This window comes from Halopseudomonas pelagia (assembly GCF_009497895.1).
In the GTDB taxonomy this organism is placed as follows: Bacteria; Pseudomonadota; Gammaproteobacteria; order Pseudomonadales; family Pseudomonadaceae; genus Halopseudomonas; species Halopseudomonas pelagia_A.
Genome location: NZ_CP033116.1, coordinates 4,253,257 through 4,310,219, shown reverse-complemented (window position 1 = coordinate 4,310,219; position 56,963 = coordinate 4,253,257). Strand labels below are relative to the sequence as shown.

The 56,963-nt window shown below is 55.0% G+C and carries 52 protein-coding genes, 1 tRNA gene and 2 pseudogenes (2 of these 55 only partly in view); 30 read left to right on the top strand and 25 right to left on the bottom strand.

The annotated features are described in order from the left end of the window. Positions 1-959, bottom strand: partial view of an ATP-binding protein gene (locus EAO82_RS19800; protein WP_096348542.1) — the 5' portion only. It extends 382 nt beyond the left edge of the window; the window shows 959 of its 1,341 coding nt (coding positions 1-959); it begins with the start codon at positions 957-959; its stop codon lies beyond the left edge, outside the window. Further along, a complete protein-coding gene (locus EAO82_RS19795) occupies positions 946-1,611 on the bottom strand; it encodes a response regulator transcription factor (protein WP_096348541.1) in 666 nt (221 codons plus the stop codon). The genes EAO82_RS19800 and EAO82_RS19795 overlap by 14 nt, the downstream gene beginning before the upstream one ends. Positions 1,612-1,811: 200 nt before the next feature. On the opposite strand from EAO82_RS19795, the gene EAO82_RS19790 reads away from it, so the two are divergent. The 14 genes and pseudogenes from EAO82_RS19790 to EAO82_RS19725 all read left to right on the top strand — a co-directional run bounded on the left by EAO82_RS19790 (position 1,812) and on the right by EAO82_RS19725 (position 16,192). Further along, on the top strand, positions 1,812-2,378 hold the full coding sequence (locus EAO82_RS19790; RefSeq protein WP_096348540.1) for a cupredoxin domain-containing protein: 567 nt from the start codon (positions 1,812-1,814) through the stop codon (positions 2,376-2,378). A gap of 83 nt (positions 2,379-2,461) precedes the next feature. Continuing rightward, on the top strand, positions 2,462-4,198 hold the full coding sequence (locus tag EAO82_RS19785) for a copper resistance system multicopper oxidase (protein ID WP_096348539.1): 1,737 nt from the start codon (positions 2,462-2,464) through the stop codon (positions 4,196-4,198). A 44-nt stretch (positions 4,199-4,242) separates the two neighbouring features. Next, on the top strand, positions 4,243-4,944 hold the full coding sequence (locus EAO82_RS19780) for a copper resistance protein B (protein WP_231703382.1): 702 nt from the start codon (positions 4,243-4,245) through the stop codon (positions 4,942-4,944). A gap of 99 nt (positions 4,945-5,043) precedes the next feature. Next, a complete protein-coding gene (locus tag EAO82_RS19775) occupies positions 5,044-6,396 on the top strand; it encodes an APC family permease (RefSeq protein WP_096348537.1) in 1,353 nt (450 codons plus the stop codon). A 30-nt stretch (positions 6,397-6,426) separates the two neighbouring features. After that, positions 6,427-6,651, top strand: a complete 225-nt coding sequence (locus EAO82_RS19770) for a hypothetical protein (RefSeq protein WP_096348536.1) — start codon at positions 6,427-6,429, stop codon at positions 6,649-6,651. Beyond that, entirely contained in the window at positions 6,644-8,980 is a 2,337-nt protein-coding gene (locus EAO82_RS19765) for a heavy metal translocating P-type ATPase (protein WP_096348535.1), read from the top strand. Before EAO82_RS19770 ends, EAO82_RS19765 begins: the two co-directional genes overlap by 8 nt. A gap of 303 nt (positions 8,981-9,283) precedes the next feature. Continuing rightward, positions 9,284-9,897: pseudogene (locus EAO82_RS19760) on the top strand (tyrosine-type recombinase/integrase). Between the two features lie 111 nt (positions 9,898-10,008). Beyond that, entirely contained in the window at positions 10,009-11,439 is a 1,431-nt protein-coding gene (locus EAO82_RS19755) for an IS1182 family transposase (protein WP_153274308.1), read from the top strand. Positions 11,440-11,768: 329 nt separating this feature from the next. After that, a complete protein-coding gene (locus EAO82_RS19750; RefSeq protein WP_153274307.1) occupies positions 11,769-12,137 on the top strand; it encodes a hypothetical protein in 369 nt (122 codons plus the stop codon). A gap of 68 nt (positions 12,138-12,205) precedes the next feature. Further along, complete coding sequence (locus EAO82_RS19745; protein ID WP_153274306.1) at positions 12,206-12,532, top strand: hypothetical protein; 327 nt, start codon at positions 12,206-12,208, stop codon at positions 12,530-12,532. 10 nt (positions 12,533-12,542) lie between these two features. Further along, the gene (locus tag EAO82_RS19740; RefSeq protein ID WP_153274305.1) at positions 12,543-13,961 is read left to right on the top strand and encodes a TolC family protein; all 1,419 of its coding nucleotides are present in this window, start codon (positions 12,543-12,545) and stop codon (positions 13,959-13,961) included. Between the two features lies 1 nt (position 13,962). Next, positions 13,963-15,354 carry a multicopper oxidase family protein gene (locus EAO82_RS19735; RefSeq protein WP_153274304.1) on the top strand — a complete coding sequence of 464 codons (1,392 nt, stop codon included), beginning with the start codon at positions 13,963-13,965 and terminating at the stop codon, positions 15,352-15,354. Positions 15,355-15,375: 21 nt separating this feature from the next. Then, positions 15,376-15,867 carry a plastocyanin/azurin family copper-binding protein gene (locus EAO82_RS19730; RefSeq protein WP_149332610.1) on the top strand — a complete coding sequence of 164 codons (492 nt, stop codon included), beginning with the start codon at positions 15,376-15,378 and terminating at the stop codon, positions 15,865-15,867. Between the two features lie 31 nt (positions 15,868-15,898). Then, positions 15,899-16,192 (top strand): copper-binding protein, encoded by a 294-nt coding sequence (locus EAO82_RS19725; protein WP_096347162.1) that lies wholly within the window; start codon positions 15,899-15,901, stop codon positions 16,190-16,192. A gap of 106 nt (positions 16,193-16,298) precedes the next feature. Here EAO82_RS19725 and EAO82_RS19720 read toward each other — a convergent pair whose 3' ends face one another. After that, complete coding sequence (locus EAO82_RS19720) at positions 16,299-16,913, bottom strand: undecaprenyl diphosphate synthase family protein (RefSeq protein WP_096347163.1); 615 nt, start codon at positions 16,911-16,913, stop codon at positions 16,299-16,301. 325 nt (positions 16,914-17,238) lie between these two features. Here EAO82_RS19720 and EAO82_RS19715 point away from each other — a divergent pair, with 325 nt between their 5' ends. Together EAO82_RS19715 and EAO82_RS19710 are read left to right on the top strand one after the other, a co-directional pair. Next, positions 17,239-17,565 (top strand): four-helix bundle copper-binding protein, encoded by a 327-nt coding sequence (locus EAO82_RS19715; protein WP_096347164.1) that lies wholly within the window; start codon positions 17,239-17,241, stop codon positions 17,563-17,565. A gap of 158 nt (positions 17,566-17,723) precedes the next feature. Next, positions 17,724-18,407, top strand: a complete 684-nt coding sequence (locus EAO82_RS19710) for a heavy metal response regulator transcription factor (RefSeq protein WP_096347165.1) — start codon at positions 17,724-17,726, stop codon at positions 18,405-18,407. Positions 18,408-18,423: 16 nt separating this feature from the next. Here EAO82_RS19710 and EAO82_RS19705 read toward each other — a convergent pair whose 3' ends face one another. From EAO82_RS19705 to EAO82_RS19665, 9 genes and pseudogenes are all read right to left on the bottom strand, one after another. Beyond that, complete coding sequence (locus EAO82_RS19705; protein ID WP_096347166.1) at positions 18,424-19,791, bottom strand: heavy metal sensor histidine kinase; 1,368 nt, start codon at positions 19,789-19,791, stop codon at positions 18,424-18,426. A gap of 125 nt (positions 19,792-19,916) precedes the next feature. Further along, positions 19,917-20,201: a hypothetical protein gene (locus EAO82_RS19700; protein ID WP_096347167.1), complete on the bottom strand. Its 285-nt coding sequence runs from the start codon at positions 20,199-20,201 to the stop codon at positions 19,917-19,919. Positions 20,202-20,336: 135 nt separating this feature from the next. Next, positions 20,337-20,693, bottom strand: coding sequence for a copper-binding protein (locus tag EAO82_RS19695; protein WP_096347168.1), 357 nt, complete (start codon positions 20,691-20,693; stop codon positions 20,337-20,339). After that, positions 20,690-23,845: an efflux RND transporter permease subunit gene (locus tag EAO82_RS19690; protein ID WP_096347169.1), complete on the bottom strand. Its 3,156-nt coding sequence runs from the start codon at positions 23,843-23,845 to the stop codon at positions 20,690-20,692. Before EAO82_RS19690 ends, EAO82_RS19695 begins: the two co-directional genes overlap by 4 nt. Continuing rightward, positions 23,842-25,299, bottom strand: coding sequence for an efflux RND transporter periplasmic adaptor subunit (locus EAO82_RS19685; protein WP_096347170.1), 1,458 nt, complete (start codon positions 25,297-25,299; stop codon positions 23,842-23,844). The genes EAO82_RS19690 and EAO82_RS19685 overlap by 4 nt, the downstream gene beginning before the upstream one ends. Continuing rightward, the gene (locus EAO82_RS19680; protein WP_096347171.1) at positions 25,296-26,549 is read right to left on the bottom strand and encodes a TolC family protein; all 1,254 of its coding nucleotides are present in this window, start codon (positions 26,547-26,549) and stop codon (positions 25,296-25,298) included. Before EAO82_RS19680 ends, EAO82_RS19685 begins: the two co-directional genes overlap by 4 nt. Before the next feature lie 630 nt (positions 26,550-27,179). Next, positions 27,180-28,133, bottom strand: coding sequence for a bile acid:sodium symporter (locus EAO82_RS19675; protein ID WP_096347172.1), 954 nt, complete (start codon positions 28,131-28,133; stop codon positions 27,180-27,182). Next, positions 28,130-28,237: pseudogene (locus EAO82_RS19670) on the bottom strand (DUF3703 domain-containing protein); the annotation flags it as partial. The pseudogene EAO82_RS19670 and the gene EAO82_RS19675, both read right to left, overlap by 4 nt. Before the next feature lie 18 nt (positions 28,238-28,255). Next, positions 28,256-30,487 (bottom strand): heavy metal translocating P-type ATPase, encoded by a 2,232-nt coding sequence (locus EAO82_RS19665; protein ID WP_096347174.1) that lies wholly within the window; start codon positions 30,485-30,487, stop codon positions 28,256-28,258. 82 nt (positions 30,488-30,569) lie between these two features. Between EAO82_RS19665 and cadR the strand changes: the two genes are divergently transcribed. The 3 genes from cadR to EAO82_RS19650 all read left to right on the top strand — a co-directional run bounded on the left by cadR (position 30,570) and on the right by EAO82_RS19650 (position 32,190). Continuing rightward, positions 30,570-31,022 (top strand): Cd(II)/Pb(II)-responsive transcriptional regulator, encoded by a 453-nt coding sequence (cadR, locus tag EAO82_RS19660; RefSeq protein ID WP_096347175.1) that lies wholly within the window; start codon positions 30,570-30,572, stop codon positions 31,020-31,022. Between the two features lie 86 nt (positions 31,023-31,108). Further along, positions 31,109-31,549: a disulfide bond formation protein B gene (locus tag EAO82_RS19655; RefSeq protein WP_096347176.1), complete on the top strand. Its 441-nt coding sequence runs from the start codon at positions 31,109-31,111 to the stop codon at positions 31,547-31,549. Continuing rightward, the gene (locus EAO82_RS19650) at positions 31,546-32,190 is read left to right on the top strand and encodes a DsbA family protein (RefSeq protein ID WP_096347177.1); all 645 of its coding nucleotides are present in this window, start codon (positions 31,546-31,548) and stop codon (positions 32,188-32,190) included. Before EAO82_RS19655 ends, EAO82_RS19650 begins: the two co-directional genes overlap by 4 nt. Positions 32,191-32,365: 175 nt before the next feature. Here the strand turns inward: EAO82_RS19650 and EAO82_RS19645 are convergent, their stop codons facing one another. Both EAO82_RS19645 and EAO82_RS19640 read right to left on the bottom strand, forming a co-directional pair. Then, positions 32,366-33,772: a heavy metal sensor histidine kinase gene (locus tag EAO82_RS19645; RefSeq protein ID WP_096347178.1), complete on the bottom strand. Its 1,407-nt coding sequence runs from the start codon at positions 33,770-33,772 to the stop codon at positions 32,366-32,368. Next, positions 33,769-34,443 (bottom strand): heavy metal response regulator transcription factor, encoded by a 675-nt coding sequence (locus EAO82_RS19640; RefSeq protein WP_096347179.1) that lies wholly within the window; start codon positions 34,441-34,443, stop codon positions 33,769-33,771. The genes EAO82_RS19645 and EAO82_RS19640 overlap by 4 nt, the downstream gene beginning before the upstream one ends. 463 nt (positions 34,444-34,906) lie before the next feature. Here EAO82_RS19640 and EAO82_RS19635 point away from each other — a divergent pair, with 463 nt between their 5' ends. From EAO82_RS19635 to EAO82_RS19620, 4 genes are all read left to right on the top strand, one after another. Next, positions 34,907-36,136, top strand: a complete 1,230-nt coding sequence (locus EAO82_RS19635; RefSeq protein ID WP_231703249.1) for a TolC family protein — start codon at positions 34,907-34,909, stop codon at positions 36,134-36,136. Between the two features lie 107 nt (positions 36,137-36,243). Further along, complete coding sequence (locus tag EAO82_RS19630) at positions 36,244-37,809, top strand: efflux RND transporter periplasmic adaptor subunit (RefSeq protein WP_096347180.1); 1,566 nt, start codon at positions 36,244-36,246, stop codon at positions 37,807-37,809. Continuing rightward, positions 37,799-38,167 (top strand): P-II family nitrogen regulator, encoded by a 369-nt coding sequence (locus EAO82_RS19625; protein WP_231703248.1) that lies wholly within the window; start codon positions 37,799-37,801, stop codon positions 38,165-38,167. Before EAO82_RS19630 ends, EAO82_RS19625 begins: the two co-directional genes overlap by 11 nt. An 11-nt stretch (positions 38,168-38,178) precedes the next feature. Next, on the top strand, positions 38,179-41,313 hold the full coding sequence (locus tag EAO82_RS19620; RefSeq protein ID WP_096347182.1) for an efflux RND transporter permease subunit: 3,135 nt from the start codon (positions 38,179-38,181) through the stop codon (positions 41,311-41,313). A gap of 325 nt (positions 41,314-41,638) precedes the next feature. On the opposite strand, the gene EAO82_RS19615 is transcribed toward EAO82_RS19620, so the two are convergent. Continuing rightward, on the bottom strand, positions 41,639-41,854 hold the full coding sequence (locus EAO82_RS19615; RefSeq protein ID WP_096347183.1) for a hypothetical protein: 216 nt from the start codon (positions 41,852-41,854) through the stop codon (positions 41,639-41,641). Positions 41,855-42,133: 279 nt separating this feature from the next. Here EAO82_RS19615 and EAO82_RS19610 point away from each other — a divergent pair, with 279 nt between their 5' ends. Then, a complete protein-coding gene (locus tag EAO82_RS19610) occupies positions 42,134-43,450 on the top strand; it encodes an OprD family porin (RefSeq protein WP_096347184.1) in 1,317 nt (438 codons plus the stop codon). A 224-nt stretch (positions 43,451-43,674) separates the two neighbouring features. On the opposite strand, the gene EAO82_RS19605 is transcribed toward EAO82_RS19610, so the two are convergent. Genes EAO82_RS19605 through EAO82_RS19595 form a run of 3 tightly spaced genes read right to left on the bottom strand, consistent with a single transcriptional unit; the run spans position 43,675 to position 45,270 of the window. Beyond that, positions 43,675-44,130 (bottom strand): YqaA family protein, encoded by a 456-nt coding sequence (locus EAO82_RS19605; protein WP_096347185.1) that lies wholly within the window; start codon positions 44,128-44,130, stop codon positions 43,675-43,677. After that, complete coding sequence (locus EAO82_RS19600) at positions 44,123-44,959, bottom strand: nickel/cobalt efflux transporter (RefSeq protein ID WP_096347186.1); 837 nt, start codon at positions 44,957-44,959, stop codon at positions 44,123-44,125. The genes EAO82_RS19605 and EAO82_RS19600 overlap by 8 nt, the downstream gene beginning before the upstream one ends. Before the next feature lie 23 nt (positions 44,960-44,982). Then, the gene (locus EAO82_RS19595) at positions 44,983-45,270 is read right to left on the bottom strand and encodes a metal-sensing transcriptional repressor (protein WP_096347187.1); all 288 of its coding nucleotides are present in this window, start codon (positions 45,268-45,270) and stop codon (positions 44,983-44,985) included. 115 nt (positions 45,271-45,385) lie between these two features. Here EAO82_RS19595 and EAO82_RS19590 point away from each other — a divergent pair, with 115 nt between their 5' ends. Genes EAO82_RS19590 through EAO82_RS19580 form a run of 3 tightly spaced genes read left to right on the top strand, consistent with a single transcriptional unit; the run spans position 45,386 to position 47,215 of the window. Beyond that, a complete protein-coding gene (locus EAO82_RS19590; protein ID WP_096347188.1) occupies positions 45,386-45,742 on the top strand; it encodes a hypothetical protein in 357 nt (118 codons plus the stop codon). A gap of 46 nt (positions 45,743-45,788) precedes the next feature. After that, positions 45,789-46,523 (top strand): HupE/UreJ family protein, encoded by a 735-nt coding sequence (locus EAO82_RS19585; protein WP_096347189.1) that lies wholly within the window; start codon positions 45,789-45,791, stop codon positions 46,521-46,523. Positions 46,524-46,537: 14 nt separating this feature from the next. Next, complete coding sequence (locus EAO82_RS19580; protein ID WP_096347190.1) at positions 46,538-47,215, top strand: hypothetical protein; 678 nt, start codon at positions 46,538-46,540, stop codon at positions 47,213-47,215. Positions 47,216-47,432: 217 nt separating this feature from the next. Here the strand turns inward: EAO82_RS19580 and EAO82_RS19575 are convergent. The 5 genes from EAO82_RS19575 to rpsU form a co-directional block, all read right to left on the bottom strand. Next, positions 47,433-48,568 (bottom strand): IS3 family transposase gene (locus EAO82_RS19575; protein WP_221412490.1). Its coding sequence is split into 2 segments (ribosomal slippage): positions 47,433-48,328 and positions 48,328-48,568, totalling 1,137 coding nucleotides; the frame shifts between segments, so codons are not numbered across the junction. Positions 48,569-49,494: 926 nt separating this feature from the next. Continuing rightward, a tRNA-Ile gene (locus tag EAO82_RS19565) sits at positions 49,495-49,571 on the bottom strand. Between the two features lie 113 nt (positions 49,572-49,684). Then, entirely contained in the window at positions 49,685-51,541 is a 1,857-nt protein-coding gene (gene rpoD / locus EAO82_RS19560; RefSeq protein ID WP_096346994.1) for an RNA polymerase sigma factor RpoD, read from the bottom strand. 99 nt (positions 51,542-51,640) lie between these two features. Further along, entirely contained in the window at positions 51,641-53,509 is a 1,869-nt protein-coding gene (gene dnaG / locus EAO82_RS19555; RefSeq protein ID WP_096346995.1) for a DNA primase, read from the bottom strand. 297 nt (positions 53,510-53,806) lie between these two features. Further along, a complete protein-coding gene (rpsU, locus tag EAO82_RS19550; RefSeq protein ID WP_022961595.1) occupies positions 53,807-54,022 on the bottom strand; it encodes a 30S ribosomal protein S21 in 216 nt (71 codons plus the stop codon). A gap of 240 nt (positions 54,023-54,262) precedes the next feature. Here rpsU and tsaD point away from each other — a divergent pair, with 240 nt between their 5' ends. After that, positions 54,263-55,291 carry a tRNA (adenosine(37)-N6)-threonylcarbamoyltransferase complex transferase subunit TsaD gene (tsaD, locus tag EAO82_RS19545; protein ID WP_096346996.1) on the top strand — a complete coding sequence of 343 codons (1,029 nt, stop codon included), beginning with the start codon at positions 54,263-54,265 and terminating at the stop codon, positions 55,289-55,291. An 8-nt stretch (positions 55,292-55,299) separates the two neighbouring features. Here tsaD and plsY read toward each other — a convergent pair whose 3' ends face one another. Then, a complete protein-coding gene (gene plsY, locus EAO82_RS19540; RefSeq protein WP_096346997.1) occupies positions 55,300-55,884 on the bottom strand; it encodes a glycerol-3-phosphate 1-O-acyltransferase PlsY in 585 nt (194 codons plus the stop codon). A gap of 109 nt (positions 55,885-55,993) precedes the next feature. Here plsY and folB point away from each other — a divergent pair, with 109 nt between their 5' ends. Further along, entirely contained in the window at positions 55,994-56,356 is a 363-nt protein-coding gene (gene folB / locus EAO82_RS19535; RefSeq protein ID WP_096346998.1) for a dihydroneopterin aldolase, read from the top strand. Continuing rightward, positions 56,353-56,901 (top strand): 2-amino-4-hydroxy-6-hydroxymethyldihydropteridine diphosphokinase, encoded by a 549-nt coding sequence (gene folK, locus EAO82_RS19530; RefSeq protein ID WP_096346999.1) that lies wholly within the window; start codon positions 56,353-56,355, stop codon positions 56,899-56,901. The genes folB and folK overlap by 4 nt, the downstream gene beginning before the upstream one ends. A 57-nt stretch (positions 56,902-56,958) precedes the next feature. Here the strand turns inward: folK and EAO82_RS19525 are convergent, their stop codons facing one another. After that, positions 56,959-56,963, bottom strand: the end of a protein-coding gene (locus EAO82_RS19525; protein ID WP_096347000.1) for a multifunctional CCA addition/repair protein. 1,240 nt of this gene lie beyond the right edge of the window; only the last 5 of its 1,245 coding nucleotides appear in the window; its start codon lies off the right edge, out of view; it ends in the stop codon at positions 56,959-56,961.

The following is a 56,963-nucleotide window of genomic DNA, read 5'->3' as shown; positions in this document are numbered from 1 at the left end:
AAACGACCAAACATCCATAAAAGATCCCTTGCCTGTTTCACCGGAAAAGCGCTTTTCCCGACCTGGGGTCCAGCAAAGCGGCTACGCCGCATCTCTGCCTCCAGTTGCTTGTCGATATCACCGAGTCGCGATCCCATTTCGCGCCTCAAGTCATCGTCCAGCGGGCGACTGGTGTCTTCCAGAATCTGCCTGACCGCTGCGATCGGCGTCTTGACGCTGTGGGACAGGTTAGCGAGCGCATCCCGCGAGCGTTCAAGGCGCCGGTCAAGAAAATCAAGCAGCTGATTGAGCTGTTTAACTAGAGGCTGTAGCTCCTCTGGCGCCTTGACGTGAATTCGCGATACCTCACCGCCTTGCAGTTTTTTCAGTGAAGCCTGGAGCGATATAACCGGCCGCATAGACAGGGTGATGCCAATCCAGATAACGCCCACGAGTAATAAAATCAGCATGATGGATACAATCGCCGTCCAGGCATGCAGCTCTGCCTGGCTGGCCTTCAGCGCTGCCATGTCTTCGGACACGATGACGACTAAAGGCTGATCATTCACTACGAATGCTTTTCTAAAGGCGATGACATCGGATGGCGCACCGGCTGCAGAGGTTTTACGCACTCTGATCGCGCCCTGTTGATCTGATTGCAGCAAGGGGCCTAGTAATGTCTCCCAGGTACTGGGTGAAATAATGGTCTGGGTTGGAGACTGAATGGCGAAAGAATGGTGAAAAACCTCTTGGAAATAGTCACCTGTGCGTAACGTGTCTATCTTGCCATCGGATTGGCGTATCTGCGTTTCGAGAAAGGCCACTTCATCTTGCAGCCGACTTTCAACAAAGTTCCAGGACATTCTCTCCAATAGAATACCGTGAACAAGCCAGGCGGTTGCCATTAGGGCTATACCCGAAGGTAGCAACAGCGCCAACAGTGTGCCCTTGACCGATGTTGGTTTTTTAAACAGCATCATCAAATAAATACCCCTGACCGCGTCGTGTCGCGATGGTATTGGCTCCCACTAATTTTCTGAGGCGGCGTATGTACGCCTCGATTATATTGTCGCTCGGGCTTTCGCTCAGGTTGTAGAGCTGCTCCATGAGCTGTTCCTTGGAAAAAACCTGACCAGGCCGGCTCATCAGACAGCGCAGCAGGCGGAATTCGGTACCGGTCAGGCTATGCTCTGAGCCATCTTTGATCTTCAGGCTTTGGCGATTTTCGTCCAGTTCAAAGCCGCCCGCTTTCACCGACGTGTGAACGCGCCCCTCACTTCGGCGCACGATGGCGTTAAGCCGTGCCACCAGCTCTTCCGTCCGGAATGGTTTGGTCAGGTAGTCATCGGCGCCCGCTTTCAGGCCATTTACCTTATCTTGCCAATCCCCGCGCGCCGTCAGGATCAATACTGGGAAGCTGGCGTTGCTGGAGCGCCAGCTGCGGAGTACATCCAGACCATTGCCATCCGGTAGCCCCAGATCCAGAACGCCCACCCTATAGTCTTCTTGCTCACCCAGAAGGATGGCTTCTTTAGCGGTTTGCGTCCTGTCCACGCTAAAACCCGCTTTCTCAAGCTGGCTGGCGAGCCCTTCGGCTAACAAGCAGTCATCCTCCACCAGCAGTAGTCTCATCAGTTGTTTCCTCCGCAATCTGAGCACAGTCGATTTGAGTGTCACTGATTCACCTGAACTCTGCCTGAATAGAAAACAGCTGGATATATTCAGAAAGGATTCAGGTTGATGGACGATGATAATCATCAATCTGGACGTACGTGCTTGCAAACAGCAAGCCCACAGCCCCTGACTGGGGCCAAATAACAGGAGAGGCTTTAATGAGCTTATCAAGATTTGCAGTAGCAGCAATGGCTATGTCGGTTTCGGTTTCGGTTCTGGCTCTTGGGGCTGGAGCTCACGACGGAGGACACGGAAAAGCCGTGAATATCGGTGAGGCGGCCAATGCCTCTGATGCAAGCCGCACCATTAACGTTGTGATGCATGACAATTATTACGAGCCTGAAGCCATTGACGTCAAGCCAGGTGAAACCGTGCGCTTTGTGATTGAGAACAAGGGTAGCCTGGTCCATGAGTTCAATATTGGCACGGCGTCTATGCATGAGGCTCACCAAGCCGAAATGATGATGATGGTTGAGCACGGGGTCATTCAGGGCGGTAAGTTGAACAAAGAGATGATGGGTATGGATCACAGCATGATGGGCATGGACATGGATATGGGCAAAGGCCACTCCATGAAGCATGACGATCCCAATAGCGTGTTGCTGGAGCCGGGTGAGAACAAGGAAATCATTTGGAAATTTGCAGAGAAAGGCGCCATCGAGTTTGCCTGCAACGTTCCCGGCCATTACCAGGCTGGCATGTACGGCGATGTGAATTTTAACTGATCGGTTTTCTAGCTAGATAAATGCCCGACATGTTGCATGTCGGGTAGATCTCTATGCATTCAAGCAGTTGGGAGTAGTGATCCATGAAGACAGCTCTTTTGGCAGGCGCATTGGGCCTGCTTTTGCCGGCTATTGGTCTGGCGGGTGAATACAGCCTTACGGTCGATCGAGTACAGATCGATACCGGCGACTTCGTTAAAGAAGGTATTGGTTACAATGGTAAATCTCCAGGGCCGGTTATGCGGTTCAAGGAAGGCGAAGAGGTGTCAATCAAGGTCACTAACAACCTGGATGAGATGACCTCCATTCACTGGCATGGCTTGATCCTTCCGTACAAGCAGGATGGCGTCCCGGGGATCAGTTTTCCGGGTATCAAGCCGGGCGAAACTTTCACCTATAACTTCCCCATCACACAGTCGGGAACCTACTGGTTTCACAGTCACTCTGGTTTCCAGGAGCCCGATGGCGCCTATGGGGCCATTGTTATTGAGCCTGAGGGGCGTGAACCCTTTCGATACGACCGCGATTATGTAGTGCAGTTAACCGACAAGCATCCGCATACCGGCGACCGCATCATGCGTAATCTCAAAATGATGCCGGACTATTACAACCGCGAGCAACAAACGGTTGGGGAGTTCTTTTCCGACGCGGCTGAAAAAGGCTTTATGAATACGCTGAAAGATCGCCTGGCGTGGGGCGATATGCGCATGATGAAAGCGGACGTCGAAGACCTGCAGGGTTTTACGGGCCTCATTAACGGCAAGGGTCCGGAGCAGAACTGGACTGGCATTTTTGAGCCGGGTGAGCGAATCCGGCTGCGCTTCATCAACTCCTCGGCCATGACGTACTTTGATATTCGGATTCCCGGACTGGAAATGACCGTTGTTCAGGCGGACGGCAACAATGTTCAGCCCGTCAGCGTTGATGAGTTTCGTATTGGCGTTGCCGAAACCTTCGACGTGATTGTTCGACCTAAAGACGCTCAGGCGTACACGATTTTTGCTGAATCCATGGGGCGTTCAGGCTATGCCAGGGCAACCCTTGCACCTGAAATGGGCATGGTAGCCGAAGTGCCAGAACTGCGTGAAGCTGCCCGGCTGACCATGGCCGACATGGGCGGCATGGAAGGTATGGATCACGGCAGCATGGCCGGTATGGAGGGCATGGACCACTCCAATATGGCTGGCATGGACGGCATGGACGGCATGCAGGGCATGGATCACTCCAATATGGCCGGCATGGACCATTCCAACATGGGTCAAGGATCAGCGATGGCTGACACTGGTGCCAGCGATCCCTTCTACGCTCAGGGCAGTGGCCTGATTCCAACGGCAGCCAATGGCGGCAAGTTTCTGTCTTATGCAGACCTGAAAGCTCAGAAGCCACTCTTTGAGGCGCGTGAAGCCACCCGGGAAATTGAAATGCGCCTCACCGGGAACATGGAGCGCTACACCTGGAGCATCAATGGTGTCAAATACGAGGATGCCGATCCCGTCCGTCTCCAGTACGGCGAGCGCGTTCGCTTCAAATTCGTCAACGAAACCATGATGACCCACCCCATGCACCTGCATGGCATGTGGTCCATTCTGGATGTTGGCGCCGGCCAGTTGAACCCAGTCAAGCATACGATCAGTGTTCAGCCGGGCACTACGGTCTATATGGAGACCGAGGTAGATGCGCCCGGACAGTGGGCATTCCATTGTCACCTGTCCTATCACGCCGCGGCGGGAATGTTCCGCAAGATTATTGTTGAAGGCGGACCTGAGACTGCAAGGGCAGCCGTGAGCGAGCAATCGGTCAAATTAGGAGGTGGGGCATGAGTTTTTTCAAGTCTCTGGCGGTGACCACATTAACCGGTCTGGTGATGATGCCCGCGCTGGGTCTTGCCCAGGAGCGGAGGCAGGACACAACCCCGCGTAAGGATCCCTTGAAGGTCTGGGGCGCTCAATTCGAAGAGTTTGAATACCGCTACAGTGATGACGATGAAGAGCTGGGTGTATGGAGTGGAGATTTCTTCTATGGCACAGACGATCTGAAAGTACGTTGGCTGACCAAAGGCGAATATGCCATAGAAGAGCAGGCTTATGAAAAGCTTGAGAATCAGCTGGTAGGGCAGATACCTGTCTCGGATTTCTTTGATGCCAAAGCGGGAATCCGGTTCGACACCCCGGAAGGTCCAGACCGTACCTATGCTGTTCTGGGTATTGCCGGCCTGGCGCCCCAGTGGTTTGAGATTGATGCCAACTTCTACGTGAGCAAGGATGGAGACACCTCCGCTGAACTGGATGCGGAGTACGAGCTGTTGCTGACCAACTACTGGATCCTGGCCGCCGCTTTCGATGCAACTGTCGCATTCAGCGAGGATCGCGAGATTGGTGTTGGCAAAGGTCTGGTATCGACTGAAACCGGACTGCGGCTGAGGTATGACCTGATAGATCGCTCTTTCTCCCCCTATATCGGCGTCGTACATGAGCGCAAGTATGGGGACACTGCTGACTTTGCTAGAGCCGATGGAGCTGGCACCGAACAATGGTTTGCCGTTATCGGCGCAAGACTGTCCTTTTAAGGGCCTGAACCGCTATTGGGCCTGCGCGGCCCGGGTTGAACAACCTCGGGTTGCTTGCTGTCCAAATATTCTGGTCATGAGTATTTAGCAGGAGGTTATATGAGCAAGGAGCAAGACAGGACCACGCATTACAACGAGGGTAGCCTGACACTGGCAGGTACTGTCATGTTGGGCACTGGCGTCATGATTGGCGCCGGTATCTTTGCGCTTACAGGTCAAATGGCAGAGATGACAGGTGCGCTTTTCCCCCTGGCCTTTTTGGCTGCGGCTGTCATTGTGTCTTTTAGTTCTTACTCCTACATCAAGATTTCCAATGCCTATCCGTCTGCTGGCGGCATTGGCATGTATCTGCACAAGGCATACGGTGATCGGCTACCAACCGCATTTCATGCCTTGCTGATGTATTTCTCGATGGTGATCGCCCAGAGTTTTCTCGCCCGTACATTTGGCTCCTATACGATGCAGTTGTTTGGCGGCGATGAGAGCGGACTTATGGTGCCGATTCTCGGGGTATCACTGATCCTGGCCGCATTTGTGATTAACCTGCTGGGCAACCAGATGGTTCAGGGCGTTGCATCTTTTATTGGTGTGTTAAAGATCACCGGTATTTTGATCATCGGTTTGGTAGGTGTCTGGTTGGCAGACAGTCTTGCTGTCGACTTTTCCAGCACGGGTGAGACCGGGGTCGCTGGCAACTTCTTGGGTGCAACTGCGCTGGGCATACTGGCGTTCAAGGGTTTCACCACCATCACCAACAGTGGGTCCGAGGTGAAGGACCCGCGTCGAAACGTTGGCCGCGCCATCATCATTTCCATTGTCGCCTGCGTGGTGATCTATACCCTGGTTGGCTTCGCTGTCGCCAGTAACCTGTCCCTCGCCGAGATTATCGAAACCCGGGACTACTCCTTGGCTGCCGCCGCTCGCCCGGTACTCGGTGAGTACGGAGTATGGTTTACCGTGGCAATCGCCATGATGGCAACAGCCGGCGGCATCCTCGCCAGTATCTTTGCAGTATCGCGCATGCTCGCCATGTTGACCGAAATGAAACTGGTACCGCATAGCCACTTCGGGATGTCGGGCAGCATTCAAAAGCACACACTCGTTTATACGGTGGTGTTGGGTCTGATCCTGACCGCCTTTTTTGATCTTTCCCGGATTGCGGCCCTTGGGATTATCTTCTACCTGATTATGGACATCGCCATTCATTGGGGGGTGTTGCGTTATCTGCGCGAGGATGTGAAGGCCGTGAGTTGGGTACCGGTAGTAGCCATTATGCTGGATCTGCTGGCGCTCGGCGGCTTTGTCTGGGTCAAGCTGAACTCAGATCCCTTCGTGCTGGGCGTGGCAGTTGTGGCCATGATCGTGATTGCGATTGGCGAGCAGGTATTCCTGACATCGTCAGCACGGAAAAAAGCGGTGGATGATGAGCATGCTCACGCAGACCACCATTGATATCTACGATTTGAAAAGGAGGTCAACACCATGATGAACGAGAGCATGTACGGAAATGCCATGTGGAGTGGGCACTGGCTATGGACGCTGGTGGTAGCCATCGTCGTCGTGCCGGTCTGGCAAATATGTCGGCGCACTGGATATCCGGGCTGGCTGGGACTGTTGATGCTGATTCCGATGGTCAATCTGGTTTTGTTGTACTTTATCGCTTTTGCCGACTGGCCAGCGCATAAAGCTGGAACAGGCAATGAGTGATCACCAGCACGATCATCATGATCATGAAAGCCGCGGCGAAAACGCTGTAAAAGACCCTGTTTGCGGCATGTCGGTCGATCCGCATACGGCAGAACATCGCAGCCAGCATGCAGGCAAGAGCTGGTACTTTTGCTCTTCCAGATGCCAGTCAAAGTTTGAAGACGATTCAGAGAAGTACCTCGGCGAAAAGAGTGCCGAGGCAGAGCCGGTTGCACCCGGTACCATGTACACCTGCCCGATGCACCCCGAGATCCGTCAGCAAGGCCCCGGTGATTGTCCCATCTGCGGCATGGGTCTGGAGCCTGAAGAAGTCAGCCTGAATGATGGACCTTCTGCAGAACTCACTGACATGACGCGTCGATTCTGGATCGGTCTTGTTTTGACGCTTCCGGTATTTCTGCTTGAGATGGGCGGTCACCTGACGGGGCTTGATCACATCGTGTCGCCGCAAATATCCAACTGGATTCAACTGCTACTGGCCACCCCGGTAGTGGTTTATTGCGGCTGGCCGTTCTTTGTTCGGGGCTGGAAATCTGTCCTCAGCCGTAACCTGAACATGTTCACGCTGATATCCATCGGTACCGGCGTTGCGTTGTTTTATAGCCTGGTCGCAACATTGATGCCGCAGATTTTCCCCGGCGCCTTCCGCCAGGAAGATGGCTCGGTCGCTGTGTATTTCGAGGCCGCGGCCGTTATCGTGGTGCTGGTGTTACTCGGACAGGTTCTGGAGCTGCGTGCTCGAGAGAAAACCTCTGGCGCCATCAAGGCCTTGCTTGATCTTGCCCCAGCAACCGCCAGAAAGCTGTCCGATGACGGTGACGAGTCCGATGTCACCCTTGAACAGATAAAGGTCGGCGACCGCCTCCGGGTGCGCCCCGGCGACAAGGTACCACTGGATGGTGAAGTCCTTGAAGGCAGCTCCAATGTAGATGAATCCATGGTAACCGGAGAGCCTTTGGCGGTCAGTAAAAAGGCCGGCGCCCAGGTGGTTGGCGGCAGCATCAACCAGCAGGGCAGTTTCATCATGCGCGCCGACAAGGTAGGCCGCGACACCATGCTCTCCCAGATTGTGCAAATGGTGGCAAACGCCCAGCGCAGTCGTGCACCAATTCAGGGTCTGGCAGATAAAGTAGCCGGTTGGTTCGTGCCGGCGGTCATCGTCATCGCCGTTATTGCGTTTGTCGTCTGGTCAATATACGGACCCACGCCGCCGATGGCTTTTGGGCTGATTGCCGCGGTAAGTGTATTGATCATTGCCTGCCCCTGCGCCCTTGGTTTGGCAACGCCCATGTCGATCATGGTGGGTGTTGGTCGTGGCGCTCAGATTGGGGTGCTGATCCGTGACGCGGAAGCCCTCGAGCGCATGGAGAAAGTAGATACGGTCGTGGTGGACAAAACCGGCACGCTGACCGAAGGCAAGCCGCAGGTGACCAAGCTGGTGACGGCTGACGGCTTCAGTGATGAGGACCTGATGCGCTACGCCGCTGGTCTTGAAAAGGGCAGTGAGCATCCGCTGGCACATGCCATTATCGAGAAAGCCAAAGCCATGCAGCTGACGCTCTCTGATGCCTATAATTTCGACTCCCCAAACGGTAAAGGAGTGACCGGCAAGATCGATGGCAAGCGGGTCCTGCTCGGCAATCGGCTGCTTATGGAGTCTGAGGCTGTCGATACTTCCGCTTTTGACAAAGAGGCAGACGAGCTTCGTAAAGACGGAGCCACGGTGATTTTTGCCGCAGTGGACGGGAAGATCTGCGGGTTACTTGCGATCGCCGATCCGGTTAAGGAGACCACCGCAGCGGCTATTGCAGCGTTACAAAATGAGGGCGTTCGCGTGGTCATGCTGACGGGCGACAATCGCACCTCCGCCGAGGCTGTAGCCCGTAAACTGCGTATTGATGAGGTAGAAGCAGAAGTGCTGCCCGAAGACAAAGGCAAGATCGTCCAGCGTCTCAAGGATGAAGGCCGGATTGTGGCGATGGCCGGTGATGGTGTGAACGATGCCCCCGCCCTGGCCACCGCAGACGTTGGTATCGCTATGGGCACGGGCACGGATGTCGCCATTGAAAGTTCGGGCATTACGCTCCTGCGCGGTGATCTGATGGGGATTGTTGAAGCACGGAAGTTGTCACGCGCTACGATGCGCAATATTCGGCAAAACCTGTTTTTCGCCTTCGTTTACAACGCTGCGGGAATACCGGTTGCGGCGGGGCTTCTGTACCCATTTACCGGCATTCTGTTGTCGCCAATCATTGCGGCAGCGGCTATGTCGTTGTCTTCGGTCAGCGTGATCACCAATGCCTTACGACTGAGGGTTATCAAGCTGTAAGCAAAGACCAGCGATGCCCCGTCAGTGGAGCCTCGGAGAAAACTCACCACTCGGTTTTCCTTGGGCTCCACATTATCCAAAGACAATTCCAAGAAAAACCGGGTGACTTCCTGCATTGAAGAACACCAGGCCGTCCCGCCATGGGCATTTGCAATCGATAAGGTTATAGCCAAACCCAACCCAGCGCTGCCAGCACTGAATAGCCCCCAGATTCATAGACAGTTTTGAGCGGCTGCTCTTGGCCGGTTAGCGCTTTTTGCCATTAAGGGGCATGGTTATCCTCCATAACGTGGAGGACAAGCCATGAACACCAGTGTTGCTCGTGAACCCTGGAATCAAGGCAAGCTAGTCGGGCAGAACCCGCCGCTTCGACTCAGAGATATCTGGTCTATTCGAGTAAGGCTCCAAATTGCTGAAAAAACTCGATATCTAGCTCTTTTCAATTTGGCAATCGACAGCAAGTTACGGGCCTGTGATTTGACGAAGCTACGGGTGCGCGACATCGCCCATGGTGCACAAGTATCGTCTCGGGCAATTGTGATGCAGCAGAAAACTCATCGACCAGTCCAGTTCGAAATCACCGAACAAACCCGGACGGCTCTAGAAGCCTGGATACATAAGGCCCAACTGCGAAGTGAGGATTTCCTGTTTCCGAGCAGATTGCACGCCTCAGCCGACCTTTCCATCAGACAATACGCTCGAATCGTCAAAGCCTGGGTAATAACCATTGATCTTGATCCGGTCATGTACGGCACCCATACGCTAATGCGCACCAAGGCTTCACTGATCTACCGTAGGACGAAGAGCCTCAGGGCAGTTCAGCTTCTACTGGGCCAACGAAGTTGGAAAGCACGGTCCGGTATTTAGGAATCGAAGTGGACGACGCTCTTGATATGGCAGAACAGACCGAAGTCTGACCAGCGATAGCGCCGGCTTAACCAGACCGGCGCTATCCGGCCCAGAGTGTGTAAAAACGCTATCTCAGACCCTTGCTATAATTTCTGAGAATCTCATTGCAAGGGAAATCAATGAAACGGTTTATCCAGGGTGAACACCGAGGTCAAAGCACCTTGCTTCCCGAAAGCCTCGACGACTACGTCAGCGATATCAATCCAGTGCGCGTGGTCGATGTCTTCGTCGATGAACTCGACCTAGCCAAACTGGGTTTCGATGGTGTGATTCCAGCCGAAACCGGCAGGCCTGCTTATCACCCTGCGATCCTGCTGAAGATCTATATCTACGGCTACCTGAACCGCATTCAATCCAGCCGTCGTCTGGAGCGTGAAGCCCAGCGCAACGTAGAGCTGATGTGGTTAACAGGTCGCTTGATGCCCGACTTCAAGACCATCGCCAACTTCCGAAAAGACAACAGCAAAGCTATTCGCGGCGTCTGCCGTCAGTTCGTTTTGCTCTGCCAGCAGTTGGGGCTGTTTAGCGAAAACCTGGTTGCCATTGACGGCAGTAAATTCAAGGCGGTTAACAACCGCGACCGGAACTTCACTAGTGCGAAGCTGAAGCGGCGCATGGAAGAAATCGAGGCGAGCATCAGCCGTTATTTGGCCTCACTCGATGCGGCTGATCGCCAGATACCTAGCGACTCTAAACCAGATACGGTGAGCTTGGAAGATAAAATCGCCAAGCTCAAAGCACAGATGAAAGAGCTTCAGGGGATTGAGTCACAGCTCAACGAATCGCCAGATAAACAGGTTTCGCTGACCGACCCGGATGCCCGTTCGATGATGACGCGCGGCAGCGGGATCGTTGGCTACAACGTACAGACGGCTGTCGACACGCAGCACCATTTGATCGTTGCTCACGAGGTCACCAACCGAGGTTCTGACCGTGACCAACTCAGTTCAATGGCGAAGCAGGCTCGTGAAGCCATCGGCGTAGAAACGCTGTCGGTAGTTGCCGACCGAGGCTATTTCAAAGGCGAAGAAATCCTGGCTTGTTACGACGCAAACGTCACCGCCTACGTGCCGAAGCCGATGACTTCAAGCGCCAAAGCTGATGGCCGATTCAACAAAGATGCCTTCGTGTATGACGCGACCAGAAACGAATACACGTGCCCGGCGGGAGAGGCCCTGATCTGGCGATTTTCCAGCGTTGAGAAAGGCATGAATATGCATTGCTACTGGAGTTCAAAGTGTCAGAGTTGCACGCTGAAAAGCCAGTGCACACCAAGCACAAATCGTCGAGTAAAGCGTTGGGAGCATGAAGCTGTGCTTGAGGAAATGCAGCGACGGCTGACCAGAGCACCAGAGATGATGAAGGTTCGAAAGCGGACTGTTGAGCATCCCTTCGGGACGCTCAAGCAATGGATGGGGGCGACACACTTCCTGACTCGAAAACTGAACGGGGTGAGTGCGGAGATGAGCTTGAATGTGCTCGCCTATAACATGAAGCGGGTTATGAAAATCATCGGTACAGAAGGCTTGCTGAAGGCGATGGCGGCGTAAAAGCCTCAGCTTTTACTGCTCCAGGAGATGCCGAAGAGCTCCATACACGTTCTGACGCGCTATCGACACTGATCTTGGCAAATGTCCGGAAAATCGCCTCGCCCAAGAGCACTGGGCTTAGTCATCCAACATGCGAAAAGTGTTTTTACACACTCTGGGCCAATAGCGGACGTCTCTCGCATATGCATGATCAGTCCGATTAACCTAGAAGCCTCACAAATAAGCAGACCTAGAATGATGGCATAGAAATTACAACTTGTTGCGTCGGCAACTGGATAAATATGGCCGTCAGCGGTAATCTCCGTATAACAACTCCATCAGGGTGCTTGATGAAAACTGGCGTACTACGTACCTGTCTGCTTTGGCTGATGATCTTGATCATCCCGGCCCAGGCAGTTGCGGGTGCGTTTTCTACGTCTTGTGCAGCTACACCTCCTGCCACGCAGCAGAACGAGATGCCAGTTGAGCATGCCCATCATGCGATGGCCGAGCAGACCCATGATGACACCGGTCAAGTGGTGCATAGCGGTTGTGTGCTTTGCGCGGTCAGTTGTCATGGCATCAGTGCTCTGACCAGTTGCAACAGCGAGCCTTTGGCTGTGTTTGCTCCGGTACTCTCTGGCGTACCGGCCTATCTATTGTTTGTCGGGCAAACCCCCGAGCCACTCAAACGACCTCCCCGCACCGTCCTCCTCTGAAACGATAACGGCTCCTGTTGAGCTGAACATTTCTGATCGGTAACACCGATCTGATCGCAGAGGTGGTCATGTTTTCCCCAACGTATTGTATTGGCGGCTTATTAGCCGTTCTGGCGTGGCACAGTCACGCCCAGGCAACCCAGCCTGATCCATCTGGCGCCAACGTCGTCCCGCCAGTGACTTACCAATCTCCATTGCACAGCTATCGAGGCTTTGAGCACCAGGCTCCCGGCGACTGGCGTGAGGCCAATGCTACCGTCGGCCGTATAGGCGGTTGGCAAGCCTATGCGGCAGAGGTATGGGAGGCCAGCCAGTCGCAAGATGATGGCGCTGATGCCGGCATTGATAACGCTGCCGATGCTGGCGGCGACGCCAATTCGCATCAACATCATTAAGGAGCTGGTTATGAACAAGACCAATACGGCTCCCGCGCGTTTGGGTTTCATCGGCGTGCTGCTGTTGACCGTGGCGGGCTGCGCGGGGCTGGCGCCTCAGAGTAGCCTTGAACAGGTACAGCAACAGAGTGCTGAGCTGACCGGGCAGGATGCGCTGCATTGGGCCACCGAGCAGGATCAGCCGCCGGTGGTCCGCGAGCGTATCGCTGAGCTTCTGGCCGAGCCATTAGCGCTGGAAAGTGCAGTGGAGATTGCGCTGATGAACAATCCCGGGCTGCAAGCTCGCTTGTTTGATCTGGGTATCGCTGATGCGCAGCGGGTACAGGCGAGCCGTTTACCGAATCCCGGCTTTTCCATCGGGCGCATGACGCGTGGCAGCGAAGTGGAGTGGGAACGCGGGTTGCACCTTAATCTGGGCAGCTTGATCGCCTTGCCCTTAACCCGTCGCATAGCTGAGGGCCAGAATGCGCAGGTACAGCGGGAAGTCAGCTTGTCGGTGATGCGGTTGGCAACGGACACGCGTATAGCCTGGTATCGCGCGGTCGCAGCGCAGCAGAGTCTGGCTTATAGCGAGCAGGTTCTGCAGGCGGCTGATGCAGGCGCGGAAATGGCTCATCGTATGGCCGCCGTGGGTAATTACAGCGCCTTGCAGCAAGCCCGTGAGCAGAGCTTTTACGCGGAAGCAGCACTGTCTCACCTGCAGGCCAGACAAGAGCAGGTCGCCAGCCATGAGCGGCTGGTCCGCTTGCTTGGTTTATGGGGTGAGCAGACGAATTTCACCCTGCCAGAGCGGCTGCCGGATGTGCCTGCTGAGCCATTGGACCAGCCAGATATCGAGCAGCAGGCCATGGCCAGTCGCCTGGATGTCCAGGCGGCCCAGCAGGGTGCCGAGCGCCTGGCAACCAACCTGAAGCTGGGTAAGGCAACGCGCTTTATCAATGTGCTGGAACTGGGCATCAGCAATAACAGCTCCAACGAAGAGCCCGTGCAACGTGGCTATGAAATTACCGTTGAGCTTCCGTTGTTCGATTGGAGCGGTGCTCGCATGGCCGGCAACGAGGCGCGATACATGCAGCAGCTGCAGCGGACCGCCGAAGTCGCAATCAATGCGCGTTCGCAGGTACGGGAGAGCTATCAGGCTTATCGCACAGCCTGGGATGTGGCAGCGCATTATCGTGATGAAATCGTCCCCCTGCGCAAGCGTATCAGTGAGGAAAACATGTTGCTCTACAACGGCATGTTTATCGGTGTATTCGAGCTACTTGCTGATGCGCGGGAGCAGATCTCCACAGTCAATCGTTATCTGCAGGCCCAGAGTGACTTCTGGGTGGCTCAGTCTGAACTGGACCTGGTTCGTTTTGGGCCAGTAACGCCGAGCGAGGCCAATAGCGCTTCCACCACACCCGCTTCCCCCGCCGGAGGGCACTAACATGGTTTCACGACGTGATTTCTTTATGGGCGCGGGTGCCATAACGGCAGCCGTTGCTGCCTCTTCGGTCAGCCGGGTTTCTTTGGCGGGGTTGCCCGAGCCAGTAATTCAGAGCAGCCCGGAGACCATGGCGCCGCTGGAGCCGAATACTGGCAGGCCTTACAAGCCGGTTGTGACGCTGAATGGCTGGACGCTGCCCTGGCGCATGAATAACGGTGTAAAGGAGTTTCACCTGGTTGCTGAACCGGTAGTGCGAGAGATGGCCCCAGGCTTCAATGCCCATCTCTGGGGCTATAACGGCCAATCGCCTGGGCCTACCATTGAAGTGGTAGAGGGGGACCGGGTCCGTATTTTTGTTACCAACAAGCTGCCGGAACATACCAGTATCCATTGGCATGGGCAGCGTTTGCCCAACGGCATGGATGGGGTAGCCGGCTTGAATCAGCGTGCTATCCCGGCAGGCAAAACCTACGTGTATGAGTTCGAAGCCAAGCGCCCCGGCACCTTTATGTATCACCCGCATGCGGATGAGATGGTGCAGATGGCCATGGGCATGATGGGCTTCTGGGTAACCCACCCGCGCGATGCTCATCCCAATATTGACGAGGTAGACCGCGATTACTGTTTTCTACTTAACGCCTATGACGTCGAGCCGGGAAGCTACACACCCAAGATCATGGAGATGCTTGACTTCAATATCTGGACGTTCAACAGCAGGGTCTTTCCTGGAATTGATCCCCTGGTTGCGCGCAAGGATGACAAGGTGCGGATTCGCGTCGGCAACCTGACCATGACCAACCACCCGATACATCTGCACGGCCACGAGTTTGAAGTTACCGGGACCGACGGTGGGCCGGTACCGCGCGGTGCACGCTGGCCGGAGGTGACCACGGACGTAGCCGTTGGTCAGATGCGGCAGATCGAGTTTATCGCCAGCGATTTGGGTGATTGGGCTTTTCACTGCCACAAGAGCCACCACACCATGAACGCCATGGGCCACGACGTGCCGACGATGTTGGGTGTTGATCATCGCAAGGTGGTTACCCAGATCAATAGTCTGATCCCGGATTACATGGTCATGGGCGAGCGGGGTATGGCAGATATGGCGGAGATGCAGATGCCGCTTCCGGAGAACACCATACCGATGATGACCGGCGACGGACCTTTCGGCTCAGTGGAGATGGGCGGTATGTTCACCATGCTCAAGGTGCGAGCAGACCAGCCTGCTGGTGATTACAGCGATCCTGGCTGGTACCAGCAGCCGGAAGGCACCCAGGCTTTCGAGTGGACCGGGCCTCTGGCCGAGCCGGCGCGTTTCAAGTCCGAATCGACTACCGGCAAGCCGGCGGTTGAAGTGCAAGTACGCAAACCCACCGGGCATTCCGGACATTAATCTGCAACGGGAGATATACAGATGAACACGTTAATACGGATAACAGTCATTGCGGCGCTAAGTACGCTGTCGTTCGGCGTATTGGCGCATGGCGACGCCGAAGATAGCGCGCGCAGTGCGATGCCGCCGGAGCAAAAGGCCTGGGGCATCGGCGCAAGCGAGGACCAGGTAGATCGCGAGTTAGTCATTCGCATGAACGACAACATGCGCTTTACCCCGGATCATTTCGAAGTGGCTGAGGGTGAGACGCTGAAACTGGTAATTAAAAACGAAGGGAAAATGCTGCATGAACTGGTATTGGGCACCGCTGCGGAGCTGAAAGAGCATGCCGCACTGATGGCCAAATTTCCGGGTATGGAGCATGACGAGCCCTATATGGCGCACGTAGCAGCGGGGCAAACGCAAACGCTGATCTGGACCTTCAATCGAGCCGGGCGCTTTGACTTTGCTTGCCTGCTGCCAGGGCACTTTCAAGCCGGCATGGTTGGCGGTCTTGAAGTAAGCACGAACTGAGCTATTAACCTTGAGTAACAGGAGCAATACGATGAAAAAAGTAATGATGTTCTTTGTGGCATGTGCGCTTACTGCCACCTCCGCCATGGCAGACGAGCATGACGCCATGACCGAAGGTGAGCTGAGAAAGATTGATCAGGCTGGGCAGCGTGTCACCTTGCGCCACGGCCCGATCGACAACCTGAAAATGCCTCCCATGACCATGGTGTTCAGGGTCGAGAATGCGGCGGAGCTGGAAGGGCTGACTGCCGGGGACAAGGTCAGATTCCGTGCTGACAAAGAAGGTGGTAACTACATTGTTACCGAGCTTGAAAAGGCCGAGTGACGCTAGCTGTCGGTCGTCAGTGTCGGAAACGTGCTGACGGCCGTCAAAAGGTTTGTAGTAGTTATCATGAACTGCTGCGCCACAGCTGTCAGCGATAGCAACGCTATTAGCCGCCGAGTGTTTGGTCCTGATTTTTAAACCAGGCCAGCGCATCTTCAAAATGCTGCGGAGCAAAGTCTGGCCAATATTCATCTCTGACATAGAGATCGGCATAAACCGACTGTACCGGGAGAAAACCGCTCAATCGTGACCCTCCTCCCCAGCGAACGATTAAATCCAGACGTGACACTTCATTCGAACGCAGGCTACCTTTTTGAAGGCCGGTCAGATCCCATTCCCAACCATAGTTGACGAGTAAATTTACCTTCATTCCAACGCCTTGGCGCTGGCGGAATTCTTTTAATTCCTCGGGAAATTGCGCCGAGGTCTCATCGCCGACAACAAGAAGCGCGGCTCCACGGCGTACGATCTCCAACGCAAATGTAACGGTGGCATCGCTGAATGCCTTTTTCTGAATGGAAGGCCGCTTGGTGTTGTCTTGGGTAAAGCAGAAGATTGATGTTTCCTTGACTCCGTATTCTTTACATTTCTCGTACAGCAGCAATCCCGGGGCGATGCCATAAGCATATCCCGCTTCCTTGGGCAGGTCATGATCCGCCGCCCAGCGGCGGTTTCCATCGGGAATGAAACCGACATGGCACGGAGTAGTGTTTTTCGCCATTGCAATTATCCTTTCAATATCCCGCAAACGGTCATCGCGAACGCTCACCCGATCCAATGCCTGTTGCTTAAGATGACATTTTTAGGGGAGCTGAGCGTTACCCTCATTATTAGTACTGGTTGTCACAGTACACTTTTATCCTCTCAGCGCGCTCAACGAAGGTACTAATTGAACATGTCACTCACCCGATTGGAACATTACAGTTTTGTCAGGTTGTACTTGTTCAGAAACTTCTCAACGGATTTGTCAGTCGACTAAATGGAGTGTCTTGTCCTGGCTTGCTGGGGCAAGGCGCATTCAAATCGCTAATTGTGGAGATAAACGTATGCATACCCAATATGAATCCTGCATTCAAGCCTGCAACAACTGTGCAGTCGCCTGTCAAACCTGCGCAGCAGCCTGCCTCAACGAAGACGACGTAAAAATGATGGCGCAATGTATCAAGCTGGATATGGACTGCGCTGAGATCTGTCAGGTCGCCGCCGCTTTTATGGCAAGAGACAGCGACTATGCCGCTGAACTTTGTCGTATCTGCGCCAAAATCTGCCGCGCCTGTGGCGAAGAGTGCAAGAAGCACGAAGCGGACCATTGTCAGCGCTGCGCCGAAGCCTGCATGGCCTGTGCAGATGAATGTGAGCGGATGGCTGGTTAATCGCTTGGCGCGCTCGGGGGCAATCCCCGACGCGCCAATCCGTTCGACGCGCTAACACTTGCTGTGTGTTGGATCCTGTCGATTACATTTCTGACAGGTAATAGCATCTCTGTGCTGAGAACTGCACAATGAGCTGTTGCATAGGCAGGAGCTTGATTGTGAAAATCTTGGTTGCAGAAGATGAGCCGAAGACCGGCGTTTACCTGAAACAGGGTTTGGCTGAAGCCGGGTTTGTAGTCGACTTGGTCACGAATGGTATTAATGCAGTCCAGCAGGCGCTTGATGAGGAATATGATCTGCTGATTCTAGATGTGATGATGCCGGGGCTGGACGGCTGGCAGGTGCTTGAGCGGGTGCGTGACGCAGGTAGTGAGACGCCTGCACTGTTTCTGAGTGCTCGAGATCGAGTGGAAGATAGAGTAAAAGGCCTAGAGCTCGGGGCAGATGATTATCTGATCAAACCTTTTGCGTTCTCCGAGTTGCTTGCTCGGGTGAGGTCGCTTCTGCGTCGGGGAAACGGTGCTACCGTCCAGACTACCCTGGCCATTGAGGATCTTCAGGTGGACCTGCTCAAGCGCAGAGTCGAGCGCGGTGGAAAGCGCATTGATCTGACCGCAAAGGAGTTCATGTTGCTTGAGTTCCTGCTTTGCCGGCGGGGTGAAGTGTTATCCAAGTCGCTTATCGCATCGAAGGTATGGGATATTAATTTCGACAGCGACACCAATATCATTGAGGTTGCCATCCGGCGGTTACGCGCGAAAATCGACGATGATTTCCCGGTCAAGTTGATTCACACAGCGCGGGGCATGGGTTATTTTATCGACGGCACTCAGTCCGACTAGACGTGGCGTTGCCGGCTCAGGCTACCGGCAATCTTATCTCGAATGTTGTGATTCCGACCGCAGACCTGCATTCGACTGCCCCCTTGTGGGCCTCGATGATTGAGCGAGTGATAGCCATCCCCAGCCCCGCATTCAAGGTGCTGCCCTCACGTCGCGCAGTATCGATCCGGTAAAAGCGGTCAAAGAGCTTGTCGATATGCTCGGCAGGAATGACAGGGCCTTGGTTGCTCACCTTCAAGAGCACCCATTGATCCGCTCTCAATACATCAATATCGATAACAGAACCTTCGTCCGCATAACGAACTGCATTGGACAAGATGTTCGAAACTGCCCGCCGCAACATGGGGTTGTCACCTTTTACCCAAGTGGCGCCTTCGGCACTCATGACCAGTTTTAAGCCCTTTTCGTCGGCCGCATATTCGTAGTATTCGAGCACGCTCGATCCGATAGTTGCCAGGTCGTGATTCTCGAAATCGGGGGTAATCATGCCGTTGTCGGCTTTGGCCAGAAATAGCATGTCGTCAACCATACGCGACATCCGGCGGAGCTCTTCCAGCGTCGACAACAGGATGTCCTTGTAGTTTTCGTCAGAGCGATCCTTCATCAGCGCGACTTCAGTTTGTGTCAGCATGCTGTTTAGCGGCGTACGTAGCTCATGCGCGATGTCCGCTGAAAAGGCCGATAGGCGAAGAAAGGAATTATCCAATCGCTCAAGCATGGCGTTAAAACTGTTGACCAGTTCGTGCAGTTCGGTTGGCACCGATTCGGTAGGGATTCGAGTGTCCAGGCAATGGGCAGTGATGGTGGAAGTCGTCTTTGACAGCCTGGATATCGGCTTGAGCCCTCGACCAATAAAGGCAAAGCCAAGCAGGCCGCTGAGAATTGCGCTGATTATCAATGTATAAATAAACCACCGCCGAATCATTTCAAAAAAGTGGGTGCGGTGCGTGACGTCTAGGGCCAGGTGAATTGTCCCTTCTCCATCCGCCCATTCACCGATCCGCTGGGTAGTTCCCGTGTAAAGGTTGGGGCCCACTTGAATTAGCCACCCGCCAGCATTCCCGGAGTTATGTACAGGCAGATATTGTTCGGACAGGTTGTGATGTGAATAAACGACGCGATCTCCGGCTTTAATCACGGCAGCAAAGCCAAATGAAGTGTCAAGCAATCGGTCGATGTCGGGCACCATGGATGACTCAAAACTGTCTTTACGTGTCAGAACCGACTTCAGCGTCTGAATTTTGTGCTGGAGAACCTGTTCATCCTGATGCTCAAAATGCAGGCGACAAAAAAAATCAAAGCTCACGGCAGCGAACGCCAGAACGGTTGTGACCACTATTATAAAAAGGAGCGCCATTCTGCTTCGCAGGGACAAGCTGATCATTCCTGTTTCCCGTTCATGGCCAGACAATCCCAAGATACCGCTTCTTGGGGCATGGAACCATACGCAACGGAGCCATCCTGCGATAGAGCAAGGATAGCTCCGGCTGCATCAAATTCTCGGCGACATTACTTGTTTGCTGCCGGGTTCCCCATAGCGTGCATCTTCCCAGCGCAAACTTTCGTCATCATCTCGCATTTCATGCGTGGATTCTCTGCTTTTTGCAGAGTGCCTGCGTCAGCCGCCCCAACAAAATAGGAATTTTGGTGCGTTGACGGTGGCACCATTTTTGCCGCTTGCGCTCGGGGTGCACTACTCAGCGCGTAATCACTGCCGTCTTCCGCCATTGCAAATGAAGACGCGATCGCCAAGGCCAGGGGAATAATCATTTTAGTTAAAGTTAGCTTTTTCATGTGTCACCTCATTGTTGGGAATGTATGCAGATTAACCGTATGAGGCTGACAGGAAGCTGTTGGAAGGCTTACAAATGAGTAAGGCATAGTCAGCATGGCTACCGCACCACAAGGGTCGATAACCATGGGCGCTGGTTAAAGTTGCTTGATCGAAGTGATGGTAGAATTCATCCCTTGTGAGGTGAATTCAAACTCGATCTCGTCCCCTTCGCTGAGCTCCTCAAGCTGTTCAGGCGTTGCCTTGAACCCCATGGTCATAGCGGGCCATTCAAGTTCTGGTACGGGCCCGTGGGCGATAGTGACAGTACCTTTATCCAGCTTGATGTTGCGCACGGTACCTGTCGCCTTTGCGCTCTGCGCAGCGGTATCCGTTTGCTCCATCTTCATATTGTCCATAGGCATGCTGTGCTTCATGTCCATACCTTTCATCTCTTCAGCAAAGGCTGCTGGAGTCAGTGCGAGGGCGAGAACGAGTGCCAGTTTGGCTTTCATAGTGAATCTCCAGATTGTGGTTTGGCTTGCTTAATGGACCGGCGTCTCATCAGGAGATAAGCCGCCGGGAGTACGAACAGGGACAGAAGCGGGGCGGTAATCATGCCCCCTACCATTGGTGCAGCAATACGGCTCATGATTTCACTACCGGTACCGCTGCCAAGCAGGATTGGAAGCAGGCCAGCTATGATGACTGCCACGGTCATCGCCTTGGGCCTTACGCGCTGCACGGCGCCCTCACGAATTGCTTCAAGGAGTGCCGGTCGGTCCGTACGCCCTGCATTCACCCGCTCGCTCCAGGCATTGGTCAGGTATAAGAGCATGATCACGCCAAACTCGGCCGATACGCCTGCCAGCGCAATGAATCCCACGCCAGTTGCTACCGACAGGTTGTAATCAAGCAGGTAGAGGAACCAGACACCGCCAGTCAGAGCGAATGGCAGCGTCGCCATGATCAGTAAGGCTTCGCTGAACCGGTTGAAAATGAGGTAAAGCAGCACAAAAATGATTAGTAGCGTAGCCGGCACCACCATCTTCAGTTTGGCATTGGCGCGCTCCATAAACTCGAACTGGCCGGAGTAACTAATGCTCATGCCTGATTCCAGGGGCACGTCGCTGTCGATTCTGGTACGCAGGTCGTTCACCACCGCAGCCATGTCGCGATCGCGTACGTCTATGTAAACCCAGCCAGTAAGACGGGCATTTTCGCTCTTAAGCATCGGCGGACCATCCGTCACACTGACCTGTGCCACCGTTCCGAGGGTGATCTGACTTCCCTCGGGTGTGTAGATCGGCAGGTTGCGCAAGTCGGTCAATGAATCACGCCATTCGCGCGGGTAGCGCAAACTGATGGGATAACGAGCCAGCCCTTCTACGGTTTCGCCAATGTTGGCACCGCCGACGGCGCCCGCCACGATCGACTGCACTTCGGAAATGTTCAGCCCGTAACGTGCAGCCGCGCTGCGGTCAATGTCGACATCGATATAGCGTCCACCGGTGAGTCGCTCGGCGACAGCCGAACTTACGCCTGGAACCGTCTTGGCGATGCGCTCGACCGCTTGCGTGGCCTTGTCAATCTGTACCAGGTCCGAGCCGTACACCTTGACCCCGATTGGACTCTTGATGCCGGTGGCCAGCATATCGATACGGTTGCGAATTGGCGGTATCCACAGGTTGGCCAGCCCAGGCACCTGCACTGCCTTGTCGAGTTCTTTTACCAGTTTTTCAGGCGTCATTCCCGGACGCCATTGGTCCCGGGGCTTGAACTGGATGGTGGTCTCGAACATGGTCAGCGGTGCCGGATCGGTCGCAGTGTCGGCACGACCCGCCTTGCCGAAAACGCGTTTTACTTCAGGCACGCTTTTGATCATGCGGTCGGTCTGCTGCAGCAGTTCCGATGCTTTCTGAACAGACAGACCGGGTAACGCCGTTGGCATGTACAGCAGGTCACCCTCATCCAGTGGCGGCAGAAACTCCCCACCCAGCCGGGAGATCGGCCAAAGTGCCGTCAGAAAAATAACCAATGCGATCACGATGGTAGTTTTCGGCCAACGGAGCACGGCTTCGAGAGCCGGCTGATATATCCAGATGAGTCCGCGATTGATTGGATTGCGATGCTCGTCGGGAATCTTGCCGCGGATCCAATAACCCATCAGTACCGGAACCAGGGTGACCGACAGCCCTGCGGCTGCCGCCATGGCATAGGTCTTGGTGAAGGCAAGCGGGCCGAATAGCCGGCCCTCCTGGGCTTCCAGTGTGAAAACCGGAATAAACGACAAGGTGATGATAAGCAGGCTGAAGAACAGTGCCGGACCGACTTCGGTAGCTGCATTGGTGATAACTTTCCAGTGCTCGGCGCCCTCAAGTTTCTTGCCCAGATTTTTCTTGTGCCAGGCTTCTATGTGTTTATGGGCATTTTCGATCATCACAATCGCAGCGTCGACCATGGCGCCGATGGCGATCGCGATTCCCCCCAGGGACATGATGTTGGCGTTCACCCCCTGCCGCTGCATGATGATGAAGGCGATCAGGATACCCACCGGCAAAGAGACAATCGCTACCAGCGATGAACGCAGGTGCCAGAGGAACAGGGCGCACACCAGCGCGACAACAATGAATTCTTCCAGAAGCTTAAAACTGAGGTTGGAAACGGCGCTGTCAATCAGCTTGCTGCGGTCATAGGTAGTGATCACCTCAATTCCATCAGGGAGGCTCTTCTTCAGCTCTTCAAGCTTGGCCTGCACTGCGGTGATCGTTTCGCGGGCATTTTTTCCGCTGCGCAAGATCACCACGCCACCGACTACCTCGCCTTCGCCGTCCAGCTCGGCAATCCCCCGGCGCATCTCCGGTCCCAATTGAATATGCGCGACATCGCCAAGTGTTATCGGCGTGCCAGTAGCGCCCAAGCCGAGCGGAATGGTACGGAAATCTTTCAGTGATGAGAGATAGCCCGAGGCGCGAACCATAAATTCGGTTTCGGCAAGCTCCAGTACGCTTCCGCCCGTCTCTTGGTTGGCCTCTTCAACCGCCTGCCTGATCTGCTGCTGAGTGATCTGCTGACTGGCCATCCTTATCGGATCCAGCACTACTTGGTACTGCTTAACCATACCTCCGATCGGCGCGACCTCTGCAACATTGGGGAGGGTTTTCAGCTCGTAACGCAGGAACCAATCCTGCAGCGACCGCAATTGAGCAAGGTCGTGCTGGCCGGTGCGATCCACCAGAGCGTACTGATAGATCCAGCCTACTCCGGTGGCGTCAGGGCCCAGCGCTGGCGCAGCGCCTTCGGGAAGCCGGCTCTGCACCTGGCTGAGGTACTCGAGCACCCGCGATCGCGCCCAGTACAGGTCTGTATCGTCCTCGAAAAGAACATACACATAGCTGTCGCCGAAGAATGAATAGCCCCGCACGGTCTTCGCCCCGGGAACCGACAGCATGGTCGTCGCCAGCGGGTAGGTGACCTGATTTTCAACAATCTGCGGCGCCTGCCCGGCATAGGGTGTGCGGATGATGACCTGAACGTCGGACAGGTCAGGCAGCGCATCAACGGCGGTGTTCTGGATCGACCATATGCCCCAGGCGACCGAAAACAGCGTCGCCAGCAATACCAGAAACCGGTTTGCGACTGACCATCGAATGATGTTGGCAATCATGGCTGATCTCCGAGTTGCTCGATCCGCTCGATAACAAGACCTTCATCGCTTTCGCTGACGCCTACCTGTACCCGCTCACCTTCTTTGAGTCCTTCCAGGAGGACCGGGTCTGCGATCGGAAATGCCATCGTCATGCCCGGCATGTTCAATGTCTTGAATGGACCGTGAGACAAATTGACCATGCCATCTTCTATACTCAGGATGGTGCCCTCGGCCTCGTGCAAGGCCGGTCCGGTGTCTTCTGGCGATTGCTCTGGTTCGGTGGTCAGTCCGCGCAGGCTGGCTTCGGAATCAAGCAGGAACTGCCCGGACGCAACCACGCGTTGGCCCTCCTCAAGACCCGACAACACCTCTGTCTTGAAATCGGTTTCGCGCCCGACCCTGACTTCTACTGGCCTGAACTTGCCCTCACCCTCGGCGACCATAACCAGGGTGCGCCTACCTGTTCTGATCAGTGCTTCAGTGGGTACCACCAGGGCTTCGTCTTCGTCACGGCTCAAGGTCACGTCGGCGGTCATGCCGGGGCGCAGGAGTTGATTGGAATTGGGTAACACGACTCGAACCCGAACGGTTCGGCTATCCAGGTTGGCCTGGGGTAAGATCGCCTCGATAATCCCTTCCAGGCTTTCGCCCGGGTATGCAGGCAGTTTGGCCTCGACCTTTTGCCCTACCTTCAGGTTCCTGACCTGCGCTTCAGGGACGGCAACATCCAGCCAGACCTTTTCCAAGCCATTGATGCGGGCAAGGGATGCGCCCGCAGGCAGCGTCATACCCTCTCGGACATCAAGCGAACGAAGTACCCCGCCGATAGGGCTGGTAATGGTCCAGCTCGGGCTTGCCTTGCCGCTGCGCTCCAGCGCTGCAATGTGTTCGGGTGGCATGCCGGCAATACGCAGACGCTGACGAGCAGCAGCCAGTAATTGCGGCTCGCCCATGCCACGCAATGCCAGATATTCCTCCTGTGCGGCCGACCATTGGGGGAAGAAAAGGTCGGCCAGTGGCGCATTTTCTGGGATCACGTCGTCTGGGGCCAGGTCGTAGACTTTCTCGACAAAGCCGGCGCTGCGTGCCTGGACAATGGCTACGTCACGCTCATCGTAACCCAGCGTGCCTACCGCTTCGACGGTCTGGCTGATGGATTCTCGGGTAACCGGAGTGACCCGCATGCCCAGATTCTGTATCACTGTAGGATCGATGAGCATGGAAGCACCATCCCCCCCTTCATCGGCATAACGAGGCACCAGGTCCATGTCCATGAACGGCGATGGGCCAGGTGCGTCAAAGCGTTGCTGCGGATACATAGGATCGTACCAATACAGCACTTCTTTCTCGGTCTGCTCGGCAGACTGAGCGTGAGTGCTGCTTGCCACAACTGAGAGGCTCGCAGCTACAGTGCTCGTTATAAACATGGGCAGGCCAATCAGTAGCGCCAGTCGCTTGATCTGAAGTGTCATGGCTGGGTGTCTCCAAAAGAGAAATGTAAGCGGGCGTTGGTTAGCGAGCGGTCACGGGCTAGATCGACAAGACGCAGGTGCATTTCTACCAACTCCTCGCGCGCTTTAATCACCGCAGTCAGTTCACCTTTGCCTGAACGGTAATCGGCCATGGCCAAATGGACTTTTTCATCGGCGAGAGGCAGCAGCGTTTCTTCGGTACGATCCAGCGCCCGTTCCAGACGTTGGAACTCGGCAAGGTCTGCTGACAGCTCCTGCCTGAGCTGACGCAGCCGATCCTGGCGCTCGGCTTCCAGCCCCTCCAAACGCGCGCGCTCAGCGCTGATCTTCGGATCCTGTCTGGATCCTGCGAAAACCGGCAGATCGAAGCTGAGGTTGAGGCTGATCATGTCGCCAAAGCCGCTTGCTCTATTCTGGTAGTCCACGCCCCAGGCCCAGTCGGGTGTTTTTTCCGAAATGGCCTCGGCAATCTGGGCTTCGGCTCGGCTGGTCATCGGGCCAAATTCCAGTAGCTCCGGGTGGCGGGGAAAGTTGTTTAGATAACGCTCGGGGCTGCTTCGCCATTCCGGCCAGTCGCCCTGCAGTGGCTGGGTTGCAGCCTCGCCGATCCAGCGTTGAAGCTCGGCCCGGGCAACCGCTTCATTGCGGGCCAGGAGATCTTCCTGTTCGGCCAAGAGCGCGGCTTCCTGCCTGGGCAATACGCTATCGCTCGAGAGTCCGCCAGCGCCGGCGATTTTCGCCTTGACCGCTTGAGCCAAAAGCCGATTTTCGGCGTAGAGCTGGTTAAAAATGGTCAGCTTGCGCTCGGCAGCCAGGGTGGTAATCCAGGCCTCGGCGGTCATCTGGCGGACCTTGAGCCGCTCGACCCTCTGCTGCACCCGGGCCAATGTTACGGTGGCTTCGGCGCTTTCCACGCGTGCACGGCGTTTGGCACGGTTGGGGACCTCCTGCATGACGCCGACCATCTGCATGGTCATCGCCTCTGCACCCAATCGCAGTCGGGACTCACCTTCGATAGGCAGATTCTGAACGCCCAGTTTCAGCCTGGGGTCCGGCAGTTCGCCAGCGGGCGTGACCGAGTCTTGGGCTGCTTGCAGGTTCGCGCTGCGCGCACCCAGGGAAGGGGCTTGGCGCTCTGCCAGATCAATGGCTTCTGCAAGGGTCAGTGCTGCTGACAAGCCTGGTGTTGCCACCAGGCCAAAAAGCAGCGCGGCCGCGTATAGACGCGTTCCGTGATTGCGCTGATTCATGAATTTGATTCCGTTGATGTTCTAGCGCATGCCAGAGACATGCCTAAACCGCCTGTTCCTACAGCTCAGGCGACACTAGGGGACACAAACAAAATCAGCTGCGCGGAGGGTGCCAGACAACATCAGGCGCGCGAGTCGGGGCCCGACCAGGGAGGAGGGCGGAAGGGCGAGGGGAGAGCGCTGGCGATACGACCTTGCCGAGCGCGAGTTGGAGCAAACTGCTGGTTTTACATTCCTGCCCGTTTTCGCAGACTGACCCAAGCGCATCTGGATCACAGCAATCATGCTCAGACGTATCCAGTTCCGAAGCAGCGTCGCTGGACGCCATGGCCGACGGGCTCATAGCATGCCGCGTGTCAAACGTCATGGTTTGTGCCATCCCGCTGACAGGAAGCACAAGAATCATAAGCAGAACGATAAATACATTCCGACAGGTCATCATAGGCTCAGGCTATTGGAAAGCGAAACGGGGTGCAACCGGCTCTGCCTTCCCTTTCTCCCTCAAGGTAATGCCATAATAGTAGCAGACCTCGCTGACGCACAGCTGGATTGAAGATTACATTTATGTCAGTTTTGCGCTTTCATGGTTATTCGATCTGGGCGCGCTGCAAGAGCGGCGCGTTTCTCTGTTTATCCCTTGAAAAGTTTGCCGGGAACCCACCACAGGTAAAACACCATCCCGAAGAGCTCAACTAACGATTGCACTACGATCACAACGGCAGTCACTTCCCAGCCAGCCGGCAGCGACAGAGCAAAGGGTAGCACCACAAAGGAGTTGCGTGTGCCCAAACTGAAGGCAAGAGTGCGGCTTTGATCGGCGGGCAGCGCCATGAGCTTGGCTAACCCTTTGGCGATCAGTGCGGCCAACAGCAGGAAGACCACGAATAAAGGCACAATCAACGGAAGCAACCTCAGCGCACCCTGCACTGCGCCCACCTGAGCACCCGCGATCAGAAAGACTACCAGCGCAAGTAATGGCACTGGCCACCAGGCCAGGCTGTTGCGAAAGACCTCTCGCTCTGCCCGGGCGTCAATCCAGCGTTCTGACAGTGCGGCGGCGGCGAGCGGTGCAAGAACCACAACCCATGCGGGCCAGATGTCGGCCGGTGCCAAGGCTGCCGAAAGGTCGGATCCCAGCATGAGCCACAGATAAAATGGCAGTAGCAGCAGCTGCAAAAGAAGGTTGATGGGTGTCACCGCTATTGCGCGAGGCACGTTGCCATGCCCCAACTGGCTAAAGGTGATAAACCAATCGGTGCATGGTACCAAGAGTACAAGCAGAACCCCGAGCCGCAACGCGGGATCAGCGGGTAGCCATTGCACCAACAGCCAAGCCACGACCGGCAGGACGATGAAGTTTCCCACCAATACGGTTATGACGAACCTTCCGTCCCGTATTGCATCACGAAGATGCAGCAGTGGTACCTGCAGGAAGGTTGTATAGAGCAGCAGTATCAGCGTTGGCCAAAGCAGCATCTCAAAGAAGCGGCTGGTGTTGGCCCACGTGCTGCCTACTAGCAAACCGCCAAGGATAGCTGACAGGTAGATCCATACTTGGCGACGTTCGAGTGTTAAGCGATTCAAGCAGTTTTTCCTTTGCTCAGGAGACACATCACCCTGTGTAATCTGACATGCGTTAGGGGTTGGCGTTGAGTCAGAATATGTGCACGCGCCAACCATTGAAAGGCATCTCCAGCTTTCCTGTTCTATTTTTTAAGGAGACGCAGGCCATTGAACACTACCAACAAACTGACGCCCATATCAGCAAATACCGCCATCCACATGGTGGCGTGGCCCGATAGCGTAATGGCGAGAAACAGTGCCTTGAACCCCAGCGCCAGAATGATGTTTTGCTTGAGGATGGCTGCGGTTTGCTGAGACAGACGGATGAAGGACGGGATTTTGCGTAGGTCGTCATCCATCAAGGCTACATCGGCAGTTTCGATGGCCGTGTCGGAACCAGCGGCAGCCATGGCAAAACCAATTTCAGACTTCGCCAGGGCTGGCGCATCGTTGATGCCGTCGCCGACCATGCCGACAACATAGCCGCGTGCTTGCAGTGCTTCAACGGCTTGTAACTTGTCGACCGGGAGGAGGTTGCCGCGCGCCTCGTCAATCCCCACCTGCTTGGCGATGGCCTCAGCGGTGTACGGATTATCGCCGGTCAGCATGGTTGTCTTCACTCCCAACGCGTGAAGCTCCTCGATTGCCTGACGACTGGAGTCTTTGACGGTGTCGGCAACGGCGAACAGGGCCACGGCACGCTGCGCATCGCACAGTACTACCACCGTTTTGCCCTGGCGTTCGAGTGGCTCCAGTAATGCTTCGAGCTCTGGTGAGCAGAGGCCAAGCTCTTCCACCAGGCGGTGATTACCCAGGTGAAAGTCCTCGCCCCCAATGTTGCCCCGTACACCTCGTCCCGGCAGAGCTTCGAATCCATCCACAGCTGAAAATGTCAGCGCGGTATCATGGGCATGCTTGGCTATCGCTAATGAAACCGGATGATCAGACCGGCTGGCCAGGGTGACTGCTTGGGCGCGATAGCGCTCCGAGTCCTGTTCGATCAAGGGGATGTAATCGGTCTGTACAGGCTTGCCGTGGGTAATGGTTCCGGTTTTGTCGAGAGCCAGGAAGCCAAGCTTGCCACCGATTTCAAGATACACACCGCCTTTGATCAGAATGCCTTTACGCGCTGCGGCAGCCAGGCCGCTGACGATGGTGACGGGTGTCGAAATGACCAATGCGCAAGGGCAAGCGACGACCAGCAATACCAGGGCGCGGTAGATCCAGTCGTACCAGGCTTCGGCCATAAACAGCGGGGGGACGATGGCGATAGCCAGCGCAAACAGAAATACCACCGGCGTGTACACCTTGGCGAACTGATCGACAAAGCGCTGGGTCGGTGCACGTGAGCCCTGTGCCTCTTCAACCGCATGAATGATGCGGGCCAGCGTCGTATCAGCAGCGACGGCGAACGCTCGGTACTCCAGTGAACCGCTTTGGTTGATGGTCCCGGCAAAAACCGTGTCGCCGGGGGCTTTCTCTACCGGCAGGCTCTCCCCGGTAATGGGCGCCTGGTTAATGGTGGAGTGGCCGGAAGTGACCTCACCATCGAGTCCGATGCGCTCGCCAGGCCGAACCCTGAGCACCGCTCCCACGGCAACGGTTTTTACGTCGACTTCCAGCCATGTGCCGTCGGACTGCTTCACCGTGGCCTGCTCAGGCGTCAAATCCATCAGCCCGCGTATGGCATTGCGCGCTCGATCAAGCGATCTGGCTTCAATCAGTTCGGCGACAGCAAAGAGAAACATGACCATGGCTGCTTCAGGCCATTGTCCTATCAGCAACGCGCCGGTCACCGCGATACTCATAAGCGCATTGATGTTCAGGTTACGGTTCTTCAGGGCGATCCAGCCCTTCTTGTAGGTTGTCAGCCCACAAAGCAATATGGCTAGCAGCGCAACGCCAGCCACAACCCATTCTGGTGCCAACTCGGCGAAGTGCAGCAGTTCGGACGATACGGCGGCCACACCTGATAACGCCAAAGGCCACCAGGCCTTCTTGTGGGGGGCAGCTTGCACCTCTTCGTTGGCCGTTGCTGATCCCTCAACCACAGGAGTGAAGCCCAGGTCCCGAATTGCGGCAAGTACTCCTGGCAGTGCACTTGCAGAGTGCCTGACGGTAAGTACGCGTTGAAGCAGGTTGAACCCCAGCTCCGTGACACCCGATATTGACGCCAGCTTGTCGCGGATCAGCTTTTCTTCTGTGGGGCAGTCCATCTGGTCGATTCTGATGCGGGTTTGGCCTTCAGTGGAGCCGGTAGATGTACCCACGGTTGAGGCGGCCGCAGAGGAACGTTTCACTGCTTCGCTGGTGTCACAACAGTCGCTTTGCATAACTGCTTGAGTTTTGTGGGCGTTATCGCAGCAGCCAGTCATGTGGGTATCCTCGTTGATCATGTATGCTAAGTGAACACCCTGAAGCCGCTACAGGGTCAAGCGTTTATCGAAGAGGTAGGTCATGAAAATTGGAGAGCTGGCCAAGCTTACTGATTGTCAGGTTGAAACGATTCGCTATTACGAGCATGAAGGGCTGTTGCCTGCTCCGGCGCGCAGCGAGAATAATTATCGGCTTTACACCAGTGAGCATCTTGAGAAACTAACGTTTATTCGTAACTGCCGAACACTAGACATGACGCTGGACGAAATCAGAAGCTTGCTGGCGCTGATGGATCAGCCGAGAGAAAACTGTGGGGATGTTGATCGTTTAGTTGACGAACACATCCAGCATGTAGATTCGCGTATTAAAAGTCTGCTCGCATTGCACCAACAATTGGTTGACCTGCGTCACCGCTGCGCTTTTGGGCGCGGGGCAGAGGCGTGTGGGATACTTCAGCGCCTGACTACCTCAGGCGGCGTGAATGCGCCTGCAGAAAGTAATCACTCCCACGTGGGGAAAAGCCACCGTCACTAACAATCAGTTGCAGTGATTGCTGGTCAGCGTGCCGCAGTTTCTGCATCGGCAGGCTAGGTCCCGTTATCAAGTAAAAGGATGAATAGATGAGTTCTAAGGAGTCTATACGTGACGCGAACCGCTGGGGATTATTGCTCGCCGCCTGGCTACTGGCAGTTGCAGCGACTTTAGCCGCGCTGTTTATTGGCGAAGTCATGGGCAAAACCCCGTGTGTGCTGTGCTGGTTCCAGCGGATTTTCATGTTTCCGCTCGCAGTCATGTTGACTATCGCGTGCTATCGGGCTGATTTCACCGTTTGGCTATACGCGCTGCCGCTGACCGTTATCGGCTGGGGGTTCGCCCTGTATCACAGCCTGGTTTTCGTCGGGGTGATTCCGGAGGCGCTAAAACCATGCAGCGCCGGGACCTCGTGTTCCGGCGCCGATATGCTGATCTTCGGTAGCGTGCCGCTGCCGTTGCTTTCACTGGCGGTTTTTACCGCCATTGTCCTGCTTCTTGCCATGATTCGCCGGAGAGCCCTTGTATGAACAGACGTGCCCTTGTACTGACCATCAGCGCAGTCATCATTGCCGGATTTGTTGCTGCAGCACTGCTTTATCAGCGCTCCTCTGCGCCACAGGATGCGCCGACAGTCACCCAGACGACCGGCTCGCTGGTACGTTTTCATTCACCATCACTCGGGCCAATCAATGCGCCGGTCACTATCGTCGAGTTTTTCGATCCTTCGTGTGAGAGCTGTCGGGCATTTTATCCCTACGTAAAACAGATTATGGAGAAGTACCCTAAGGACGTGCGTCTGGTCGTGCGCTACGTACTCTTTCACCAAGGTTCAGAAGAGGCAGTGCGTCTATTGGAGACGGCACGCATGCAGGGGTTGTACGAGCCGGTATTGGCCGCAGTACTGGAAGCACAACCGTTGTGGCATGACGACGCGACAGCGCAGAAAGCCTGGGAAGCAGCTGCAGCAGCCGGGCTGGATATCGAGAAGGCGCGCGCCAGTATGAATTCGTCAGCTATCGATGAAATCCTGGCCAAAGATGCAGCTGATGTACAAGAGGTTGGAATTCAAGGCACGCCCACGTTCTACGTCAACGGGAAACTCCTGACCGAGTTTGGTCCGGGGCCGTTGTTGGAACTGGTGGAAAGTGAGCTAGAAAACGTGCGTTAACATCAAACGAGCGTGAACGCGCGCCGCGCTGTCGGAACTCTTCGTTCGGCACTGGCGGCGCTCATTTTGGGATCAAAGTGCTGGCTCAATGGCTGGCCTGTTCAGCCTTAACGCTCCGATCTGGAAGCTCAACGCTGCAGTACATTGAGGAGATGGGCAAAGATCTCCTATTTTGCTATTTGACAGGCTGTTTCTGTTCGACTATCGGAAAGTTAAGGCTAAAAACGGTAATCCCTCCTGGGGTGCTGCTCACTTCGGCAGAACCGCCATGTAAACTCATGATGGAGCAAATGATTGCCAGCCCAAGACCGGTTCCGCCTTCGGAGCGGGAACGGCTTGGGTCAACTCTGTAAAAACGCTCAAATAAATGCGGAAGATGTTCGGCAGCAATTCCTTCGCCTGGGTTGGATACCGACAAAGAAATAATCTCCTGTCGCCTTTCTATCGTTAGATGCACATCTGATTCCGTTGGGCTATGCCTGATGGCGTTGGACAGCAGGTTGGATATTGCGCGCTGGATCATCAGCCGATCACCAAGGATAGTGCCCATGCCATTGATATTGAGTCTGATCTGCTTTTCTTCCGCTGGAATACTAAAAAGATCAGTCAGGCGGGCAACCTCCTGTTCCAGCCGAATCGGCTCGAAAGGTATCAGGGTGGCTGGGTGGTTCGTCTGCGCCAAAAACAGCATGTCAGATACGATTCGAGAGACGCGCTCCAGTTCCTCGGTACAGCATTCAAGCACCGCTTTATATTCTTCTGGCGGGCGTTTCTTGGACAGCGTCACTTGGGCTTTGCCCATCAGGTTGGCGATAGGTGACCGCAGTTCGTGGGCGAGATCATCAGAGAACTGTGAAAGCTGCTGAACGCCGTCATCAAGTCGATGGAGCATAAAATTGATGGCATGTGCCAATTCACTCAGTTCCTGGGGTAGCTTATCTACGGATATTCGGTGCGTGAGGTCTTGAGTGGATACGAGTGATGCGATATGCCGGAAACGTCTCAAGGGCGCAAGGCCCCTTTGCACAATCCACCACGCGCCAAAGCCAATCAGCGCTAAAAGTGCAGGTAAAAATAATAAGGCGGATTTAAGGTACATCTCAAGTAATGTGCTGTCTTCGGATCTATCGACGGTCAACAATACTTTTACCGCGTTGCCGTCCTTAAGCGAGATTATTTTCGAGACGGTAAGGTAATCAACGCCTTCAGCATCGGACCACTCGGTCAATCTACTATTGTCCGACACAGGGATGCCCGAAAGATATCGAGCGGCTGACTTGTCTCCAAGCGCAAGCAGTACTGTGGAGCGAGGCTGTAACGTGGCTATATTCAGACTTAAATTGTCGTGCCCCATGACCATATCCAGCAGCGCATGCGGATGCTGCAGAAGTGCGTGAGCGGTCATGTCCGCGTTCAGGCTGTGTTCAACTTGTCCTAGTTTGCCATCCAGATTGTTTTTGGCTATTGAGTCGAGTTGATGGTCAAGTACAGCATAGGTTAACGCGGCCAAGATGACGATCAATGCCGCACCCATAAGGCTGACTGAAAGTCCCAGGCGCAGAGATAAACTCGGCGGCTTCATCCTCTGTCCTCAAGAACATAGCCAACGCCTCTTATGGTATGGATTAATTTTATATCAAAGGGCTCGTCTATCTTTGCACGCAGTCTGCGTATAGAAACTTCAACAACATTAGTGTCGCAATCAAAGTTCATATCCCATACTAAAGAAATAATCTGAGTGCGTGATAGTACTTCACCAGACCTTCTCATCAGCAAGTGTAAAAGAGCAAACTCTTTGCTGGTAAGATCGATACGTTGAGGTCCTCGAAATGCGCGGTGTCTGGCAGGATCCAGCTCCAGATCGCTTACCTTTAATACCGAGGGTACGGGCATCTGCTCGCTACGTCTAAGCAAGGTGCGGATGCGGGCGAGTAACTCGGGAAACTCAAAAGGCTTGACTAAGTAGTCGTCGGCTCCCAGATCCAGGCCCTTTATTTTGTCAGCCAGCCGGCCTCGTGCCGTGAGCATGATAACGCGCGTGCCGCTGCGGCCCCGAATATACTTGAGAACATCCCAGCCATCGATTTCAGGTAGATTGACGTCAAGTATGACCAAGTCATAGTTATGCTGGTTCACCAAGTGAAGTCCATCTACGCCATTCGAGGCCTTATCTACTACATAGCCACTTTCGCTCAGACCCTGATGTAGATAGTCTGCGGCTTTGGGCTCGTCCTCAATAATAAGGATACGCATTGTAACGACCTTTTATATAGTGCCCACTAACGAGACACTATTGTTTGATGTAAGTTGTTAATATATTTAATTGAGCAATGCGATGCACTCATTCGGTTAATGCCGCCCGCCCGGCACATCGGGCTGACCAGGCACATGCGGAGTGACAATATGCCGCATTGTATTTTTTGACCATTGAATGATGTTTTCTTTGATCAATCCAGCGTGGGTAATATTAATATAACTAATGTTGAAATAGTCCCACATAACATATTTGTAATTATATCGACACCTCTGTGATAGCTCCACAACGCTAACGTTCCAGACAAGTAGCGTTCGGCTCCTGTTTTCAACGGTCTCTTTAGATTTCCGGGTTCAGTGAGTCTGACGGTTTGTTTGAGTAGCGGTTGAGGAGAATTTCCAAGTGCATTTAGAGAATATTGTGCCCTACGGGCAATGCCGAGGGTGGCGTTGCATCGTCGGGTTGTTGGCTCTGTTGCTGGTTCCTTTTGACGCGATGTCTGCGGTGCTATCGCGAGAATCGCTGACAATTCAGGAAGCGATGGCGGTAGCGTTTGCGGAGAACCCAGATCTAGCAGCAGCACGATGGGAAGCCGACATCGCAAAAGGGTCCGTTATACAAGCCGCTTCACTGCCAAACCCAGAGCTGTCCGTGGCTGTCGAAGATACCCGCCGTGAATCGAGCCTGACTAGCGTTGAGTTCACCCAGCCAATTGAATTGGGGGGTAAGCGTCGTGCTCGCACGACCTTTGCCGAGCGAGATCGAGATGTGGCTTTGATCCAGACAGAGCAAAAGGTCAATGAATTGCGCTCCGCGGTCATTCACGCATTCTATTCAGCGCTTCGTGCACAGGAAGCGTTTGAGCTATCCGGTAAGGCGGTAGAGCTAGCCACTCGTGGTGCTGCAGTTGCGCAAGGGCGAGTTACCGCAGGCAAGGCCTCTCCCATGGAGGCCACCCGCGCACAACTGGAGCTGTCAGACATACAGCTCAAAATGGAAAGCGCTAGATTTGACCTCGAAAATGCCTATTCGATGCTCGCCCTTGTCGGTGGTCAGGGCGCGCCGTTCTTCAACTCAGTGGAGGGAAGCTTTGAGGCTCTTCCCGCGCTGCCAGCCTCGGAAATAATACTGTCGCGTGTGGAAGGGGTACCTGAAGTCAGGTTGGCCCGCATGAATATTCTGCGGGCAGAGGCCAATGTGGGTGTTGAGAAAGCGGAGCGAATACCCACGGTGAGTCTCAGCGTGGGTAGCCAATATGATCGTGCGTTGGGGCAGCGAGTCAACCTGGTGGGTGTATCAGTGCCGTTGCCGCTGTTTAATCGCAACCGCGGAGCGCTACTCTCCGCAGCGCGAGGCGCTGACCAGGCCAGAGATATTGGGCAGGCAACAGAGTTGCGTATGCGTGCGGAAGTTCGGCGCACGTTAGAGCAATGGAAGTATGCAAAAAGAGAAGTCCATTCGCTTAATACGCGCCTGCTTCCTGACTCAGAAAATGCGTTGGAGGGCGCCGTTCGCGGTTTTGAAATGGGAAAGTTCGCGTTGATAGATGTGCTTGACGCTCAGCGTACATTCTTTGCGGTGCAGTCCCGATATATGGACTCGCTCGGAAGAGCGATTGACGCCTGGGTCAAGTTGGAAAAAATCTATGGTGTTGAGCTCGGTGTTGAGCTCGATGCCGAGTTTGATCGCTAGTTGTAAAACCTTATTACGTCGCCCGCCTTATCGGCATTGAACTGCTTCGAGTCAGGGGCAGTTGTGTGTCACGGGTTTTTATAATTACTTTATTACTGGAGTGTCAGATGGCATCCACAAATCCCAAAAAGCAGTATTTGATAATAGCAGTGGTGCTCGCGGTGGGATTGGTTCTCGCTGGTTTGATGGTAAGAGACGGTGAGGAATCGGTCGAAACTGATGCGCATGGCCAGGAATCGAATCATGAAGATGCGGCAGGCCACGATGACGAGGAGCGTCGCAACGGATCTTCGGCTACTGACGGCGCTGATCCGGAACATCAGGAGGCCCTCGAAGCTGTGACCGGCCCGAAGGGCGGCAAGCTTTTCACAAAGGGTGACTACGGCGTTGAGGTGACAATATTTGAAGAGGGCGCGGACCCTGAATTTCGGGTTTATACCTATCTTGATGGTGAATTGCTGGACCCGGCCAAGAGCACAGTGGAAATGCAATTGCACCGGCTTGGGCAAGATGCGCAGGTCATACAATTTACCCAGATGAACGACTATCTTTTGGGCGATCAGGTCGTAATTGAGCCTCATTCCTTCCGGGTTGACCTGGACGTTCAATACGGGGGATCCACATTCGCTTTTAGCTACGAGCAGGTTGAGGCACGTGTAACGCTTAGCGATGCGCAGCTTGAGCAGGGTGGCGTCAGCGTGGCAACCGCGGGTCCGACAACAATCGCGTCGCTTGTTCAGACGTTGGGTGAAGTTCGCTACAACAATGACAACACTGTCCAGGTCGTGCCTCAACTCTCGGGGCGCGTTACGTCGGTGTCGGCTAATGCCGGTGACAAAGTTCGCAAAGGCCAGGTTCTGGCAACGGTTACAAGTCAGGCGTTGGCAACAGTGCGCGGGGAGTTACTGGCGGCACAAAAACGATCCCAGTTGGCGCAAAGAACCTTTGATCGGGAACGGCAGCTTTGGAAAGAAAAAATCTCCGCCGAGCAAGACTTTCTTCAGGCGCAGCTTGAGCTGCAAGAAGCCAATATTGCGGTCCAGCGCCTTCAGGAACAGGTTGCATGGGTGGGTGGGTCTGCTGCGGTGAGCCTGACCGAGTTCGGGATCGTCTCTCCAATCGACGGTGTTATCACAGAGAAAAAAATCTCGGTGGGCGAGATTGTAAACGAGGCATCTTCTGTCTTTACCGTGTCCGACCTGTCTTCAGTCTGGATAGAGGCGACCGTCTCGGCAAAGGATCTTGGTGCCATAGCCGAGGGGCAGCGAGCGATGGTAAGCGCCAGCGCTTTTTCCGCAACCGCCGAGGGGCACATATCTTACATCAGTGCGTTGGTGGGGGCTCAGTCGCGCTCCGCCGTAGCGCGTATTGTTTTGGATAATGCCGACGGCATCTGGCGTCCTGGTCTTTTGGCTACTGTCGATATTGTCACTGACGAGACGACTGTGCCGATCGCGGTATCGACCGATGCCGTGCAGACGATCCGAGACTGGTCCGTCGTGTTTGGACGCTTCGGCAGCTTTTTTGAAGCGCGGCCAGTTGAACTCGGGAGGACTGACGGCCGTTTTGTAGAGGTTCTATCGGGGCTCAAGTCCGGCGACCAATATGCGCAGGACAATAGCTTCCTTGTAAAGGCCGAGCTTGGAAAAGCCGGCGCGAGCCATGACCATTAATCTGGAGTCATCCGAGATGAAACAAGTTACAGCCATTGTCCGGCCTGGCCGGCTTGAAGCGGTAGAGCAGGTGCTTCACGCGTTGCCGCACCTTCCCGGGTTCACCATTGTGCCGGCGCAAGGTCACCCGCGAGGCCATGGAGAAGGCCATCGGTACATTGCGGACGAATGGGATCCGGACGCTCACCAGCATTTTATGCTTCTGATTTTTTGTTCCGATGATTTCCTCGATGATGTTCTTCAGGCGATAGAAAAGGCAGCACATACGGGTATCCCTGGGGACGGCATTGTCGCCGTTACCACGCTGACAGATGTGTTACGCATCCGTACCGGAGAGCGTGGAAATGAAGCGCTTTAGGAGTCAAAAACATGTTTGAAAGAATAATTCGATTCTCTATTGATCAGCGCTGGCTGGTCATTCTGGCGGTCTTGGGTATGGCCGCTCTGGGGATCTATAGCTACCAGAAGTTGCCGATTGATGCAGTTCCCGATATCACCAACGTACAGGTTCAGATAAATACCGCAGCTCCAGGCTACTCGCCATTAGAGGTAGAACAACGGGTTACTTATCCGGTAGAAACGGTCATGTCTGGCCTACCCAACTTGCAGGAAACGCGTTCTTTATCTCGTTACGGGTTGTCTCAGGTCACGGTTATCTTTGATGAAGGGACTGATATCTATTTTGCACGTCAACTCGTCAACGAACGCATACAGGAGGCAAGAAGTAACCTGCCTGGAGAGCTCTCGCCTAAAATGGGGCCGATTGCTTCCGGTCTGGGTGAGATCTACATGTGGACCATTGAGACCGAGCCGGATGCAAAAAAACCGGACGGCAGCGATTATACGCCGATGGATCTGCGGGAGATCCAGGACTGGATTGTAAAGCCTCAATTGAGAACAGTACGAGGCGTAACAGAGATCAACACGATTGGCGGGTTCGCGAAGGAATTCCAGGTGTCCCCTGATCCCGCGCTTCTGGTCGCTCACGGTTTAACGTTAAACGAGGTGATAACTGCTCTGGAGCGCAATAATGCCAACGTGGGAGCAGGCTACATAGAGCGCAACGGAGAGCAATATCTCATACGTGCGCCTGGTCAGGTTGGTGACATAGCGGATATCGGCAACATCATCATTAAAAACGTCGATGGGGCGCCGGTTCGTATCGCGGACATAGCCGAGGTGGGGTTAGGAAAGGAGCTACGCACGGGCGCCGCCACCGAAAATGGCCAGGAGGTGGTGTTAGGCACGGCGTTTATGCTCATGGGCGAAAATAGCCGTTCCGTTGCCCAGGCCGTTGACCTGCGACTGAAAGAAATAAACCGCAGCCTGCCGGATGGTGTTTTTGCGAAGACAGTATATGACCGAACCATCCTGGTTGATAAGGCCATCAGTACGGTGAAAAAGAACCTCATTGAGGGCGCTTTGCTTGTTATAGCGATACTTTTTCTTTTCCTTGGCAATATTCGGGCCGCGATTATTACCGCAATGGTGATTCCGCTATCGATGCTTTTTACTTTTACTGGAATGGTCAACAACAAGGTAAGCGCCAACCTGATGAGTTTGGGCGCGCTGGACTTTGGCATCATTGTGGACGGCGCGGTGGTTATCGTCGAAAACTGTGTACGTCGCTTGGCTCACGCGCAAACAATTGCTGGTCGCGCATTAACCCGGAACGAACGCTTCAGCGAAGTGCTCGCTGCGTCCCGAGAGGCACGTAGGCCGTTGCTCTTCGGACAGCTGATAATCATGGTGGTGTATTTGCCGATTTTTGCCTTGACTGGCGTAGAGGGCAAGATGTTTCACCCTATGGCTTTTACCGTAGTAGCCGCGTTGCTTGGCGCCATGATTCTTTCGATTACTTTTGTCCCGGCAGCGGTTGCGCTCTTTCTTACCGGCAAAGTGAGTGAGAAGGAAAGCCGTGTTATGGCTTGGGCCAAGCGAGGATATGCGCCATTGCTCGACTGGGTTCTGGTCAGCAAACCCCTGGTACTGACTGTGGTAGTGGTGTTGATCGGGCTGTCCGCCTTGACTGCGTCCCGTATGGGTAGTGAATTTGTACCTAGTTTGGATGAGGGCGACATAGCGCTGCACGCGCTGCGAATCCCGGGTACCAGCCTTACACAGGCTATTGAGATGCAAGCTCAGCTCGAGCGGAGAATCATGTCTTTTGCTGAGGTGGATACGGTGTTCGCCAAGCTGGGTACGGCAGAGATTGCCACCGATCCCATGCCTCCGAACGTCGCAGATAATTTTGTAATGCTCAAGCCGAGAGAAGAGTGGCCAGACCCTGAGCGAGCAAAATCAGATCTGGTTTCAGAGATGCAAAAAGCGGTAGAGGAGGTGGCGGGCAATAATTATGAATTCACCCAGCCCATTGAAATGCGCTTTAACGAGCTTATATCGGGCGTGCGTAGTGACTTGGCTGTTAAAGTTTTTGGCGATGACATGGACATTATGAACGAAACGGCCGAAGAAATTGCCGAAGTTCTCGAAGGTATCCCCGGAGCAGCTGATGTGAAAGTAGAGCAAACAACAGGCCTGCCGATGCTCAGCGTTGAAATTGATCGTGAAAAGGCGTCGCGGTATGGCCTGAGTTTGTCGGACATACAGGATGTCGTGGCGATATCAGTCGGTGGCCGCGAGGCAGGTGTGCTTTTTGAGGGGGATCGCAGGTTTGAAATAGAAGTGCGGTTGTCCGATGAATGGCGAAACAATGTCGAAAGAATCGAACAACTTCCCATACGGCTTGCAAGTGGCGACCAGGTCGGAGGCTCGAGTTTCATACGTCTAGGTGACGTGGCGACGGTTATTTCGACCCCTGGACCAAACCAAATCAGCCGGGAAGATGGCAAGCGAAGGGTGGTCGTTACCGCAAACATCCGCGAACGTGATATCGGATCTTTTGTGGCGGAGGCGAAAGCGCGTTTAGACGAGTCTGTAGACGTACCGCCAGGCTACTGGACGGCTTGGGGCGGCACGTTTGAGCAGCTTCAGTCTGCGGCAAAACGGCTGCAGATTGTAGTTCCAGTATCGCTATTGTTGGTATTCACCCTGCTCTTCATGATGTTTGGCAATTTCAAGGACGGTTTGCTTGTCTTCACTGGCGTACCTTTTGCGCTGACAGGGGGGATAGCTGCGTTGTGGTTGCGTGATATTCCACTGTCAATTTCAGCCGGGGTCGGTTTTATCGCCCTTTCAGGGGTCGCCGTATTGAACGGGCTGGTAATGATCTCTTTCATTCGTATGCTTCGCGAAACCGGATTAGGTTTGGATGACGCGATCAGGCAAGGGGCTTTGACTCGGTTAAGACCGGTTCTGATGACGGCACTGGTTGCTTCTCTGGGGTTTATTCCAATGGCGCTGGCTGTTGGTACTGGTGCCGAAGTGCAACGGCCTTTGGCGACAGTCGTCATAGGGGGAATACTGTCTTCGACGGCGCTGACACTGCTGGTGCTACCAGTGCTTTACCGATTGGCTCATCAACGCTCGGGCATACGCACGTAGAATGGCAGGCGACGCCGTTGTTGTGTCACACGGCGTATGCTGCCTGGTTTTTCAGAAGCTGATTTGATTAGCGGGCGCTGGCAGTTTCAGTTGAACTGCCGGTTGGCTCTGGGTTTTGCTCGCAATTGCAAACAGTTTGCAATGCCCTTTTGAGTCCTGCGCCAAAGCCGTGGATCGCTAGGCTGGATAATTGAAGGGGGGCTGGCGTGGGATAAATGCCGGGAGATGACCATTAACAAAAAAGCCAACTAGATAATCATCTAATTGGCTTGTTGAGCAGCTATGAATAAAACCGCTTACTCGATTTGTCGCACTAGGACAATACTCAGTCTTGAGTGTCAGCGCTCGCTTTTGCCTCCTCCTTACGCTTGCTCTCCTCCTGCTTTGCCACATAGGAATTATCACGATCACTTTGGATATGTTGCGGAGCTCTAGCGGATGATACACCGCTAAGTGCGCGATCACTGCCATCCTCAGCCAGTACGTTAGCCGACATTAAAGCGATAACAAATGGTATAGCCAGTTTACTGATTGCTTTCATGGAACCTCCTCGTTTGTATACCCCATAGCTTACCGAAGATGAGTAACAGCAAGCTGAACGCAAAATGACAAATTGGTTATTATTGAGTTATGTCCGAATAATTAAAGCGTTCTTGTGTTTGATGCGTCTTTTATGACGAAGTCCTGCGAATTTCATGTTTATGTCAAAATTGTAATGTGACCGTCAGTTGGGTGTTATTTTAATCCGGCATACTCCGCCTTATAACCATTAAACAAATAAAGTCTTATCGCGATGTATGCCACAGTTAAGGAGCAACTGATGAATAAAAGACAAATCCTTTTTCCTGCTTTGGTTTTGGCTATCGGTTCGGGTAGTGCGCTGGCTGCTGAGGAGGCTGATGGCTTCGTTGAGGGAAGTAGCCTGGACCTGACCAACCGAAACTTTTACTTCAACCGTGATTTTCGCAACGGCCAGTCCAGCCCTGTAGGTAATGGCTATTCTGAAGAATGGGCTCATGCGGTTATTGGAGAATTTCGCTCTGGCTTTACTCATGGCACCATTGGCTTCGGTGTCGACGCCTTTGCCATGTTGGGGCTCAAACTTGATTCAGGTGGTGGCCGCTCAGGCGCAGGTGGCTCTGTCGACCTTCTGCCCTATGACAGTGCGGGCCGTGCTGAAAATAGTTACTCCAAAGTAGGAGGTGCGGTAAAGGCAAAATTTCAAGATACCGAAATAAAAATAGGCGATGTATTTCCGCAGACGCCGGTAGTGTATTACGGCGATTACCGGTTATTGCCCCAAAGCTTTCGGGGTGTCAATCTGGTCAGCACTGAGGTCGATAAACTGACCATTCAGGCGGGCCGCCTGCACTCCATGAGCCAACCCAACACAAGTAGCATGCGAGACGATTTTGCTACGTTCTATGCAGGCCCGGTCAGTTCGCCTTGGGTTGCTTATTTTGGCGGGGACTATGATCTGGGTCGTAACGTCAATGTCAGTCTTTACACCAGTCGGCTCAAGGATGCATGGGATCAACATTACGCCGGCACATCATTTACCTATCCGTTGGCAGATAATCTGACGCTGATGGGCGGCCTTAACTATTACCGCGCGGTTGATCAAGGTCGGGAGTTGTTAGGCCGTTTCGATAATGATATTTACAGCGGTAATGCCGGTGTGCAGTTTGGTCCACATACGGTCACTGTTGCATTACAAAGAAATAGTGGCGATGACGATTTTGATTATCTGCGTCAGTCCGGCTCTATTTATCTGGATAACTCGATTCAATATAGTGACTTTAACTCGCCCAAAGAAAACTCCCGGCAGATTCGGTATAACCTGGATATGACGACGTTTGGCTGGCCCGGGCTAAGTTTAATGACCCGTTATGCACAGGGGCGAGATGCAAACTACTCCGGCGCTAATGATATCTATGTCCGTCGTGATGGAAACGGTGTGCCATTGACGAATCAAAAGCGGTGGGAGCGTAACGTGGAAGCTAGCTATGTTGTTCAAGGGGGAGGAATGAAAGGTTTGACCTTCAGGCTTCGCCAGGCTACGACCCGTGCTACCGAATTTGAATCCGACCTTGATGAAGTTCGTCTGATTGTAGAGTACCCACTAGAGGTGCTCTGAACGGCTTGGCGGCCAAGCGTGGGATCGTACTTGCTCACGCTTGATCGCGCCGCAGAGCGCATGAGCTAGAGCCTGTGTTGAGAGCTACATTGGTTTTTGATCTTGCGACCAAGCAATGATTTATTACCGTCTTCATCTCTTGCAGCAATTTGCTCCTTCAAAAAGAGATGTTTTAGCGCCTTAACCGGCGCTTTTTTTGCTTTACGATTGTCGGCAGGGCGGTCTCAGAGGCCAACCCAACCCAGGGTCAGCGCTGCCAGCAACAAGTAGCGGGCAGCCTTGGCCAGGGTAACGATCAACAGAAAACTCCAGAAAGGTTCGCGCATGACGCCGGCGACCACGGTAAGTGGGTCGCCAATGATCGGCACCCAACTGAGAAGTAGCGACCAGCGACCAAAGCGATGATAAGCCCGCTGTGCCCGTTCCAGCTTGCCTTCGCTGACCGGAAACCAGCGTTTTTGCCGGTAGCGTTCGATGGAGCGGCCGAGTAGCCAGTTGAGCGCGGAGCCAAGCACATTGCCGATGGTCGCTACCGTCAATAATGCCCAGGCAGCATAATGGTCTGTCAGCAATAATCCGACCAGCACCGCTTCTGACTGCATCGGCAATAGCGTGGCAGCGCCGAATGCTGCGAGGAAAAGTCCAAAATAGCCGGAAAGCTCAAGCCAAATGTCAGGCATTTAGCCCGTTCCAGCCGTGAATGCCGATATATATCCCCACGCCGATGATCAGTACGCTGGAAAAATAAGGGGCGCGGCGTGCTACGGTGCTGAGCCACGGCCATCGATTGGACGCTTGGCGTGCGCCGATGGCGGCAGCGGCGCCAACAGTGACCAGCGTGATTGCCAAACCAATACTGAAGCACAGCACCAATACAGCTCCCAGTGTGACTTCTTTCACCTGCAGGCAGAGCAGCAATACGGTAATCGCCGCCGGACAGGGGATCAAACCCCCAGTCAGCCCGAACAGAATGATCTGGCCGGTGCTGACATTGCCATTGCTGAAACGCGTGCGGATATCCTCGGCATGCGCTCGTTCGTGGGCATCCTGATAACCTTCCAGCGACAGCTCAAGCCCTCCAGCTTTGACATGATCATGGTTATGGCCATGTTCATGTTCATGGTGATGCTGATGCGCACTAGCCGCCTCGAACTGCCATGTTTGCTCGCCCTGCCAGGTGCGCCACAGCATCCACAGGGCGATGAGAATAATGATGGCGGCGCTGGCGAGCTGGAAGTAGGGTTCGGTAGTGTCAGCGTCGAGATTCTGCCCCAGATACATGCCAAACATGGCCACTAACCAGACTACCGCCGTGTGAGAAATCGTCGCTGCGAAACCAAGCAGCACGGCCTGTTTCACCGTGCCGCGAATCGCCACGATAAACGCCGCCATCATGGTTTTGGAGTGTCCCGGCTCCAGGCCGTGCAGAGCGCCCAGTAAAATGGCGGTGGGAAAATATAACCACGCCTGGGAGGCTCCCTGTTGCAGTAGTTCGGCGAAACTCGACATGGGAGAAACCTGCTGGGAAAGTTTTAGAGGTATTTGGTGATTTGCTTGAAATCTTCCAGTGGTGCACGTTCACCGCCGGAAAGCGCTTCTAACGTGTGCTCCAGACAGTGGTCAATATGGTCCTGAATAAGCGTTCGCTTGGCTTGGCAGACGGCCTTTTCGACCGCGTGCAACTGTTGTGCAATATCGACACAGGGGCGGCTGCTTTCAATCATGGTGATGATGCTGCGTAGGTGACCCTCTGCCCGTTTCAATCTTTTGACGATATCGCCATGGCTTGCGTGCTGGTGGCCCTCTCCGTTTTCGCTCATGTATTGAGTCTCATGTCTCGATGGATTATGCTCGTATCCTATCCCCCTGGAGGGGATACGGTCAATCCGTTGAATCAGCAAGAATCACCAGCCCCAGGCACCGGACCCTCAAGATATGCCCAGCAAGCCCATCAGCGCCAAGGTGATATTTGCCCTCGCTCTCGTCGTATTGATGGCATGGGTCGGGCACAGCTCGGCATTGATGAATGGCGCAAGCCCGCCCGCCTGGGGCGACAAACATGCTCACGCGCATTCGCACGGTAACGACGTTCCCATCTGCTCAATCTGTGCGGATCACTTCCATTCATCGCTGACTGCCGATCACGTGCACGAAACGCCGCATCTGAATACGCCTCTTGGCGTAAGTGCTCAATCGAAGAGTCCAGCGCTTCTGCGTGACGCAAGCAGTTTTGTGCCTGCGGCACCGATTTTTTTATTCAAGCGGCCTCCCCGTCCTGACCTGGTGTGCTGACAACGCCGCCTCGCGGCTTATAACCACTGTCATTCAGGACTAAATCATGCATTCTTTTCCAGGAAGCGATCCGGGCAGATTCCTCGTACGCTCGAATCGCCCGCTATTGCTGTTATTACTGTTCATCACGCTGTTGCTTATAGGTATGCCTGACGCATTTGCCCACGCTGTCGCCGAAGGCGATAAGGGCTACATTCAGGAAATCACTGGCGTGAACCTCATTGCCTTCATGTACCTCGGGGCCAAGCACATGGTCACCGGCTATGATCATCTGCTGTTTCTGCTGGGGGTGATTTTCTTCCTCTACCGCATGAAACATATCGCTATCTATGTAAGCCTGTTTGCTGTTGGACACTCGCTCACCATGCTGCTGGGCGTGTACTTCAATATCGGTATCAACAGCTACATCATTGACGCGATCATCGGCCTTTCTGTGGTCTACAAGGCGCTGGATAACCTGGGCGCTTACCAACGCTGGTTTGGCTTTCAACCCAACACCAAAGCCGCCACCTTGATCTTTGGTTTGTTTCACGGCTTCGGTCTGTCATCGAAGATTATCGAATACGACATCTCCCCGGATGGTCTGGTCCCGAACCTGCTTGCGTTCAATATCGGCGTGGAAGTGGGTCAGCTGATTGCCTTGGCCATGATCCTGATTGCAATGAGCTTCTGGCGTAAGACTGACGGCTTCTTCCGTCATGCCTACACCGCCAACGTGGCCATGATGGGCGCGGGATTTCTGCTCATCGGCTATCAGCTCACCGGCTACTTTATTGCTTGATTCTGGAGACACTTATGTACAACACCGATATGCCCTCACGCGCCGAACTACCCAGTACAGCAAAACTGATTCGCTCTACCATCATCTCCGCCATCGTTGCATTGGTGCTTCTGGTGACCGTGGTCATGCCAGCCGAATACGCGATGGACCCGACGGGTGTAGGCCGTTTGTTGGGTTTGACTGAGATGGGCGAGATCAAACAGCAACTTGCCGATGAAGCCGCTGCGGATGAAGCCGCGCAGTTGACGGCGGTACCTACCACCACTGAAGCGTTTTCACCCGAGCCCGTTGCACCTGCTCAGCAGGCCGCGACCTTCCCTGAGCCACAAATCGAAGCCACTGCCTCAACCCCTGCGCCCGCAGCTGCGGCGGCGCCCGAATGGAAAGATGAGGCACAGTTTGTCCTTACTCCTGGGGAAGGCACAGAGTTCAAGCTGACGATGGAGGACGGGGCGGTTGCCAGTTTTCACTGGGTATCCGATGGGGGGGCGGTGAACTTTGATACCCACGGTGATGGCAGTGGCCAGTCGATTTCTTATGAGAAAGGGCGTGGTGTAGCGGAGGATGAAGGTGAACTCACGGCGGCGTTCACCGGCAATCATGGCTGGTTTTTCCGTAACCGGAACACTGAGGATGTCACGCTGATTCTCCGCACTCGTGGCAACTACGGTGAGTTAAAGCGGGCGATGTGAAGCGGAAGACATAATTAATTGCAGTCTCGCCAGGCCAGTCTCGAATTGAGGCTGGCTTGGCGTGGGGACCATAAACGTGTGCTTCTGGTAGATATTGAAACCTTCCTCCACACCTCTTGGACTGCTGGCCGCTCTTGGCCGAAAGCAGTCTGGGCGGACAGGCTGTTAACGGCCAAAAAGCGGTGGAATGCCCCGGGTTTTTGGACACGTTGAAGCCTCATGCTGAAGCGGCCTCGAAAGCCTCTGGGCTTAAGCCGCCGAGATGGCTGTGGCGCCGATTTCGATTATAAAACACTTCGATGTAATCAAAGATATCTGCGCGAGCTATGTCTCTGGTTTTGTAGATGCGCTTCTTAATGCGCTCTTTTTTCAAACTACTAAAAAATGACTCCGCGACAGCATTGTCCCAACAATTGCCGCGTCGACTCATGCTTGGCTCAAGGTTGTGGTGATGACAGAATCGTCTCCAGTCGTCGCTGCCATATTGAGACCCCTGATCTGAGTGAACCAGCACTCGGCTAGTGGGTTTGCGACGCCAGACAGCCATCATGAGAGCGTCTAGAACGATCTCGCGTGCTAGCGTCGGTTTCATGGACCAGCCCACTACTCTGCGTGAGAACAGATCCAGTACGACTGCCAGGTATAGCCATCCTTGCCAGGTCCTAATGTAAGTAATATCGGTTACCCAAGCGGTGTCTGGTGTGGTCACCTTGAATTCCCGGTTAAGCGTATTGGGTGCCAGGATCGATGGTCGGCCGTTCACAACTCTTGGCTTTTTATAACCGTGTATCGCTTTGATATTATTGGTCTTCATGATGCGATGGACTCTGTGCTTACCGCACGTCTCACCAGCCTCTTTCAGGTCCATTGATATCCGCCGATAGCCATAGACGCCAAAGCTGGCACCGTAAGAAGCATGTATCAAAGGCAGCAGCCGAGCATCTTCGACAGCTCTGTCGGACAACGGCCGGAAACGCCATGCGTAGTAGCCGCTTCGCGAGATATCAAGCAGGTTGCACATGGTGCGCACCGGAAACTCGCTACTGTGGTCAGCAACAAATCGGTACTTCACTCGGGTTGGCTTGCGAAGTACCGAGCGGCCTTTTTTAAGATATCTCGCTCCTCCTCAGTTCGTCGAAGCTGGGCTCGCAGCTTAAGAATTTCCTTCTTTGCGTCGTTGAGCTCTGAGGTCTGTTCGTCGGATTTACTTGGCTTGATTGCCTTGACCCATTTGTGAAGGCTGTGGGCAGAGACACCCAGTCGCTCCGAGACCTCGGCTACTGGGTAACCCCTCTCGACGATCTGCCGGACCGCTTCGTCTTTGAATTCGGGTGAATATCGCTGGTTACTCATCACTTCCTCCTATGCTCAAATAATAGGCTAGAAGTGTCCAGGTAACCCGGGGCATTCCAGCGGTCCTACGCGATGTGTCTAGAATACGTGGGGCAATTCACTATGGTCCTCTTCGTAATCATCGAACATGGAGCGCACCAAACGCTCGCGCTTGACGTCAGCAAGTATTCTGAAAAAGCACGTTTCGCAGAGCCGGAGCTCGTAGCTCTCGCCATCATGGGAAGAGCCGGGCCCCCAGTTTGCTCGGAGCACCCCGAACTCGGGAGGTAGCTCTCCTGATCGAAGGTCTTTGTCACAGAAATCGCAGTTCAGGTCATGGACCGGCTCCCTTTGTTCCTCTGTTTCAATGTTCATAGATTTTCCTCACGTAGCAATGCTACTTTTTTTGAGTTTATCCTATCCCAGCTTTGAGCCGGAAAAGCTCTGGCGTTTCTCGGGCCGCGGGAAACGACTGAGGCCAAAAGTCTAGATTCATCGTTAAAGAGCGATGTCGCTGCTGATGATTGCTTCTGCGTAGTGAGGATTAATAGTCCGTTCTCCTTACTTAGCTTCCTGCCTTACCCATGCAGCTGCGGCCTTGCGAGGACTGTATGTGGATTACGTGGATGAGTGAGTTCGCCATTGCTTTGCTTGCACATTACCAATGAGAGCGTCACTGTGCGGACTCTTTGCCTGGCCGAACGGCTTGGCAGTCGCATGTTAGGGTGCGGCAGTTAGCGCTCCCCGAGCAGCCCAAGCGAGCGAAGTAGCGGCCGTGAAGGCTGACGAAGAATGTGCTTGCTGTAGGGTTGGCTCTGACCGTAGCTCGTGCGGCTAGGAAGCTTGATGTTTTGGGCGGACACGGTACGTCGCGATTATTACCATAGTGTGGCCAAACCGGCCAATCTATGGTTCTAAGAACAATAAGGTCTGCTTGCGCAATAAAATGGTGGGCCCAGTAGGACTTGAACCTACGACCAAGCGATTATGAGTCGCCTGCTCTGACCAACTGAGCTATGGGCCCACGATAGTGCGAACGCCGCGAATTATACGTATTGAGACGGCTGCTGACCATAGTTATGCGCTCTGGAAATAAAAACGCCCGGCATTGCCGGGCGTTTTCTTACTGCACTGCGCTTACTCGTCGAGGAAGCTGCGCAGGTGGTCGCTGCGCGTGGGGTGACGCAGCTTGCGCAGCGCCTTGGCTTCGATCTGACGAATCCGTTCACGGGTTACATCAAACTGCTTGCCGACTTCTTCCAGCGTGTGGTCGGTATTCATATCGATACCGAAACGCATGCGCAGGACTTTGGCTTCCCGTGCGGTTAGGCCGGAGAGAACTTCGCGAGTGGCTTCCTTGAGGCTTTCCACGGTAGCCGAATCAATCGGCGATTCCATGGTCGAGTCCTCGATAAAGTCGCCCAGGTGCGAGTCTTCGTCATCACCGATCGGTGTTTCCATGGAGATCGGCTCTTTGGCGATCTTCAATACCTTGCGGATCTTGTCCTCGGGCATTTCCATGCGCTCGCCCAGTTCTTCCGGCGTCGGCTCACGGCCCATTTCCTGCAGCATCTGCCGCGAGATACGGTTGAGCTTGTTGATCGTCTCGATCATGTGCACCGGAATACGAATGGTGCGCGCCTGGTCGGCAATCGACCGGGTGATCGCCTGACGAATCCACCAGGTGGCGTAAGTCGAGAACTTGTAACCGCGACGGTATTCAAACTTGTCCACGGCCTTCATCAGGCCGATGTTGCCTTCCTGAATGAGATCGAGGAATTGCAGGCCGCGGTTGGTGTACTTTTTGGCAATCGAGATCACCAGACGCAGGTTGGCTTCGACCATTTCCTTCTTGGCGCGACGGGCACGGGCTTCACCAATCGACATGCGACGGTTGATGTCCTTGACCTCGGAGATGGTCAGGTCAGCTTCCTGGGCCAGCGCAGCGAGCTTCTTCTGCGCGCGGATAATGTCAGGCTTGCGGTCTTCCAGGGCTTCAGCGTAGCGCGGCTTGTCGGCCAGCAGGCTGTCGACCCAGTCGGTATTGATTTCGTTACCGGGGAAGCCGCGCAGGAAGTCAGCGCGGGGCATGCGTACGTCACGCACACACAACTGCATGATCGCGCGTTCCTGGGCACGGATCTGATCCTGAGCGCCACGTACACGCTGTACCAGCGCTTCGTATTGCTTGGGAATCAGTTTGATCGGCATGAACAGCAGTGCCAGCTCTTCGAGCTCGGCAGTTGCCTGCTTGCTGCCACGGCCGTGCTTTTTCAGGGCTTTCTTGGTCTTGGCCAACTGATCGCCGATGGCGGTAAAGCGCAGACGCGCGACTTCAGGATCAGGACCGCCGTCGCCTTCTTCCTCGGCGTCGTCGTCACTGTCATCGTCGTCGTCTTTGTCGTCCTTGTCCTTGTCGTCGGTCTTGGCTTCGGCAGGGGCTTCTTCCACTGCAGGCGCGCCACCGGACAGGCCGTCGTCATCAGGGTCGATGTAACCGCTGAAGATGTCGGACAGGCGGCCGCTCTCTTCAACTACACGATGGTAGTCGGCGAGAATGCCGTCAACGGTGCCGGGGAACATTGAGATGGCAGCCATAACTTCACGGATGCCTTCCTCTATGCGCTTGGCGATTTCAATCTCGCCTTCGCGGGTCAGCAGCTCGACCGTACCCATTTCGCGCATATACATGCGCACTGGGTCAGTGGTGCGACCAATATCGCTTTCAACGGCGGCAAGGGCAGCAGCGGCTTCTTCAGCAGCGGCTTCGTCGGCATCGTTGTCTGCCAGGAGCAGGGCATCGGCATCGGGCGCCGTCTCGAAGACGGTAATCCCCATGTCGTTGATCATGCGGATGATGTCTTCAACCTGCTCCGGATCGGAAATATCTTCCGGGAGATGGTCGTTGACTTCCGCATACGTCAGATAGCCTTGCTCGCGACCGCGGGCAATAAGCTCTTTCAGACGGGATTGCTGTTGCGCTTTTCCGGACATAACAACCCTTTGGATGCCTTGGTATACAAAAAAGTAAGCTGCGGATTATACCCTGATTTCCGGCCGTAAAGCCAGTTGGGCAGTCCTTAGCTTGTCTGATTACTGATCTGGAGCGTGCGCTGGGCGCCTGTGGAGGAGCTCGCGCAGTTGTTGCTTTTCCTCGGTGGTCAGCGGTGTATGTGCTGATTTGTCGAGGAGCTGTTCGATGCGTCGCTCGGTTTGTCGTGCTACCAGACTATTAATGGTGTCGAAAAACTGTTGTTCAAGGTTGGCGTCAGGAATATTCAATAACCATTCCTTTTCTGCCAACTGACTAAGCTGCTCGCCCATCTCGGTACCGTGCCAGCGCGCGAGTAATTGCACGGTACTCAGTGTAGGCGTTTTCTGCAGTGCTTCAATCAAGCCGACCAGCAATTGCGCCTGCTCACCTTCTTCATCGGCGAACTGATTGGCTTCTTTAACCAGTCCCGCCAGCTGTGGGTGGTGCAGCAGGGTGCGCGCGGCATTCAGTAGCGGGTTCTCCACGCCGGCGCGTTCGGCTTTGCGTGGCTTGTTGCTGCGCTGGGCAGCCCGGCGCGGCTGATATTCCTGGCTGTCGCCCCAGCTCTCTGGCTCCACGTCCTGATAGTCTGCATATTCGTCAGTTGCAGCGGGTGGTGGGGGCGGTGGCGGCAGGCTGTCCAGATCCATTCCGGTCAGCTTTTCCAGAGATTGGCGCAGTAAACGTTTGAGCATGCTGCCGGGGATTTGTTCAATCAACGGCAGCGCCAAGGTCGCCAGGTGCGCCTTGCCTTCCAGTGTATTCGGGTTGGCTTCCTCGGACAGGTGGCGGAACAGGTAATCGGTCAGTGCCTGTGCCTGTTGCGCCATGCGTGCGCGGAAGGCGTCCTGGCCTTCGCTGCGTATCAGCGTGTCCGGGTCCTGGCCTTCTGGCAGAAACATGAAGCGAACATGGCGGCCGTCTTCGAGTACCGGCAGGCAGGCATTCAGTGCGCGCCAGGCTGCTTGCCGTCCGGCCTTGTCACCATCGAAGCAGAACACCACGGTATTGACGATGCGAAACAGCCGTTTGAGGTGTTCTTCGCTGGTGGCGGTGCCGAGTGTTGCCACGGCATTGGTGACGCCGTGCTGGGCCAGGGCGATAACATCCATATAGCCTTCAACGACCAGAATATCGTCCAGTTGACGATTCTGCTGGCGCGCCTCGAACAGGCCGTAGAGTTCACGGCCTTTGTGATAGACCGGCGTTTCCGGGGAGTTGAGATATTTGGGCTTGTCGTCGCCCAATACTCGCCCACCGAATCCCAGCGTGCGGCCGCGACTATCGCGAATTGGAAAGATGATGCGGTCGCGGAAGCGGTCATAACGTTTGCCGCTATCGGGGTTCTCGACCACCAGCCCGGCTTCGATCAACGCCTTGACCTCGGTGCTGTCCTTGCTCAGGTGGCTCATCAGATTGTCCCAGCCGGGCGGGGCGAAACCGATGTCGTAGAGTTTGGCAATCTGGCCGGTCAGGCCGCGTTGTTTCAGATAGTCGACGGCGCGGCGCTTTTGCGTGTGGTGACGCAATTGCTGGCGGTAGTAGGCGGCGGCCTGTTCCAGTAGCGCGTACAGCGGGCTGTCCTGGCGTGGCGCGCGGGGCTCGCGGCGTGAACCTGGGCGCTGTTCTTCGCGCGGCACATCAACGCCGGCATGACGCGCCAGCTCTTCGACCGCCTGGGGAAAGTCCAGTCGCTCGAAATCCATGACGAAACTCAGCGCATTGCCACCAGCGCCACAGCCGAAACAGTAATAGAACTGCTTGTCTGGGCTGACGCTGAAAGACGGTGATTTTTCGTTATGGAATGGGCACAGGGCCGAGAAGTTTTTGCCGGTTTTCTTCAGCTTCAGGCGCGAGCCAACCACCTCGAGGATATCGGTGCGGCCGAGGAGGTCGTCAATAAAGCCTTGGGGGATCAAGCCTGCCATCAGAGCTGCCTTGCGATGTCGATATCCGCCGCAGTAAGCAAGCGCGGCTCTCGTCTTTGCGCGGCCTGGCTGGGTCGAGTCACGCTTGGTTGAGCTGCGTAGGCCGACTCATGCCAGCGCGTGCGCAACACTATAGCAGTCAGCGATAATCAGCCAAGCACAAAAATCCAGCCCATTCCAATACGTTGGAAGGCCGGAAAGATGCGTAGAGCTTAGCAGTATCAGCCTGCCTGGATCACTACCTTGCGGTGCGGACCCGGCGAGCCCGATCGGACTCGCAAACAGACAGACTGAAACTCAGTACAGGCGTACGTGACGACGCTGTTCGCGCTGAAGCTTCTTGGCGTGACGCTTTACAGCGGCAGCAGCCTTGCGCTTGCGCTCGGTAGTGGGCTTCTCGTAAAACTCGCGGCGGCGGACTTCAGCCAACACACCAGCTTTCTCGCATGAGCGCTTGAAGCGGCGCAGTGCGACGTCGAAGGGTTCGTTCTCTTTTAATTTGACGGCAGGCATTTCGTACCTTTCTGACAATGTGCTGTGGGTCATAACCCTCGGCCGTGGCCGTGGGCGATTGCATTTCTAAGGGGAGCGGATGTTACCGCCTTCATTCGGGAAATGCAAAACAAGATTCGATGTCAGTGTGAAAATCCCCCCGGCAGATGGGCATCGATACCCGGAAAGTCTGGTCTGGCGGCCAAGGGGCGATTATCATGCATGCCCACTTTCCTGATGTCCATCGGTAGCTGATTTATTATGCGTGTTCTGGGTATTGAAACTTCCTGCGATGAAACCGGCATTGCGCTCTATGACAGCGAGCGCGGGCTGCTGGCGGACGCCTTGTTCAGCCAGATCGACCTGCATCGCGTATACGGCGGCGTAGTACCCGAGCTGGCGTCGCGTGATCATGTGAAACGCCTGGTGCCGCTGATGCGGGAAGTATTCGCAAGCGCCGGAGTTGCTGAAGGTGATGTCGACGGCGTGGTTTATACCGCCGGGCCCGGCCTGGTGGGTGCGTTGCTGGTGGGTGGTGCCTGCGCGCGGGCACTGGCGTTTGCCTGGGGCGTACCGGCCTTGGGCGTGCACCATATGGAAGGCCATCTGCTGGCGCCGATGCTGGAGGCGTCGCCCCCGGCTTTTCCCTTTGTTGCGCTGCTGGTGTCAGGCGGGCATACCCAACTGGTGCGCGTCGATGGCATAGGTCAGTATCAGTTGCTCGGCGAGTCGCTGGACGATGCCGCCGGCGAGGCTTTCGACAAAACCGCCAAGCTGATGGGACTGCCTTATCCCGGCGGCCCGGAAATCGCCCGACTGGCTGCGTCGGGCACCCCGGGTCGCTTTGTCTTCCCACGCCCCATGACGGATCGCCCCGGTCTGGATTTCAGCTTCAGCGGTCTGAAGACCGCTACCTTGAATGCCTGGCAGCAATGTGTCACCCAAGGTGATGCCGGCGAGCAGACGCGCTGTGATGTGGCGTTGGCTTTTGAACAGGCGGTGGTCGACACCCTGACAATAAAATGCAAACGCGCGCTCAAGGCCTGCGGGCTGAATCGCTTGGTGATCGCCGGCGGCGTCAGTGCCAATCGGCATTTGCGCGTGTCGCTGGAGGCCATGGCCAAGGGGCTCAAGGGCGAGTTGTTCTATGCGCGCCCGGAGTTCTGCACGGATAACGGCGCGATGATCGCCTACGCTGGTTGTCAGCGGCTGATGGCCGGCCAGCATGATCAATCCGGTATTGAGGCGCGGGCGCGCTGGCCGATGGAAGAGCTGCCGCCCATTAACTGAGCGTGGCGCTAGTTTTTGAAGTGATTCTCGCTGCCAGTCAGCAAGCGGCCAATATTCAGCCGGTGACGCAACAGAATCAACAGCACCATGATGCTGCAGGGCAGTAACAGCTCAGGTCGTTGCCAAGCGAGCCAGGGCAACAAGCATACGCAGGCCGTTATCGATGCGACGGAAGCGATGCGCAAGGCGGCAAAGATGACCAGCCAGATTGCACTGGCGACCAACGCCGCCGGCCAGGACAGGATCAGCAGTGCGCCTGCCGCAGTGGCAACACCTTTGCCGCCGCGCAGGCGATGGAAGATCGGTAGAATATGGCCAGTGACGGCGGCCAGCGCGATCCAGCCTTGTTCTCGCGGATCAAGCCCTGCACGCTGGGCCAGCCAGACGGCCAGCGCGCCTTTGCCCAGATCGCCGAGCAGGGTGGCCAGAGCCAGGGATCTGCCGCCCAGCCGCAACATATTGCTTGCGCCGGGATTGCCGGAGCCCATGCTGCGCGGGTCAGGCAGCCGCCGCAACAGGCTGATAAGCACGGCGAAGGAAACCGAGCCGAGTAGATAGGCAATACACAGCAGCAGGATGAATGAAGTAGGCATGGCTCTCGCCGTGATCAAAACTCGATTGTAGTCGACCCGGTGGTATTCGGCTCGCTCACGCTCAACACGTTTGTAGAACCCCGAGCGACAAAAAAAACTGGAGCGTCCTGTGGATCAGGTATTTATCAAAGGGTTGTCAGTCGAAGCCGTCATCGGCGTTTATGACTGGGAGCGGACCATTCTGCAACCGCTGGTGCTCGATCTGGAAATGAGCTGGGATATTCGAGCAGCTGCTGCGGGCGATGATTTAAGCGCGACGCTGGATTATGCCGCCGTCAGCACACGGGTGCTTGAGTATGTAGCCAGCAGTCAATTTCAACTGGTCGAAGCCCTGGCTGAACATGTCGCGGCGCTGGTGATGCATGAATTTTCCGTGCCCTGGTTGCGTCTGCGCGTGACCAAACCGGGTGCGATAGAACAGGCTAGCGGTGGCGTAGGCGTGCTAATCGAGCGTGGGGCGCGTCCAGTATGACCATGGTTTTTCTCGGCGTGGGCAGCAATACCGATCGGGAGCATTTTCTCGGTCGCGGCCTGGATGCGCTTGAGCAATTATTGGGTCCGCTGGATGTATCGCCGGTATTTGAAAGTGACGCGGTGGGCGTATTGGGCCGTCGTTTTCTGAACATGATTGTCGGGGCCGAAACGCACCTGCCGCTGAGCGATCTTACTGCCGGACTCAAGGCCATTGAAGCGGCCTGTGGGCGGCGTGATTCGCCCTCGCCAGGACGCATTACGCTGGATATTGATATCTTGTCCTACGGCAGTCTTGCGGGCGTGCATCAGGGGTTGACCCTGCCGCGGCCGGAAGTGCTGCGTAACGCCTTTGTGCTTTGGCCGCTGGCATTGCTGGCTCCGCATGCGGTCCTGCCCGGCAGCGAGCTGACACATGCCGAGCTGTGGGCTGGATGGCAGGGTGACCAGGCGTTGTGGCCGGTTGCCTTTGACTGGCGTGGCAGAGCCTTGACCCCGGTCGACTTGATTGAGGCGCATTCCTTGCGATCGACTTTTGGCGGTTGATGGGTTGCTTGGGACGTCTGCGTTGCGCTGGGCCGCGAACGGGCTTAGGGTGACGCCTCAGC

What these genes read in the sequence shown, in the direction of transcription:
- EAO82_RS19650 (WP_096347177.1), top strand. Translation starts at nt 31,546, where the DNA reads ATGAACAGACGTGCCCTTGTACTGACCATCAGCGCAGTCATCATTGCC.
- EAO82_RS19685 (WP_096347170.1), bottom strand. Translation starts at nt 25,299, where the DNA reads ATGACACTTCAGATCAAGCGACTGGCGCTACTGATTGGCCTGCCCATG.
- EAO82_RS19640 (WP_096347179.1), bottom strand. Translation starts at nt 34,443, where the DNA reads ATGCGTATCCTTATTATTGAGGACGAGCCCAAAGCCGCAGACTATCTA.
- EAO82_RS19725 (WP_096347162.1), top strand. Translation starts at nt 15,899, where the DNA reads ATGAAAAAAGTAATGATGTTCTTTGTGGCATGTGCGCTTACTGCCACC.
- EAO82_RS19580 (WP_096347190.1), top strand. Translation starts at nt 46,538, where the DNA reads ATGTACAACACCGATATGCCCTCACGCGCCGAACTACCCAGTACAGCA.
- EAO82_RS19610 (WP_096347184.1), top strand. Translation starts at nt 42,134, where the DNA reads ATGAATAAAAGACAAATCCTTTTTCCTGCTTTGGTTTTGGCTATCGGT.
- EAO82_RS19735 (WP_153274304.1), top strand. Translation starts at nt 13,963, where the DNA reads ATGGTTTCACGACGTGATTTCTTTATGGGCGCGGGTGCCATAACGGCA.
- EAO82_RS19790 (WP_096348540.1), top strand. Translation starts at nt 1,812, where the DNA reads ATGAGCTTATCAAGATTTGCAGTAGCAGCAATGGCTATGTCGGTTTCG.
- EAO82_RS19755 (WP_153274308.1), top strand. Translation starts at nt 10,009, where the DNA reads ATGAAACGGTTTATCCAGGGTGAACACCGAGGTCAAAGCACCTTGCTT.
- EAO82_RS19590 (WP_096347188.1), top strand. Translation starts at nt 45,386, where the DNA reads ATGCCCAGCAAGCCCATCAGCGCCAAGGTGATATTTGCCCTCGCTCTC.
- EAO82_RS19745 (WP_153274306.1), top strand. Translation starts at nt 12,206, where the DNA reads ATGTTTTCCCCAACGTATTGTATTGGCGGCTTATTAGCCGTTCTGGCG.
- rpsU (WP_022961595.1), bottom strand. Translation starts at nt 54,022, where the DNA reads ATGCCTGCCGTCAAATTAAAAGAGAACGAACCCTTCGACGTCGCACTG.
- EAO82_RS19625 (WP_231703248.1), top strand. Translation starts at nt 37,799, where the DNA reads ATGACCATTAATCTGGAGTCATCCGAGATGAAACAAGTTACAGCCATT.
- EAO82_RS19720 (WP_096347163.1), bottom strand. Translation starts at nt 16,913, where the DNA reads ATGGCGAAAAACACTACTCCGTGCCATGTCGGTTTCATTCCCGATGGA.
- EAO82_RS19715 (WP_096347164.1), top strand. Translation starts at nt 17,239, where the DNA reads ATGCATACCCAATATGAATCCTGCATTCAAGCCTGCAACAACTGTGCA.
- tsaD (WP_096346996.1), top strand. Translation starts at nt 54,263, where the DNA reads ATGCGTGTTCTGGGTATTGAAACTTCCTGCGATGAAACCGGCATTGCG.
- EAO82_RS19645 (WP_096347178.1), bottom strand. Translation starts at nt 33,772, where the DNA reads ATGAAGCCGCCGAGTTTATCTCTGCGCCTGGGACTTTCAGTCAGCCTT.
- EAO82_RS19620 (WP_096347182.1), top strand. Translation starts at nt 38,179, where the DNA reads ATGTTTGAAAGAATAATTCGATTCTCTATTGATCAGCGCTGGCTGGTC.
- EAO82_RS19770 (WP_096348536.1), top strand. Translation starts at nt 6,427, where the DNA reads ATGATGAACGAGAGCATGTACGGAAATGCCATGTGGAGTGGGCACTGG.
- EAO82_RS19705 (WP_096347166.1), bottom strand. Translation starts at nt 19,791, where the DNA reads ATGATCAGCTTGTCCCTGCGAAGCAGAATGGCGCTCCTTTTTATAATA.
- EAO82_RS19600 (WP_096347186.1), bottom strand. Translation starts at nt 44,959, where the DNA reads ATGTCGAGTTTCGCCGAACTACTGCAACAGGGAGCCTCCCAGGCGTGG.
- folK (WP_096346999.1), top strand. Translation starts at nt 56,353, where the DNA reads ATGACCATGGTTTTTCTCGGCGTGGGCAGCAATACCGATCGGGAGCAT.
- EAO82_RS19695 (WP_096347168.1), bottom strand. Translation starts at nt 20,693, where the DNA reads ATGAAAGCCAAACTGGCACTCGTTCTCGCCCTCGCACTGACTCCAGCA.
- EAO82_RS19655 (WP_096347176.1), top strand. Translation starts at nt 31,109, where the DNA reads ATGAGTTCTAAGGAGTCTATACGTGACGCGAACCGCTGGGGATTATTG.
- plsY (WP_096346997.1), bottom strand. Translation starts at nt 55,884, where the DNA reads ATGCCTACTTCATTCATCCTGCTGCTGTGTATTGCCTATCTACTCGGC.
- EAO82_RS19730 (WP_149332610.1), top strand. Translation starts at nt 15,376, where the DNA reads ATGAACACGTTAATACGGATAACAGTCATTGCGGCGCTAAGTACGCTG.
- EAO82_RS19615 (WP_096347183.1), bottom strand. Translation starts at nt 41,854, where the DNA reads ATGAAAGCAATCAGTAAACTGGCTATACCATTTGTTATCGCTTTAATG.
- EAO82_RS19750 (WP_153274307.1), top strand. Translation starts at nt 11,769, where the DNA reads ATGAAAACTGGCGTACTACGTACCTGTCTGCTTTGGCTGATGATCTTG.
- EAO82_RS19795 (WP_096348541.1), bottom strand. Translation starts at nt 1,611, where the DNA reads ATGAGACTACTGCTGGTGGAGGATGACTGCTTGTTAGCCGAAGGGCTC.
- EAO82_RS19775 (WP_096348537.1), top strand. Translation starts at nt 5,044, where the DNA reads ATGAGCAAGGAGCAAGACAGGACCACGCATTACAACGAGGGTAGCCTG.
- EAO82_RS19700 (WP_096347167.1), bottom strand. Translation starts at nt 20,201, where the DNA reads ATGAAAAAGCTAACTTTAACTAAAATGATTATTCCCCTGGCCTTGGCG.
- EAO82_RS19585 (WP_096347189.1), top strand. Translation starts at nt 45,789, where the DNA reads ATGCATTCTTTTCCAGGAAGCGATCCGGGCAGATTCCTCGTACGCTCG.
- EAO82_RS19665 (WP_096347174.1), bottom strand. Translation starts at nt 30,487, where the DNA reads ATGACTGGCTGCTGCGATAACGCCCACAAAACTCAAGCAGTTATGCAA.
- rpoD (WP_096346994.1), bottom strand. Translation starts at nt 51,541, where the DNA reads ATGTCCGGAAAAGCGCAACAGCAATCCCGTCTGAAAGAGCTTATTGCC.
- dnaG (WP_096346995.1), bottom strand. Translation starts at nt 53,509, where the DNA reads ATGGCAGGCTTGATCCCCCAAGGCTTTATTGACGACCTCCTCGGCCGC.
- EAO82_RS19680 (WP_096347171.1), bottom strand. Translation starts at nt 26,549, where the DNA reads ATGAATCAGCGCAATCACGGAACGCGTCTATACGCGGCCGCGCTGCTT.
- EAO82_RS19780 (WP_231703382.1), top strand. Translation starts at nt 4,243, where the DNA reads ATGATGCCCGCGCTGGGTCTTGCCCAGGAGCGGAGGCAGGACACAACC.
- EAO82_RS19740 (WP_153274305.1), top strand. Translation starts at nt 12,543, where the DNA reads ATGAACAAGACCAATACGGCTCCCGCGCGTTTGGGTTTCATCGGCGTG.
- EAO82_RS19605 (WP_096347185.1), bottom strand. Translation starts at nt 44,130, where the DNA reads ATGCCTGACATTTGGCTTGAGCTTTCCGGCTATTTTGGACTTTTCCTC.
- EAO82_RS19765 (WP_096348535.1), top strand. Translation starts at nt 6,644, where the DNA reads ATGAGTGATCACCAGCACGATCATCATGATCATGAAAGCCGCGGCGAA.
- EAO82_RS19595 (WP_096347187.1), bottom strand. Translation starts at nt 45,270, where the DNA reads ATGAGCGAAAACGGAGAGGGCCACCAGCACGCAAGCCATGGCGATATC.
- EAO82_RS19785 (WP_096348539.1), top strand. Translation starts at nt 2,462, where the DNA reads ATGAAGACAGCTCTTTTGGCAGGCGCATTGGGCCTGCTTTTGCCGGCT.
- cadR (WP_096347175.1), top strand. Translation starts at nt 30,570, where the DNA reads ATGAAAATTGGAGAGCTGGCCAAGCTTACTGATTGTCAGGTTGAAACG.
- EAO82_RS19630 (WP_096347180.1), top strand. Translation starts at nt 36,244, where the DNA reads ATGGCATCCACAAATCCCAAAAAGCAGTATTTGATAATAGCAGTGGTG.
- EAO82_RS19690 (WP_096347169.1), bottom strand. Translation starts at nt 23,845, where the DNA reads ATGATTGCCAACATCATTCGATGGTCAGTCGCAAACCGGTTTCTGGTA.